This is a genomic window from Streptomyces sp. NPDC055254 (genome assembly GCF_053606025.1).
Genome location: NZ_JBSGQV010000004.1, coordinates 285,251 through 335,597, shown reverse-complemented (window position 1 = coordinate 335,597; position 50,347 = coordinate 285,251). Strand labels below are relative to the sequence as shown.

General features: G+C 69.8%; 46 protein-coding genes and 5 pseudogenes (1 of these 51 only partly in view). 18 read left to right on the top strand and 33 right to left on the bottom strand.

Features of this window, described 5'->3' with window-relative positions; genetic code table 11:
* The first annotated feature begins 315 nt into the window (after positions 1 to 315).
* Complete coding sequence (locus tag ACWFQ8_RS06930; RefSeq protein WP_453785142.1) at positions 316 to 591, top strand: hypothetical protein; 276 nt, start codon at positions 316 to 318, stop codon at positions 589 to 591.
* 201 nt (positions 592 to 792) lie between these two features.
* Here ACWFQ8_RS06930 and ACWFQ8_RS06925 read toward each other — a convergent pair whose 3' ends face one another.
* Together ACWFQ8_RS06925 and ACWFQ8_RS06920 are read right to left on the bottom strand one after the other, a co-directional pair.
* Positions 793 to 966 carry a hypothetical protein gene (locus ACWFQ8_RS06925; protein ID WP_453785141.1) on the bottom strand — a complete coding sequence of 58 codons (174 nt, stop codon included), beginning with the start codon at positions 964 to 966 and terminating at the stop codon, positions 793 to 795.
* Positions 967 to 969: 3 nt separating this feature from the next.
* On the bottom strand, positions 970 to 1,128 hold the full coding sequence (locus ACWFQ8_RS06920) for a hypothetical protein (RefSeq protein ID WP_453785140.1): 159 nt from the start codon (positions 1,126 to 1,128) through the stop codon (positions 970 to 972).
* Positions 1,129 to 1,276: 148 nt separating this feature from the next.
* Between ACWFQ8_RS06920 and ACWFQ8_RS06915 the strand changes: the two genes are divergently transcribed.
* Entirely contained in the window at positions 1,277 to 1,546 is a 270-nt protein-coding gene (locus ACWFQ8_RS06915) for a hypothetical protein (protein WP_453785139.1), read from the top strand.
* 50 nt (positions 1,547 to 1,596) lie between these two features.
* On the opposite strand, the gene ACWFQ8_RS06910 is transcribed toward ACWFQ8_RS06915, so the two are convergent.
* From ACWFQ8_RS06910 to ACWFQ8_RS06895, 4 genes are all read right to left on the bottom strand, one after another.
* Entirely contained in the window at positions 1,597 to 2,256 is a 660-nt protein-coding gene (locus tag ACWFQ8_RS06910) for a hypothetical protein (protein ID WP_453785138.1), read from the bottom strand.
* A 662-nt stretch (positions 2,257 to 2,918) separates the two neighbouring features.
* Positions 2,919 to 3,074, bottom strand: coding sequence for a hypothetical protein (locus ACWFQ8_RS06905; RefSeq protein WP_453785137.1), 156 nt, complete (start codon positions 3,072 to 3,074; stop codon positions 2,919 to 2,921).
* A gap of 255 nt (positions 3,075 to 3,329) precedes the next feature.
* Positions 3,330 to 3,806, bottom strand: a complete 477-nt coding sequence (locus ACWFQ8_RS06900; protein WP_453785136.1) for a hypothetical protein — start codon at positions 3,804 to 3,806, stop codon at positions 3,330 to 3,332.
* A 145-nt stretch (positions 3,807 to 3,951) separates the two neighbouring features.
* On the bottom strand, positions 3,952 to 5,097 hold the full coding sequence (locus ACWFQ8_RS06895; RefSeq protein WP_453785135.1) for a hypothetical protein: 1,146 nt from the start codon (positions 5,095 to 5,097) through the stop codon (positions 3,952 to 3,954).
* Between the two features lie 1,116 nt (positions 5,098 to 6,213).
* Here ACWFQ8_RS06895 and ACWFQ8_RS06890 point away from each other — a divergent pair.
* Positions 6,214 to 6,825, top strand: coding sequence for a hypothetical protein (locus ACWFQ8_RS06890; protein ID WP_453785134.1), 612 nt, complete (start codon positions 6,214 to 6,216; stop codon positions 6,823 to 6,825).
* 447 nt (positions 6,826 to 7,272) lie between these two features.
* Here ACWFQ8_RS06890 and ACWFQ8_RS06885 read toward each other — a convergent pair whose 3' ends face one another.
* Positions 7,273 to 8,523 (bottom strand): PP2C family protein-serine/threonine phosphatase, encoded by a 1,251-nt coding sequence (locus ACWFQ8_RS06885; RefSeq protein ID WP_453785133.1) that lies wholly within the window; start codon positions 8,521 to 8,523, stop codon positions 7,273 to 7,275.
* A gap of 568 nt (positions 8,524 to 9,091) precedes the next feature.
* Here ACWFQ8_RS06885 and ACWFQ8_RS06880 point away from each other — a divergent pair.
* Complete coding sequence (locus ACWFQ8_RS06880; protein WP_453785132.1) at positions 9,092 to 10,069, top strand: YihY/virulence factor BrkB family protein; 978 nt, start codon at positions 9,092 to 9,094, stop codon at positions 10,067 to 10,069.
* A gap of 836 nt (positions 10,070 to 10,905) precedes the next feature.
* Positions 10,906 to 11,472 carry a VanZ family protein gene (locus ACWFQ8_RS06875; protein WP_453785131.1) on the top strand — a complete coding sequence of 189 codons (567 nt, stop codon included), beginning with the start codon at positions 10,906 to 10,908 and terminating at the stop codon, positions 11,470 to 11,472.
* A 932-nt stretch (positions 11,473 to 12,404) separates the two neighbouring features.
* On the opposite strand, the pseudogene ACWFQ8_RS06870 reads toward ACWFQ8_RS06875, so the two are convergent.
* Positions 12,405 to 12,594: pseudogene (locus ACWFQ8_RS06870) on the bottom strand (DUF7455 domain-containing protein); the annotation flags it as partial.
* A 608-nt stretch (positions 12,595 to 13,202) separates the two neighbouring features.
* Between ACWFQ8_RS06870 and ACWFQ8_RS06865 the strand changes: the two are divergent.
* The gene (locus ACWFQ8_RS06865; protein ID WP_453785130.1) at positions 13,203 to 14,561 is read left to right on the top strand and encodes an eCIS core domain-containing protein; all 1,359 of its coding nucleotides are present in this window, start codon (positions 13,203 to 13,205) and stop codon (positions 14,559 to 14,561) included.
* 82 nt (positions 14,562 to 14,643) lie between these two features.
* Here the strand turns inward: ACWFQ8_RS06865 and ACWFQ8_RS06860 are convergent.
* Together ACWFQ8_RS06860 and ACWFQ8_RS06855 are read right to left on the bottom strand one after the other, a co-directional pair.
* Positions 14,644 to 15,270: pseudogene (locus ACWFQ8_RS06860) on the bottom strand (serine/threonine-protein kinase); the annotation flags it as partial.
* Between the two features lie 50 nt (positions 15,271 to 15,320).
* Positions 15,321 to 16,928 carry an alpha/beta hydrolase gene (locus ACWFQ8_RS06855; RefSeq protein WP_453785129.1) on the bottom strand — a complete coding sequence of 536 codons (1,608 nt, stop codon included), beginning with the start codon at positions 16,926 to 16,928 and terminating at the stop codon, positions 15,321 to 15,323.
* 282 nt (positions 16,929 to 17,210) lie between these two features.
* Here ACWFQ8_RS06855 and ACWFQ8_RS06850 point away from each other — a divergent pair, with 282 nt between their 5' ends.
* From ACWFQ8_RS06850 to ACWFQ8_RS06840, 3 genes are all read left to right on the top strand, one after another.
* Positions 17,211 to 17,888, top strand: a complete 678-nt coding sequence (locus ACWFQ8_RS06850; protein WP_453785128.1) for a response regulator transcription factor — start codon at positions 17,211 to 17,213, stop codon at positions 17,886 to 17,888.
* A complete protein-coding gene (locus ACWFQ8_RS06845) occupies positions 17,885 to 19,150 on the top strand; it encodes a sensor histidine kinase (protein WP_453785127.1) in 1,266 nt (421 codons plus the stop codon). Before ACWFQ8_RS06850 ends, ACWFQ8_RS06845 begins: the two co-directional genes overlap by 4 nt.
* A 368-nt stretch (positions 19,151 to 19,518) precedes the next feature.
* On the top strand, positions 19,519 to 19,935 hold the full coding sequence (locus ACWFQ8_RS06840; protein ID WP_453785126.1) for a hypothetical protein: 417 nt from the start codon (positions 19,519 to 19,521) through the stop codon (positions 19,933 to 19,935).
* A gap of 202 nt (positions 19,936 to 20,137) precedes the next feature.
* On the opposite strand, the gene ACWFQ8_RS06835 is transcribed toward ACWFQ8_RS06840, so the two are convergent.
* From ACWFQ8_RS06835 to ACWFQ8_RS06815, 5 genes and pseudogenes are all read right to left on the bottom strand, one after another.
* On the bottom strand, positions 20,138 to 20,569 hold the full coding sequence (locus ACWFQ8_RS06835; protein WP_453785125.1) for an ATP-binding protein: 432 nt from the start codon (positions 20,567 to 20,569) through the stop codon (positions 20,138 to 20,140).
* A 4-nt stretch (positions 20,570 to 20,573) separates the two neighbouring features.
* Positions 20,574 to 21,901: pseudogene (locus tag ACWFQ8_RS06830) on the bottom strand (D-alanyl-D-alanine carboxypeptidase family protein).
* A gap of 3 nt (positions 21,902 to 21,904) precedes the next feature.
* Positions 21,905 to 23,590: a ribonuclease J gene (locus ACWFQ8_RS06825; RefSeq protein WP_453785124.1), complete on the bottom strand. Its 1,686-nt coding sequence runs from the start codon at positions 23,588 to 23,590 to the stop codon at positions 21,905 to 21,907.
* A gap of 444 nt (positions 23,591 to 24,034) precedes the next feature.
* Entirely contained in the window at positions 24,035 to 25,369 is a 1,335-nt protein-coding gene (locus tag ACWFQ8_RS06820; RefSeq protein ID WP_453785123.1) for a DUF418 domain-containing protein, read from the bottom strand.
* A complete protein-coding gene (locus ACWFQ8_RS06815; RefSeq protein ID WP_453785122.1) occupies positions 25,366 to 26,451 on the bottom strand; it encodes an alpha/beta hydrolase family protein in 1,086 nt (361 codons plus the stop codon). Before ACWFQ8_RS06815 ends, ACWFQ8_RS06820 begins: the two co-directional genes overlap by 4 nt.
* A 481-nt stretch (positions 26,452 to 26,932) precedes the next feature.
* On the opposite strand from ACWFQ8_RS06815, the gene ACWFQ8_RS06810 reads away from it, so the two are divergent.
* The 3 genes from ACWFQ8_RS06810 to ACWFQ8_RS06800 all read left to right on the top strand — a co-directional run bounded on the left by ACWFQ8_RS06810 (position 26,933) and on the right by ACWFQ8_RS06800 (position 29,958).
* Positions 26,933 to 27,127, top strand: a complete 195-nt coding sequence (locus ACWFQ8_RS06810) for a GNAT family N-acetyltransferase (RefSeq protein ID WP_453785159.1) — start codon at positions 26,933 to 26,935, stop codon at positions 27,125 to 27,127.
* Positions 27,061 to 27,588 (top strand): creatininase family protein, encoded by a 528-nt coding sequence (locus ACWFQ8_RS06805; RefSeq protein WP_453785158.1) that lies wholly within the window; start codon positions 27,061 to 27,063, stop codon positions 27,586 to 27,588. Before ACWFQ8_RS06810 ends, ACWFQ8_RS06805 begins: the two co-directional genes overlap by 67 nt.
* A 966-nt stretch (positions 27,589 to 28,554) precedes the next feature.
* Positions 28,555 to 29,958, top strand: a complete 1,404-nt coding sequence (locus ACWFQ8_RS06800) for an outer membrane protein assembly factor BamB family protein (protein ID WP_453785121.1) — start codon at positions 28,555 to 28,557, stop codon at positions 29,956 to 29,958.
* A 136-nt stretch (positions 29,959 to 30,094) separates the two neighbouring features.
* Here ACWFQ8_RS06800 and ACWFQ8_RS06795 read toward each other — a convergent pair.
* The 3 genes and pseudogenes from ACWFQ8_RS06795 to ACWFQ8_RS06785 all read right to left on the bottom strand — a co-directional run.
* Positions 30,095 to 30,426 (bottom strand): annotated as a pseudogene (locus ACWFQ8_RS06795) (transposase family protein); the annotation flags it as partial.
* A 36-nt stretch (positions 30,427 to 30,462) separates the two neighbouring features.
* On the bottom strand, positions 30,463 to 30,918 hold the full coding sequence (locus ACWFQ8_RS06790) for a hypothetical protein (RefSeq protein WP_453785120.1): 456 nt from the start codon (positions 30,916 to 30,918) through the stop codon (positions 30,463 to 30,465).
* A 231-nt stretch (positions 30,919 to 31,149) separates the two neighbouring features.
* On the bottom strand, positions 31,150 to 31,899 hold the full coding sequence (locus tag ACWFQ8_RS06785) for a transposase family protein (protein ID WP_453785119.1): 750 nt from the start codon (positions 31,897 to 31,899) through the stop codon (positions 31,150 to 31,152).
* Positions 31,900 to 32,723: 824 nt separating this feature from the next.
* On the opposite strand from ACWFQ8_RS06785, the pseudogene ACWFQ8_RS06780 reads away from it, so the two are divergent.
* Positions 32,724 to 33,384: pseudogene (locus ACWFQ8_RS06780) on the top strand (IucA/IucC family C-terminal-domain containing protein); the annotation flags it as partial.
* A gap of 116 nt (positions 33,385 to 33,500) precedes the next feature.
* Here ACWFQ8_RS06780 and ACWFQ8_RS06775 read toward each other — a convergent pair.
* Both ACWFQ8_RS06775 and ACWFQ8_RS06770 read right to left on the bottom strand, forming a co-directional pair.
* Positions 33,501 to 35,129: a CAP domain-containing protein gene (locus ACWFQ8_RS06775; RefSeq protein ID WP_453785118.1), complete on the bottom strand. Its 1,629-nt coding sequence runs from the start codon at positions 35,127 to 35,129 to the stop codon at positions 33,501 to 33,503.
* Between the two features lie 213 nt (positions 35,130 to 35,342).
* Positions 35,343 to 35,906 carry a hypothetical protein gene (locus tag ACWFQ8_RS06770; RefSeq protein ID WP_453785117.1) on the bottom strand — a complete coding sequence of 188 codons (564 nt, stop codon included), beginning with the start codon at positions 35,904 to 35,906 and terminating at the stop codon, positions 35,343 to 35,345.
* Between the two features lie 12 nt (positions 35,907 to 35,918).
* On the opposite strand from ACWFQ8_RS06770, the gene ACWFQ8_RS06765 reads away from it, so the two are divergent.
* The gene (locus ACWFQ8_RS06765) at positions 35,919 to 36,122 is read left to right on the top strand and encodes a hypothetical protein (RefSeq protein WP_453785116.1); all 204 of its coding nucleotides are present in this window, start codon (positions 35,919 to 35,921) and stop codon (positions 36,120 to 36,122) included.
* 541 nt (positions 36,123 to 36,663) lie between these two features.
* Here the strand turns inward: ACWFQ8_RS06765 and ACWFQ8_RS06760 are convergent.
* Positions 36,664 to 37,410, bottom strand: coding sequence for an SDR family oxidoreductase (locus ACWFQ8_RS06760; protein ID WP_453785115.1), 747 nt, complete (start codon positions 37,408 to 37,410; stop codon positions 36,664 to 36,666).
* A 746-nt stretch (positions 37,411 to 38,156) separates the two neighbouring features.
* On the opposite strand from ACWFQ8_RS06760, the gene ACWFQ8_RS06755 reads away from it, so the two are divergent.
* Positions 38,157 to 38,624 (top strand): hypothetical protein, encoded by a 468-nt coding sequence (locus tag ACWFQ8_RS06755; protein WP_453785114.1) that lies wholly within the window; start codon positions 38,157 to 38,159, stop codon positions 38,622 to 38,624.
* Between the two features lie 118 nt (positions 38,625 to 38,742).
* On the opposite strand, the gene ACWFQ8_RS06750 is transcribed toward ACWFQ8_RS06755, so the two are convergent.
* From ACWFQ8_RS06750 to ACWFQ8_RS06740, 3 genes are all read right to left on the bottom strand, one after another.
* Positions 38,743 to 39,078 (bottom strand): hypothetical protein, encoded by a 336-nt coding sequence (locus tag ACWFQ8_RS06750; RefSeq protein ID WP_453785113.1) that lies wholly within the window; start codon positions 39,076 to 39,078, stop codon positions 38,743 to 38,745.
* 795 nt (positions 39,079 to 39,873) lie between these two features.
* Positions 39,874 to 40,260, bottom strand: coding sequence for a hypothetical protein (locus ACWFQ8_RS06745; RefSeq protein WP_453785112.1), 387 nt, complete (start codon positions 40,258 to 40,260; stop codon positions 39,874 to 39,876).
* A complete protein-coding gene (locus ACWFQ8_RS06740; RefSeq protein WP_453785111.1) occupies positions 40,257 to 40,844 on the bottom strand; it encodes a TetR/AcrR family transcriptional regulator in 588 nt (195 codons plus the stop codon). Before ACWFQ8_RS06740 ends, ACWFQ8_RS06745 begins: the two co-directional genes overlap by 4 nt.
* A gap of 182 nt (positions 40,845 to 41,026) precedes the next feature.
* Here ACWFQ8_RS06740 and ACWFQ8_RS06735 point away from each other — a divergent pair, with 182 nt between their 5' ends.
* The gene (locus tag ACWFQ8_RS06735; RefSeq protein ID WP_453785110.1) at positions 41,027 to 41,374 is read left to right on the top strand and encodes a PRC-barrel domain containing protein; all 348 of its coding nucleotides are present in this window, start codon (positions 41,027 to 41,029) and stop codon (positions 41,372 to 41,374) included.
* Between the two features lie 177 nt (positions 41,375 to 41,551).
* Positions 41,552 to 42,196: a dihydrofolate reductase family protein gene (locus ACWFQ8_RS06730; RefSeq protein ID WP_453785109.1), complete on the top strand. Its 645-nt coding sequence runs from the start codon at positions 41,552 to 41,554 to the stop codon at positions 42,194 to 42,196.
* Between the two features lie 81 nt (positions 42,197 to 42,277).
* Here the strand turns inward: ACWFQ8_RS06730 and ACWFQ8_RS06725 are convergent, their stop codons facing one another.
* From ACWFQ8_RS06725 to ACWFQ8_RS06685, 9 genes are all read right to left on the bottom strand, one after another.
* Positions 42,278 to 42,490, bottom strand: coding sequence for a hypothetical protein (locus tag ACWFQ8_RS06725; protein ID WP_453785108.1), 213 nt, complete (start codon positions 42,488 to 42,490; stop codon positions 42,278 to 42,280).
* Complete coding sequence (locus ACWFQ8_RS06720) at positions 42,487 to 42,882, bottom strand: hypothetical protein (RefSeq protein WP_453785107.1); 396 nt, start codon at positions 42,880 to 42,882, stop codon at positions 42,487 to 42,489. The genes ACWFQ8_RS06725 and ACWFQ8_RS06720 overlap by 4 nt, the downstream gene beginning before the upstream one ends.
* A 199-nt stretch (positions 42,883 to 43,081) precedes the next feature.
* Positions 43,082 to 43,951: an alpha/beta fold hydrolase gene (locus ACWFQ8_RS06715; RefSeq protein ID WP_453785106.1), complete on the bottom strand. Its 870-nt coding sequence runs from the start codon at positions 43,949 to 43,951 to the stop codon at positions 43,082 to 43,084.
* Between the two features lie 100 nt (positions 43,952 to 44,051).
* Positions 44,052 to 44,789, bottom strand: coding sequence for an SAM-dependent methyltransferase (locus ACWFQ8_RS06710; protein ID WP_453785105.1), 738 nt, complete (start codon positions 44,787 to 44,789; stop codon positions 44,052 to 44,054).
* Positions 44,786 to 46,012 carry a glycosyltransferase gene (locus ACWFQ8_RS06705; protein ID WP_453785104.1) on the bottom strand — a complete coding sequence of 409 codons (1,227 nt, stop codon included), beginning with the start codon at positions 46,010 to 46,012 and terminating at the stop codon, positions 44,786 to 44,788. The genes ACWFQ8_RS06710 and ACWFQ8_RS06705 overlap by 4 nt, the downstream gene beginning before the upstream one ends.
* Before the next feature lie 99 nt (positions 46,013 to 46,111).
* A complete protein-coding gene (locus ACWFQ8_RS06700; protein ID WP_453785103.1) occupies positions 46,112 to 46,897 on the bottom strand; it encodes a VOC family protein in 786 nt (261 codons plus the stop codon).
* Positions 46,894 to 47,151: a hypothetical protein gene (locus ACWFQ8_RS06695; protein ID WP_453785102.1), complete on the bottom strand. Its 258-nt coding sequence runs from the start codon at positions 47,149 to 47,151 to the stop codon at positions 46,894 to 46,896. Before ACWFQ8_RS06695 ends, ACWFQ8_RS06700 begins: the two co-directional genes overlap by 4 nt.
* Positions 47,152 to 47,219: 68 nt before the next feature.
* The gene (locus ACWFQ8_RS06690; RefSeq protein WP_453785101.1) at positions 47,220 to 48,494 is read right to left on the bottom strand and encodes a GNAT family N-acetyltransferase; all 1,275 of its coding nucleotides are present in this window, start codon (positions 48,492 to 48,494) and stop codon (positions 47,220 to 47,222) included.
* Complete coding sequence (locus ACWFQ8_RS06685) at positions 48,491 to 48,853, bottom strand: carboxymuconolactone decarboxylase family protein (RefSeq protein ID WP_453785100.1); 363 nt, start codon at positions 48,851 to 48,853, stop codon at positions 48,491 to 48,493. Before ACWFQ8_RS06685 ends, ACWFQ8_RS06690 begins: the two co-directional genes overlap by 4 nt.
* Before the next feature lie 79 nt (positions 48,854 to 48,932).
* Between ACWFQ8_RS06685 and ACWFQ8_RS06680 the strand changes: the two genes are divergently transcribed.
* A protein-coding gene (locus tag ACWFQ8_RS06680) for a tetratricopeptide repeat protein (protein WP_453785099.1) crosses the window boundary here: on the top strand, positions 48,933 to 50,347 show its start. Its footprint extends 1,525 nt past the window's final position; 1,415 of the gene's 2,940 nt are visible here — the first part of the coding sequence; the start codon lies at positions 48,933 to 48,935; its stop codon lies off the right edge, out of view.

Here is a 50,347-nt window from a genome sequence, read left to right as displayed (position 1 = left end):
AGGCAACGGTACGCAGCACCACATCCGCCCTGTCCGGTTTTCGAATTGACCGGAGCATTCCGGTCCGCGGGGGTAGGAGATACCGTCGTGACACCGCGCCGGGTGAAAGCTTGTCGACTCGTAGTTGGCTGATCCTCTCTGCCCCCGAAGCAACTGAACGAGAACAGCCACCTCGGCCGACAAACCCCAGCTCAGAAAGTGTCGCCCCCGCACGCGCGGGGATGGTCCGCGCTGTACGCCGCCGCTGACCTGGGTCAGCGATAGGCCCGGGAGGATGGCAGCGTGACGCGCACGACTCAAGATCGTTGACAGGGAATGGACAACACTAAGCGCGTACTTACCGCCCTCGCCCTTGCCGGATCACTCTTCGGCCTTGCGGTACCCGCGCACGCTGATGACCACGGGGATTCCACCGCAACGGGGCACAGCGCCACCAGTGAAGACGTCAGCATTGAGACCATCGGGGTGGAAGAGGACGAACAGCCCGCGCCCGAGATCCCCGCGTTGGGAACCATCGCCAAGGCAGATTCAGCGCTTGAAGACACGGAGGACTTTTCCGACTTCGTGCCCGACGTCAAGACCAATAGCTGATTTCGCGTCCGTAGCCCCGAAGCCCTCCCAGGCCGGACCGCACAGCGCGCCCGGGGAGCCGGTCTGCCAGTGTCACCGCGTCACCAGTCGTCGGGTGCGCTACCCACGCGATCGACGTATGGCACGCGGAGAAGCACTGACATGAGGTGACGGTTGCGTGCGCTGTCCTGCCCCAGGATCGTGACCGGTCCCGTCGCTGGCTCACCGCGCACGGCTGCCGACGCAAACGACGAAGCCTCCGCCGGCCTTGAGGGTCGAGGGGGGCTTCGCTTGGGTGGTGCTAGTTGCTGGGGCCGGGGGGACGAAGGCGCCGGCGGCGCCGCCCAGGAAGCCGGTGTGGCCGGCGAAGGCATTGACGGGGAGCCTCGGCTCCATCGGCTACATCGGCTTGAAGAGGCTCTCGAACGGCTTCATGGGCTTGAACCACTGGAAGCCGGTGCCGGTGTCGACGGGGGCGGCGGTGGCGGTGGCGGCGCCCGAGAGGAGGACGCCTGCGGTGAGCGCGACGGTGGCGAGCGTGGTGGCGAGCTTGTTCATGCCGGGTTCAACGACGGCGCCACCGGGCGGGCACGGGCACCGTGGGCGCCTGAGCGTTGGACCTCACCGCCGCGTCTCTGCCCACTGCACCAGCCGCTCCTTCTGCTTCGCGCCGAGCCCGCCCAGCCGCCGGGGCCGGGCTTCGGGGGTGATGGTGAGCGGTGACGAGTTCGTCGGCCTCGTCCGGCTCCAGCCCGGCGGCCGCGACCACCTCACGGCCCTGTACCAGGCACTCGGCTTGCCCGAAGGCCCGCAGGCACGCCGACTGGACGCAGGTCGCATCGGGACACCGCAGACCGCGCGCGGCTCGCGCACCGACACCCTCCGTCAGGCCGGGAACCGCAGCATCGCGGCTGGCCTGCACGAGGTCTCCTACGCGCCCCACACCCGCCCCCTCGACCTACTCAGGCTGCCCTGACCAGCAACAACCTGTGGCCACGACAACTATGAATCAGCCCTGCATCTTCCTCAGGGCCGCTCAATGTCGAGAGTGGATGTGGCACGGTTGTGAGCGGTAACGAGGAAGAATCCGCCATTGTTGTCGATCTTCGTCGAGCCTCTCTTGCCGTCCACGTTCCAGCGCAAGGTGCCTTTCCACTCGCAGGCGTGATTTTCTGCCCGCACTTCGAGCAGGAAATGCTCCAGTTCACTCTCCGTCACGGTGTAGGGGAAGCTGCCAGTCTCGGGCTCGTCCGATTCGACTCCCGACTTGCCAAGAGGCTCCACTGTGGGCCCCCCAGGGGCGTCCAGAGCGATATCGAACATGCGAGACGGTAGCCCTCCCCCAATGGGCGATCGCACGTACACCCCGGCCAAGCTCTCTCTGCATCTCGCCTCAATGTCCAGCCCTTCGATGACGACTCTCTTCGCCGAACCTCCTTGCAAGAACAACGACATCGACTGAGCGGTGGGCACGGCATTTTCCTGGCGCTCCCAGCTCCTCACCTCACTTTCCTTTGTCGGGTAAGGTGCGACCTCGGCGGAGGATTTGCCCTCAACCACCCATCCGGCGACACCGGAGATCGTGGGCTCCGCAACTGCGAGGCGCAGACCGTGCTCGTTGTCGGAATCGAATGGGTTGATCCTGTCCCCGATTTCGTCAAAGGCGGGCGTCAGCAATGCGATCAACAGAGCAGTTAAGATGCCTAGGGCCATTGTTGCCGCCCCGGCTTTCATACCTTTGGAGCGCGTTTTACACCAGCGGCGGATACTTCCGCCGCGAGGGTGATTTTGGGGGCCAGCACGGTTTCGCTGCCTCATGCTGGACCGCTCGATGCGCAAGCGCGAGCACGCCGACTGCCTACAGTCTTCGATCTCATAGTGCGCTCTTTCAATAAATGGCGTCCATGCGCGGTGCTCGCGCCATCAAAGGAAAACAGGACTGATACCCCGGCGTGATGTGAGAATCGTTCCTGCGGTGCGCTTGTCCACTCAGTCAGACCAGTGAGCGGATGTGCACGGGCGGGGAAGACGCCCATCTCCTATCGGCACTGCGTGGCGCTGTGGCTGGCGCCCTCCGTCCGGGTGCTACCCTGCACCCGCCTCAGCGCGTCACCCGCAGGCCGCACCCGCAAGAGCGGTGGAATAACCGCCGCGGGGAGCTGCACCTGAAGGACGGCTCCCAGCCCCGTGGCGCTGCCGGCTGCCGGCTGCCGGCTGCGGGCAGGTCCGGCAGCCGGCACACGTCGCCGGTCGGCTCCGGTCGGCAGCATCCAGTCCCACCGACCGGCCTGACCGTGGGGCGGAGGCGGCATACTCCGCCCCACGGCCAGGTTGCCGCTCGTCTCAGGTCACAGGGTGGGGTCGTAGGTGACGCGGGCGTTGGGGCAGGACGCCGCGTACTGCAGGAGTGCTTCGCGTTCGGCGGTGTCGACGGCGAGGCCCCAGCAGTGCGTGGTGCCGACCCACTCTCCGAGGTAGCGGCAGTGGACCGCGGCCATGGGCATCCAGGTGGCGGGGTCCTGGTCGCACTTCTGCCGGTTCGAGCGGGCGGAGACGCCGACGAGGGTGACGTCGGAGCCGAGATCGTTGGCGTAGCGGCGGCGTTCGGTGGTCCAGCCGTAGCCGCCAGCGGGCGGGGAGCGTCATTCGAATCGTGCGGTATCCCTGTCTGGTGCCGGTGGTTGAGGGGTTCGGGCCGGCCTGTCTGTTGGTGCGGTTGTGGCCCGGCAGGAGCGCGAGTGCCCCGGTGTCGATGGGCGTCAGGAGCGGGTGCCGGCCTCGCTCCGCTTCATGTAGCCGTCCGGAGGACACCCCGCGTCCGGGTCCTCTGTAGGACACATGCTGGGGTCCTCTGTATCTCCGAAGTCCCTGTAGAGGTAGACCCAAACCGTGCACGTCGGATCCTCGGTGAATGACAGCCGAAGGTCATGGCCACGTGTGGCGGTCTCGTCGGGGGAGATGAGACCGTCGGCTTTGGGGCTGCCGTAGAAGGCCCAGCGGCCATTGGACAGCTTCTCGGGGTGGGCGCAGTCATCCATCGCCTTGACCTTGTCGAATCCCGTTCCAGTGAAGGTGTGTTCCTTCGAGAAGGTCAGGGACGTCCCTGCTGGGCTGGTCCACGTCCCTACCAGCTGCTCCTGCGGAATCTCCGCCGCGTGGATGGCTGCGCCGTATCCGCAAGACGTTGCGAGAACTACCCCAGTTACCGCGAGAGCCGTCGCCTGCCATCTACGCATGTCCGCAGACCTCTCCCCAGAGATTGGATGTCCGGCCTGCGGCCGCACCTCAATATTTGAACATGCTCAAAAATGGCGGCTTCCCTCGGGGTCGCCGCAAGCGGCACCTCCCAGACCGGCCCTATGACGCGGCTTCGACCGGTGGTCAGGATGGCGGGGCGGTCACACGGGCTTCGAGGTAGGCGGTCCAGTCGGTGGAGGCGCGTCGTCGCCAGTGGGCGGCGGTGACGGGGTGGAGGCCGAGCATCGGGCCGAGGACCGCGGGGGGAAGATCCTGGGCGAGGGTGACGAGGGTGGTGGCCCGGGCGGGCCGGCTGGGGATCTGATGGGCTGCCAGGCGGCGGCCGAGCACAGTGGCGGAGAGGTGCTGTCCGGGGCGGCCTCCGGGAAACAGCCAGCCCCGGGAGGTGTTCGCCGCCCAGTTGGTGGGCGGCGGCCGGTTCGCGAGGTCGGTCAACAGGGCGCCCAAGGGGGCGGGCAGGGGGATGGGGGTGCGGTCGAGGGTCAGGAAGGTGTCCTCGCCGACGGTGGTCACGGCCTGTGTGGTCAGAGCGGTGACCCGGGTCAGGTGCTGGCCGAACAGGAGGAGGATCGCCCCGGCGCCGCGGACTTCGAGCGGCAGGTCGGTGTCGGTGAGGCACTGGTGGAGGAGTTCCCAGTGGGAGTCCTCGTCCAGCGCGACCGGGTCCTTCTTCGGCCAGTGCAAAACATCAAGGATGCGGGCGTGCCCGCGACGGGTGGCCCAGACGACGAAGTCGCGGACGGTGAAGCGCGTGCCGGGGCTCCCCGCGAGCCAGCCGTCGACCTCGTGCTGGGTCACTTCCTGCAAGAGCAGCCCGCGCGCGGTCATCGCGCTCAGGAACTCGGCGGCGCGGTTGATGCGGGCGTAGGCGCCGCGGGCCCGCGGCAGCAGCGACCAGCGCACGTAGGAGCGGAGCAGGAGGGCGTGTTCGGGGTGGCGGGCGGCAACCCGTTGGAGGTGGCGCTCGATCCGCGCGGACAGCTCGTCGCGCTCGGGCAGCACCTGGTAGGCGGTGAGGAGGCCGCGCAGGTACTCCACGGTCCGGGCGGCGGCCCGGCCTTCGGCCGCGGTGGGGTCGAGATCGGCGTGGGTGACAGGCCGGCCCGTGGCCACCAGGTCGGCGAGCAGGCGGGCGGAGCGGGAGTTGCGCAGCCAGGTCAGGACGGTGCCGGGCTCCGGCTGTCGGCCAGGGCCGCGCGCATGTGCGTGTACGGGCCGTCGTCGGGGGCGGTGGGGAACAGCGTGGTGAGCCGGTCGTGCACCGCGCATCGGTCGCATACGCCCTTGACCTGGTAGGAGCGGGGCTCGGTGCAGCGTGGGCAGGCATGCGGATCCGGGTGCCCGGCGCAGGGTCCGCAGGCCCGGCGTCCTTCCGCGCGGGCGATCAGCACGCGGCGCCGGTCGCACCCCGGGCACGGGGCGGGATGGCGGCGGGCGTCGCGGTAACACGGCTTGCAGACCGGGCCGAGCGGCCACCGGGCACACACCGGTGCCCGGTCCCCGCACAAGGCGCACGACTCCAGCGGACGGGGACGGCAGTTCGCGCACGGATCGATGAAGGAGCGGTTCCCGCAGTCCGAGCAGGCCCGTCCGGTTGAGAGCTGGTCGCGGCGGCAGGGTCCGCAGGTCTTGTGGCTTGGGCGTGGTCGGGTCTCCCCGCAGGCGGTGCAGGGGCCGACGTCGGACTGCGCGGCCAGGATGCCCTCGCAGCCGAGGCAGACCCTGCGCCGGGCACGGCCCGGCGCAGCGGCCGGACGCGGCCGCACCGCAGGCAGGCCGGTGTGCGGACCCCGGCGACGCCCATGGCGGTGAGGGTGGTGATGAGGGCCTGGACCGACCTGGGGGCGAGGGAGGACCCGCTGACCAGAGCGTCGGGGTGCGCTGTGAGGTGAGCTGCGCAGGAGATCGAGCAGTGGCGGGCCGAGGGGCTGCCGGTTCGATGATGGCGAGCACCTGGTCCGTTCCGGTCAGCGTGAGCAGACGACCCAGTTTTTCCGCGCGGCCGCCGGGGCGTTCTTGAGCCATATCCCCACCGGAAGCGACCTGGTAGGCGGCGTCCAGCGGCGCCCGGAGGTGCCCGTGCTCGGTGGCCCACACGTCGCGCGGCGGCCAGGCCCTCCGCCCAGGCGACTTTAAAGCGGAGTTGGGCAAGAGCTTCTGGCCGACGTAGTGGCCGGTTCTCTCCGCGGTGTCGCGGGTGGTGAGGCGACGGAAGACGGAGCACGATGGCGGATCCAAAACTAGGGATTTACAGCCAAAATTTGATGATTCAGCCTATTTAAAGACATTTGATCATTCTTCGGAGTGCGCAGTGCGTCGCACTTCCCTACGTTGAGGACTGTCAGGCGGAGAATCTCTCCGCCTGCAAACCGAAGGACGTACCCCATGCGCTCCATGCGCGCCACGGCCACTGCCCGGACCTTCCTGATCGCCGCGATCGCCGTAGTCGGCCTCACCGTGACTCCCGCCCTCGCCTCCGCCCAGCCGGGTACGGGGAGCGCCCGGACTCACAACGCCACCGGGGCCCCCGGCAGTAACGGCGCCAACGGCGTCGGGACCCTCGGTGGTATCGGCGGCCTCGGCGGCACCGGTGGCGCCGCGGGTGCCAACGGCAGCGGAGGCAACGGAGGCAACGGTGGCGACGCCATCGGCAGCGCGAGCGTCGGCGGGGCCGGGGGCACGGGCGGCGCCGGCGGCGCCAACGGCGCCGGCGGTAGGGGCGGCGTCGGCGGTGACGCCGCGCTCGGTGGCAAGGGCGGCAAGGGCGGAGTGGGCGGCGCCGGCAATGCCGGTGCTGGTATCGCCGGTGGCAAGGGCGGCAACGGCGGCGCCTCCAAGGTCGGGGGCGGCTACACAGGCGGCACGGGCGGCGCCGGCGGCGCGGCCAGTCCGGTGTGCCCGGGCAAGCCCGGTGGCAACGGCACCGCTGCCACGATGTTCGCGAACGGCACCACCGGCACAACCGGCGCTGCCGGCAAGACCACTCTCCCCTGTTGAACTCCTCCGGTGAGCGGATCGCCGCGGCAGGACAGGAAGCACCGCTCTACGACAGCGGCCCCGTGACCAATAATCGCTGACGGGCAGCCAGTGGAGCGCGGGACCCGGACAAGCGCCCGGCTGAGATTTCTCAGCCGGGCGCTTGTCCGGTCGTGGCCGACGCAAACGCCACTCGCTCCCGCTGATCCCAAGAGCCCCGAGCGGTTTCCACCCATGCTCTGACCTCGACGTCAGAGAGGCACGTCGCTCCGCGGACGTTGAAACGCAGCGATCAAACCACTGACATCAGAAGCAGGCACTTAAAGAAGCCGGTGCTCTGCGTTCTGGCCCGCTCGGTCCGGTGGCCGCGCCACCAAGGAGACGGCATGCGCCGAGCGGAAAGGCAGACGTTGACCCGAGCCGATAGGCCCGGTGGCGTGCCGTGCCTCCAGCCCTCGCCCGCCCGGGTCATCGGTGTGGAGCGGGTGGTCCTGTCGTTGCTGGTGGTGAGGCGTCGGTGAGGTCGGCGCCGTTGGTGGCGTCGCGCTCGGAGTTGTGGACGCCGTGCCAGTCCAGGCACATGACGGTTGCGTCGTCGTGGAGGTGACCGTCTCCGGCGTCGACGATCGCTTTGATGAGGGTGCGGGCGGCTTCGCGGGGGTGCAGTGCGCGGGTGCGGATGGTGAGGTCTGACAGGTCGAGGCCCTCGGCGCCACGCTCCAGCATTCCGTCGGTCAGCATGATCAGCCGGTCGCCTGGCCGCAGGTCCAGCGTCTGCACCCTGTAGGTGTTGGCCTGTGATGCACGGACGTTGAGACCGAACGGCCGGTCGACTTTCGGAACGATCTCCTCGACCTTCCCGTCGCGCATCCGCAGCGGCCAGGGGTGCCCGGCGTTGACGAACTCCGTCCGGCCGTCGAGCAGGCTGATACGCAGCAGCTGGCCGCTGACAAAGCCGCTGCGCCCGTGGTCGCGCATGGCCTGGTCGGCGTGGCGGGCCTGCTCGGCGAGGTCGGCACCTTCCCGCCGGGCCCGTCGCAGGGCGCTCACCACGAGGGTGGCGAGCAGTGCGGCGTCGACGTCGTGGCCCATGGCGTCGGTCACGGAGAGCTGGACGGTGTCCCGGTCGATGACGTAGTCGAAGGTGTCGCCCCCGATGTGTTCGGCGGGTTCCAGGGCCCCGGCGACCGCGAACTGCGCCGCCTCGCACGCCAGCGACGCCGGGAGCAGTCGGTGCTGGATCTCCGCGGCCAGGTTCAGGGGCTTGGTGCGCCGGCTCCACTGGTACACGTCGCTGTGGGACCGGTTCGCGATGACGATGTACGCCAGCGCGTGCGCGGTCTCACCGATCTCCCGCATCACCTCCGCTTCAGGTACCGCGGGCACGAACAGTTCCAGGAGCCCGATGGCATCCCCGCGGTTGGTCACCGGGGCGACCACGCGCACGTGCCGGCTCTCGCCCACGTGCTCGACCTGCGGCTGCTGGCTGCGGATCACGTCCTCGTACAGGGTGCCGCGCAGCGGGATCCGCTGGGCCGGCTCATCGGTCTCGACGCTGTCCGCGGCCCCCATCCGTACGACCGAACTGCCTGTGAAGTCAGTGATCAGGAACGACACCGACGCCGCTCCGAGATGCTCCCCGAGCATCCGCGCGACCACGTCGAGCGACTCCACGGGCGCCGCGGCCTCCGCAGCTTCCAACACTCCCGCCAAAGTCAACGCCCTACCAGGGCGGCTTCTGCCCGCGCCAGGCCGAGACGCCCCCACGCCATCCGGCTCTCCTGAGCTCACAGCGACCCCTTACTGCTCGATGTCGCCCGGGACTTTCGTTCCGGATACGCGAAGATCCGCGCCGAAGCGGCAGGCTCCATTGCACCATGAGGCTCTCGGGGTCCGGCCGCCAGGCTGGCCCGCCCCTCTCGGACCACGTGCGGCCAGGAACTACATCGGTCGTGCGAACCCTGTGTCGCGGGGCACCCGTCATGGTCCGGTTCGTCGACCCGGGCAGCGGTGATCGACGCACAATCGTAGTCAGTGCGCCTCGTAGAGCCGTTCGCACACCTGGGTGGTCCCCGGCCGTACCTTGCTGGCCGATCTGGCCGTGGTCGCGGACACCACCGCCCTGCTCTGCGTTTGGGGCGCAGGGGCAACGGCAAACGCCGTATCCGGTTAACCCCTACCAGGCCTGCACGAGTGCGCGATGCGGCTCACCGTGCCCCAGTGCCCGTAATGCCCGTAACGTTGGGCAGCGGCGCATCGGAGAACCTACGTACAAGAGCGGTGGACCTTGGGTACGAGTGGAAGGCAGCGCGGTGAGCAATTCGCCGACACCTACGCTGAAGCCGGACGGTGCCGGCTGCACCCCACCGGCCAGCTCCGGAGCACCGCCTCCCGCACACCGCATGCCGCCACGACGCATGCGCGTAACCTGCCCGGCCGCCATGACATCGGCACCGCGCTGCGGCGGACCCCGGCATCGGTATGGAACGACAACCTGACGGACTGCGCCGCCGCGCTCACCTATTACGCGGTGCTCGCGCTTTTCCCCACCCTCCTGGTCACGGTCTCGCTGATCGGGATCGCCGGCCCCTCGGCCACGGAGAACCTCATCAGCAATGTGATCGCTGTTGTCCCGGCCGAGTCCCGCCCGGTAATGCACAGCACGCTCAGGAGCATGGCCGACCAGCGCACAGCTGCCTGGGTTCTGGCGGTCTTCGGCACGATCGGCGCCCTGTGGTCTTCCTCCAGCTACCTGGGAGTCTTCCGCCGAACCCTGCACGCCATGCACGGCGTCGAGGACCTCCGCCCCGCATGGAGGACCGCACCACGACTGGTGATCACCGCTCTGGTATTGCTGGCGCTCCTGGTCACCAGCGCCCTGGTGCTCATCCTGACCGCCGAAGCGGCCCCCGCCCTCGGCCGGCTCGTGGGCATGGACAGCATCATGGTCGGCACCGCATGGAACGTAGTGAAGTGGCCACTCCTGCTGGGCCTGGTCGCCGTCCTGGTGCTGGTGTTGTTCCGCTCGGGCCCGGCTCAGACGCGCGGCGTGCGGCAAAGACTTCTGGGGGACGCTCTGGCCATGGCCCTGTGGCTCGCCGCCTCCGCCGGCTTCGCTCTCTATGCCTCTCAGGTGGGCTCCTACAATCGGCTGTACGGCTCCCTCGCCGGGATCGTCGTCTTCCTGGTGTGGGTCTGGCTGTCCAACCTCGCCCTGCTCATCGGTGCCCAGTTCAACGCCGAACTAGCCAAGATCCACCGCTGACAAGAACCCGCACCTCTCTCACGCCCCAGGGAAACCCGATGGCTGGGCGGTCGGTCAAGGGGCATCAAGGGGGTCCGACTGGAGAATGCCGACCGTGTTGCTCGCTTCGGGCTATGGGGTAGCCAGGTCCGCTACGGCAGCTGTTGCGGTCGTTGCTGTTGTCGAGTGTCACACGGCCGTACTCTCGGTCGGGCCGCCTACTCGATCTTGAGCGAGGTTCGGATGTCCCGCTTATCGGGCTGGAGCCGGAGGCGTAGTTGTTCTGGGCTGTCGGCCGAAGGTATGAGGGGGAAGCCTCTCCGGTCAGGTTCAGGGTTCTTGGCTCTACGGGGCGACCGCCTCCAGCTGCTCCGCCAGGGTCACCGCGCGTTCCGGGTCCTTCCCTGGGCCGGGGTTCGCCGACCAGTTCGGTCTCGATGCCGTGGGACCGCGACCTCCAGCGTCACACGGGGCCCAGTTGTGGCTCGTTGAAGGCGGCAGCGACCTTGCGCCATCCTGACCCGTGCACGAGCCGGTCGTGATCCCGTCTCCACTGGCTGGGCCGCCGGCTGCGGTCGCCACCAGCAAAGACCAGAACTACCCGGGCGTCGCGCCCGCGAACCCGGCCATGACACAATCAAACTGATCCGTAGGTGGTCAATGTCCGCCACGGTCTCTGAGGTATCCGACGACGCACTGTTGCGCCGCATGCTCGCCGACCGTCTCCTGGGCGGGCCGACCTGTACGGACACGCTGGCGGGCAGGTACGGTCCCTGCGTGAACCCCTGCGAAGCGCGCCGCTCCACAGCTCGGGTATCGGAACGTCCAAGCAAACTACCCCTGGCTGGGAGCTCGTAATGGCGCGGATAGTCCTGCGTAACAAGAACGCGAAGAATCCTGGGGAGCGGGTTCCCGGAGAACCTCCCCTGTCTCCGCTCGGCCGGGTGCTGGCCATGATGCTGGCCTTCGCGGGGACGGTCGCATTTGCGGTGGTTCTGGCCCGGCTGACTCTGGAATCCTCGGCAGCATCCGTGCCGTTGACGCACACTAACCTGCGCCCCGGTGACTCCATCCGTGCCTATCTCGTGCAGCCCACGGCCGCTGACACGGTCAAGCAGCTCGGCGGCAATATCGTGATGGGGATACCGTTCGGTGTGCTGCTGCCGGTACTGGTACCCCGAACGCGAGGACTGGTCCGCGTAGCGGCGGCCACCGCTCTCGTGATGATCCTCGTCGAACTCGTCCAAGGCGCCCTCATTACCGGGCGCGCCTTCGACGTCGATGATGTTCTGCTCAACACCACGGGTGCCCTCATTGGTTATCTGCTGATTGGCCTCCGGCTGGGTCGCGCAGTGCATCCCCGACGCCACCACTGGTGGCACCGGTTCACCAAACGCCAGGTGACCGCCGAAGACCCGGCATAGGTACGCCGCGCCGCGCCCCCTGTTCCGCCGCCCTCGCCGGGCCCACCTTGGAGTTAGGGGCGTTGAGGAGCGAGCTGGGCGAGGATCCGGCGATGGAGGCGGTTGGCCGGGCGGATGCGGTACGACTGACCGAGCAACTGCGGGCGGTCGATTGGTGAAGCACGGCGGGGCGCAATGGTCCTGGCACAGCGGGTACGGGACGCGCGCCGGGCGCGGGTGTGGATACCGCTTGGTATAGCGGCGGGTGGGGTGAGTACGCGCAAACCGAACCCGGGATCAGCAGGGCGCAGGCGTACCAGCTGATCGACATCGCGGAGTCGGCCGAAGGGCTGAGCCGGACGATCGGCGCGGCCGGTGTCCTGACCCCGGGGAAACCTCACGCGCAGACTCGACCTGGGTACTCATCACCCCACGGCGCGACGGGCAGGTATCGGTTCACTCGCCGTTGGCATGGGGGAGAGGGGTAGCGCCGCCCCCGTGTCCGGTCGTGCGGGCCGGGGGTCGACGGGGTGCTTGTGCCCCGAGCACGCCGAAGAGACGGTCTGGGACCTTCTCGATGCCGCCGCGGCGGACCCGTAGGGCTTCCGTCAGTGGGACCCCGACGACCCCGAAGGCGAAGACGTCCGGATCGCGTCCGCCGGCTGCCTGTCCGTCATCTACTTCGCCAACCGGGCGCTGCGGCACCTGTCCGTCCTGGACATCGTCTGGCTCGGCTAGATCCTGGCCGCCGCGGCGGTACCGCGGCGACGATGCTCAGTGCGTGACAGCAGGGACGGCCGTCACGGGCACATCACACCTTCTACGCGTACAAGGGCGGCACGGGCCGCATCATGGCGCTGGCCAACACCGCCTGGATCCCGGCGGCCAACGGCAAGCGGGTCCTGGCGATGGACTGGGACCTGGAGCCCTTGGCGTGCTGCTCCTCCTGAACCTGCTGCCGACACGGTCACCGTGAGCCGCTCGGTCCCACCCTGTATTTCCGCGGTTCCGGCCCGATCTTGCGACCGTGGTGGGCGCAGAAGAGCAGTTCACCCCGGCTCAGCAGGACGACGCGCAGATATGCCTGGGCGCCGCAACGATTGCATCGGTCAGCGGGGTCGCGGGTGTCAGAAGAGTAGTCACGTCGCCTCTTCTCTAGCTCGACGAGCTGTCGTACCAGGCTCACAACCGACCTTTACGACCAGGTAGTCAGCCCGTCGTACCGTCAGGCCTCGGGTGATCGACAAGAACTCCGAGGTAGGCGGTCCAGTCGGTGGCGGCTCGCTGTCGCCATTGGGCTGCGGTGACGGGGTGGAGGCCGGGCATCGGTCCGAGGACCGCTGGGGGGAGGTCCTGGGCGAGGGCGACCAGGGCGGTGGCGCGGGCCGGCCGGGGACACCCGCGAACTCGACCTGGTGGTGACGGCCGGCGGACGGCACCGTACGGACGAAGGGGCTCACCCTCGCCGACAAGCCGGGACCGCAGACGATCCAGACGGGGTACAGCGACGTGGTGTCGGTGCGGCTGGTGATCCGTGAGGCGGCGGGGCTCACCCCGGGCCGTCATGTGGCGCTGGTGGAGGTCGAGTTCTTCAGGAGGAACTGAGACTGCCCTCACGGCCGGTCGAGTCTGCCCTCGGGTACCTGGCGTCCGCGGGGTCGCCCGGCGTATCCAGGACAAGGACGTACGCGAGACGTACGCAGGACACAGGCATCACGTACGGCTCCGATTCTCCGACGAAGGAAGCGCCAGTGCAGAACCACGCGAAGGTCAGGTCGAACGCCACCGAGGACGCCCGGTCGACGGTCCGCAGGCCGGTCACCGCACCACCCGCACAGGCCTCCGGGCTCCTCGGGCTGCAGGCGACGGTGGGGAACGCGGTGGTCGTCCAGCGTCTGAAGCAGCAGCCGCACCGGCACGGTGCGGGGTGCGGCCACGAGGCGGAGGAGGCGCCGGTCCAGCGCTCGGCCGTCCACGACGTGGTGCGGGCCGGCGGCAGGCCGCTGGACGGCAGCACGCGCGCGGACATGGAGAGCCGGCTGGGCGCCGACTTCTCCGACGTCCGCATCCACGACGACAGCGCGGCGAAGGCATCGGCGGCCGAGGTGGGCGCTCGGGCGTACACCAGTGGGAACCACGTGGTGATCGGGGAGGGCGGCGCCGACAAGCTCACGCTCGCCCACGAACTCACCCACGTGATCCAGCAGCGCCAGGGCCCCGTGGCGGGTACGGACAACGGAGCGGGCCTGCGGGTCTCCGACCCCTCCGACCGCTTCGAGCGGGAGGCGGAGAGCAACGCGCGCCGCGCCATGAGCGGGGCGGCGCCGAGGACCGAGCAGCACGCACAGGAGGCGGGCCGGGCCGACCAGGGGGCGGCCCAGGAGTCGGTCCAGCGCTGGGCGGCCCAGGCCGGCCCGAACCAGCAGCACATGACGGTCTCGGCGAACGGCGTCTTCGCCGTCCCGAGCGACGACGCCACGTCGATCTGGATCCGCGTCAGCGCGCCCGCGGGGTCCTACTCCCCGGCCCTGCGCCCGACAAGCACGGCGCAGCAGGCCCTCTTCGGCGGCACGGAGCTGTACCAGGAGCACGAGCTGGCGCGGAACATCCTGGACGACTGCCTCCACACGGCGGAGGAGATCATGCACAACGCCGTCGGAGAGCTGGCCGACGGCGCGAACAGCAACGTCCGTACGAGCGCCGGTCTCAAGGCCTTCGGCATGTCGGACGAGCAGAACCGCGACCGCGCAGGCGACTTCCAGGGGGCGACGGACCGCGACGCCAGCCCGGTGGTGGGACAGTCCTACCTGATGCTCGCCATGAACCCCGGGGAGCAGATCATGTCGCAGTACCACGCCGCAGCGGTGGTGGGCATGGACGGCCAGGACACGGTGACGATGGAGGCCTTCGCCGGAAGCGGCCAGACGTCCGCGAACCCGATGACGTACACGATCGGCACGGTGGCCTCCTTCCACGACTACTGGACGGGCGCGTACTACACCCCGAACTACCCGGGGGTCACCATGAAGACAGTGGTCCTCGTCAAGCGCGGCAAGGGCCGCCGGGTGACGGCGGGCTCAGAACAGCCGGCCAACCCGAACGTCGCCTAGGTCAGGAGACCGCCCGAACCCGCCCGTGAAGCCCGCGCAACCACGCCCGCCGAACCTCGGGCAACCGCGCCAGGCTGTGAAGGAAGACATCCGTCGCGGGCGTGGCCGGTCGGCCAAGGGCCTGCTCGGGCGCCATGAACGCGGGGGAACCGATCCGGAAACCCGTGCCGGTCAGCGCGATGGCGTCGGCCGCACGGGCGATGCCGAAGTCGATCACGCGGGGTCCGTCGGCCGAGACCAGTACGTTGGCGGGCTTGAGGTCCCGGTGCACCACGCCGACGCCGTGGATCGCCTGCAGTGCCTCCGCGATCCCACCCATCAGGAGCAGTACGGTGCGCACCGGCAGCACGCCGTGGTCCCGGACCACCTGCTGTAGCGACGGGCCCGGTACGTACGCGGTGGCCAGCCAGGGCACCTCGGCGTCCGCACCGGAGTCGATCACCTGGGCGGAGTACAGCCCGTGGATCCGCCGGGCGGTGGCCACCTCCTGCGCGAACCGCCGTCGGAACTCCGGGTCCTGTGCGAACTCCGGCCGGACCGTCTTCAGGGCCACCGGCCGGCCGCCGGGTGTGTACGACAGGTAGACCCGCCCCATACCGCCGGCCCCGAGCCGGGCGTGCAGTCGGTAGCCGCCCACTTCGCCCGGGTCGTCGGGCTGCAACGGCTGGAAGACCGTTGACGCGAGCGAGGAATCCGGCGGCAGGTCCATGGGCATGCGGAAGATCTCCAGTGGTACGTACGGGCTGTGAGGGGGCTGGTTCAGCAGGTCTTCCCGTCCGGGACTGGTTGGAGGTGGAGGAGGTAGGCGTCTACGGCGTCGGTCACGCAGGTGCTGCCCCGGCCGTAGGCGGTGTGGCCCGGCCCCCGGAAGGTGAGAAGCATGCCGCCGGGCAGCTGACCGGCGAGGTTCTTCGACCACTCGTAGGGCGTGGCCGGGTCGCCGGTGGTGCCGACGACCAGGACCGGGGGGAGGCCCTCGGCCTGGACGCGGTGCGGCTTCTGCGCTCCGGCGGGCCAGTCCTTGCAGACGAGCGCGGCAAGGACGTTGGAGGTACCGAGAGCCCCGGCCTCCCGGTAGGCCCGGTCGAGCAGGTCCCAGTAGGGCTGCGCGTCCCTGGGGTGCGGATGGTCGAGGCAGTTGATGGCCACGATGGCGTCGGAGGAGTTGCCGGGGGCCTGGTGGTCGGCGGCGCCCGGATCGGATCCGGAGACGGAGCTGTCGTCCTGAGTCGAAATGCCGGGGTCCGCGATCTCCGCGAGCTTGGTTCCGTCGCCAGCCTTGTGTGCCGCGCCGAGCGCCTCGGACAGGGGCAGCCACTGGGACTCAGGCGAGTACATCGACATGCTGACGGCGGTGTTCAGCATGGCCTGGTCGAGTCGCTCGTCGGTGCCCTTGATCCGCAGCGGGCGCTTGGAAACCCGCGCGTACAGGTCGGTGATCACCTTGCGGATGCCGTCCGGGGTGGCGGCGGGGCAGGTACTCCCCACCACGGAGGCGCATTGCTCGGCGTAGTCGTCCACCGATCTTTGGAAGCCCTTGGCTTGCTGGAGGGCGGCTTGCGACCAGTCGAGTGCGGGGTCCGCCGCGGCGTCGAGGACGAGTGCCCGGACCCGGCGCGGGAACAGCTCGCCGTAGACGGTGCCGAGGTAGGTGCCGTAGGACCAGCCGAGGTAGGTGAGCTTGTCGTCGCCGAGGGCGGCGCGCAGTACGTCCATGTCGCGGGCGGCGTCCAGGGTGCCGACATGCGGCAGGATCGCGCCGCTGCGAGCCTTGCAGGCGGCGGTCTGGTGTTCGGCGTTGGTGAGTTCGGCGCGGCGTTCGGCGTCGGTCTTCGGGTACAGGCTCGTCGACGTGTCGCCGGCGCCGGATATGGGCTGGTCCTCGGCGGCCGGGTCCGAGGACCCGCAGTCGATGGCCGGCTTGCTCCCGGCCACGCCGCGCGGGTCGAAGCTGACGATGTCGAAGCGGTCGCGGGTCCGTTCGCCGAAGGACGCCTGGGCGCCGGATTTCAGCTGGTCGACCCCGGATTCGCCGGGGCCGCCGGGGTTGAAGACCAGGGAGCCGATGCGCCGGGTGGGGTCCGCCGTGACGGCCTTGGCCAACGGTAGGGTGAAGGTCCGGCCGTCCTTGGGGTGTGCGTAGTCCATGGGCACGGTGAGCGTGGCGCACTGCAGCTCACCGCACCGGGTCCAGGTCAGCTTCTGCTGGTAGAAGCCCTGCAGATCGCTCTGCGCGGCGGGGTCGACGGATACGGCGCCGGGCGGGCTTGCGTCATCACTGGCCGGGTTGCAGCCTGCGAGTGCCGTCGCGCCGAGTGCGGCCAGGGCCAGGACCAGGCTGCCGCGCTTGAGGGTCGGGTGCTTCATGGGAGTACTCCGTCGGGACTGGTCGGCGGCGCCGGTTCGCGGCGCGCGGGGGCCGGGGCACGGGGCGTTCAAGCCGGTGCCGTAGAGCAGGGAGGCCGCCGTCTACGGCCTGCCCCCCGGACGTGGAGCCGGGTGGGGTGGGGGGCCACGCCCGGGGGTGTCTCAAGTCGCCGCGTGTTCGATTCCGCTGCGACCCGGATGGATGGTCCCTGAGGGAACCTGAGGATTTGATGAGGACGGGGCGAGGCAGGGCCACCGGGCGGGCCGGACTATCCTGACCCCGTGCGAGTACTGGTGGTCGAAGACGACGACGATCTGCGGTTCGCGGTGTCCGCAGCGCTGCGCTCCGAGGGGCTGGCCGTCGACGAGGTAGCCGATCTGCCGGCCGCCGACGAGGCACTGTTCGTCACCGATTACGACTGTGCGGTGTTCGACCGGACGCTGCCCTCCGGGGACGCCATCGGCTACGTGGACAAGATGAGGCGCGCCGGGCGGACCGTCTCGGTGCTGTTCCTCACGGCTCGTGACACGGTCGCCGACCGGGTCGCTGGGTTCGCCGTCGGCGGCGATGACTACCTGGTCAAGCCGTTCGCCGTGCCCGAGCTGTTGGCCCGGGTGCACAACCTGTGCCGACGGGCGGGGGCGGCCCGGCCGCCGGTGCAGCGGATCGCTGACCTGGAGATCGACACCGCCCGCCGCCAGGTGCACCGCGGCGGAGTGCTGCTGGTCCTGACCCGCAAGGAATTCGCCGTACTGGAACTGCTCGCGGCCCGCGCTGACCAGGCCGTACCCCGCGCCGAGCTGATCGAGAAGTGCTGGGACGAGATGGCCGAGCCGAACTCCAACGTCGTCGAGGTGCTGGTTTCCCAACTGCGCCGCAAGCTCGGCGACCCACCGCTGATCCACACGGTCCGCGGCCTCGGCTACCGCCTGGCACCCCCCGCGACCGACCGAGCATGACGGCGGCCGAGGCCCGCGCCCGCCGGCTGCGCCGACGGCTTACCGCCCTGTTCACCCTGACCAGCGCGGTCGGGCTGATCGCCCTCGCGGCGTTCGCCATCCACAGCAACGACAACTCCTGGCGCAACCAGCTCGACGACGCCCTCAACCTCCAGACCAGCCGGGCGATCCCGCTCCTGAGCACCGACGAGAAGGGCAAACTCGACGTCCAGGCCCTGAAGGAAGGCATCGAGACCGAGTGCCCCCTGCTCACCGTGGTGGCCACAACGGCGAACAAGCCCACCATCGTCTACCAGCCGCGCCAGGCCTGCGTAGGGCCCCGGAACGAGGACCTGGAGGAGGCGGCCGCCGCAGCCGTGAAGGAGGGTGAGGCGGTCGTCGTCGACGCCCGCAGCGAGGGCGGCCACGAGATCCGGCTGCTCGCCGAGCCCTACACGGCAGCCGACGGCGAAAAACCGGAGGGCGCGCTCGTCGCCGCCGCGGACATGTCCGCAGACCAGGCCGCACACCGCCGGCTGACGCTGCTCCTGACAGGCGGCTGCGCAGCCCTGGTGACGCTGTCCGCCGCAGCCGGACACCTGCTCTCCGGACGCGCGATCCGACCCGCGCTGACGGCACTGCGCCAGCAGGAGGAATTTCTCGCCGACGCGGCCCACGACCTGCGCACCCCGGCCGCCTCATTGCGCATCCTTGCCGAAACCGCGCTGCGCGACGACACCAACCGGGCCGCCGCACTGGAACGGACCGTGCGCCTGGCGAGCCGGATGGGCGACCTCATCGACGGCCTGCTCACCCGCGCCCGGATGGCAGCCGGCGTCAGCGCCCCGGACCGCCAACCCATGCGCCTGGACCAGCTCGTCGAAGCCGTCGTCGAGGACACCGACACCGACGGGCACCGCGTCACCGCACACACCGAACCCGTCGTCGTGGTCGCGGACCCCGACCTTCTGCGGCGGGCAGTGGCCAACCTGCTCGGCAACGCCCTCGTCCACGGCCACGCCCCCGGCCGGCCCGCGGAGGTCGAGCTCACCGTGACCGCCGACGGCACGCTGACCGTCGACGACGCCGGGCCGGGCGTACCCCGGGAACTGGCCGACTCCCTCTTCCAACGCTTCCGCAGCGGGTCCGCCTCCGGCTCCAGCGGCCTCGGCCTCTCCATCGCCTCCTGGATCGCCCACGCCCACGACGGCACCCTCGACGCCACCACCAGCCCACGCGGCGGCGCCCGCTTCACCCTGCACCTCAAGCCCCAGGCGAAGTAGGAGGGAGCACTCGCCAGCCGCGTTCGCCACGCCCGCGATCGGCGCGACGGGGTTCTCGGGCCAGACGTGCTCGGCTGCGGTGAGGATCACGCTGGCTGCCCGCGGCGTCGGCTCGTGTCGAGCGGAGCAGGGGGTATCCGGCGCCGCCGTCCTCCTCACCGCCGCCTTGTTCCTGCCCAGACGGTCACAGGCGGACGACGACCAAAACCCAAACGGCCAACGGCGAGAAGAGTGAACCTTCCCAACGGAGTTGCACAGGCACGGGCCAAAGAAGAACCAATCCTCGTTTCGGGCGGTGAAGTCCAGCGACTCGTTACTGTCCGTACGCAAGGTGACTGCGGTTCGGACCATTGATTACAGTGAGCCGCATGGATATGCAGAGGATCGTCGCGGTGCTGATCGAGGAAGCCGAGCAGCAGATCCAAGACGGGGTGTGGGAACTGGCGCCGAACGACCGCGCGCTCGCTCGTGAGGTCGAGGCCGGCCTGCGCGACGCTGTCGGCCCGCCGGACTCCCAGGAGAAGTTGCCGCAGATCGACCGGCTCGAACACCTGCGGGAAACGCTCGCCGTCCTGGCAATCTCCCTCGCTCGCACTCATGGCCGCCTGGCCTGGTTCCTCTCCGGTGCCATCCACGCCCTCGAACCGGTCCTGCGCTGGCGCGCCCTGCCTGCGGGCCACGGCGGCACCTTCGGCACTGTCCTCCCGACTCCTGACGAATACACGGAGGCGGAGGAGGCCGTCCGCCGACTCCAGGACGCCCTTACGCGGATCACTACCGCGTAGTTGTGCGCCGGCCCGGCATCCCCTGCCAGGGGAAGGAGCCGGTGACGCTGCGCCCTCAGGCCCCACATGGTGATCTGGGTACGCTTTCGCGAGTCGGCCCTTGCGCCGTCCATCAACCGGGCACAGCTCGTACCGACACAGGGGGATCAGAGGCTGGGTTGCGCGCTGGTGGAGAGCCCCGGCAGCTGTAACCGGGTGGGGGTCAGGTCAGGCGCAGGCTGGCTGTGATGGTCTTGCCATGCGGGTGGCTGGTGATGCGGATGTGCTGGGCGAGGCGTTGGACCAGTGGCCATCCGTAGCCGCCCGGCTCGCCGGGGGTGACGGTGCGGGCTGAGGGGCCACGTGGGTCTTTGTCCTCAACGGTCACGTGGAGGGTGTCGTCGGCGATGTCGATGTGGAAGGCGATGATGCCACCGCCGTGGCAGATCGCGTTGATGACCAGTTCAGAGGTGACCAGGAGTGCGTCGGCGGCGATGACGCTGTCGAGGCTGATACCCGCGTGCTGCAGCAGGGCACTCACCCGGTCGCGGGCGGCGGCTGCGGTGGCCGGTGGCCCTGGTGGGTGACCCGCGGCACTGGCCCCGCGCCGACCGGTGAAGCCGCAAGTCCCGTTGCTGGTTGTGTGTGCACTCATACCGTCACCGCCTGCCCGTGGCCGCGCCGGCCATGCCGCCGCAGTCGGATGGGCTCTCCGGGTGTCGAACAGGGCGGGCAGGAGGTCGCGGAATTCGCGAAGCCGGTTCGGAGCCGGCCCCGGTGCGCGGCGCGGCCAGAGCGCCGGCCCCGATCGTGGGGCGGCACTGGGGACGCAGCCTGGGACCCGGCACCATCCGTCGCACGGCTTGGTCCCGCTGGGGCGGGCCACGCCGATGGCTTGGCCATGACTCCCAGGCGCCGGGTGGCGGCGATGGCTCCGGCCAGCGTCTCCATACCGGCCTGGGGCCTGGAAGTGCGCGGACGCGACGTGCGCGGCGGCAGAGGTGGTACGGGGCCGCTCCGGCGGCGCAGGTCGTGGCGAGGAGGGCGGCGGAAACGAGGGTGTGGCCGGCTCGGGAGGTGTAGCCGTTCTTGATGCCGATGATGCCCGGGTATCGTCCGACGCCGTCTTCGCCGGTGAGGAGCCGGTTCTTGTTTCCGATGCTGTAGGTCCAGGTGGGGCTGCCTTCGTCGCGGGTGTCGCCGGGGAACCGGGCGTCGGTCAGGGCCGCGTACCGGGCAGAGGTGGGGTCCGCGAGGCCGGCACGACCGAAGACGGCGAGGTCGTAGGCGGAGGAGACCTGGCCGTCGGCGTCGTATCCGTCGGGCGAACGACGTGGGTGTCCTGGGCGCCCAGGGATCGGGCATTGGCCTGCATCTGGGTCGCGGTCTCGTCCCAGCCGCCGTTCATGGTGGCCGGGACGTGGACGGCGTCGTTGCCGGAGCTGCGGAAGACACCCTTCCAACAGGTCCGCCACCCGGTAGGTGCGGCCCGCGTCGGTACCCACCCGGCTGCTGCCCTCGCCCTCGCCCACGTTTTCGCGTTCTGCTTCGGTGACCGTGTGCCGGCCGGTGCCGGGCAGGCGGGGCAGGGCGTGAGGGCGAAGAGGCTCTTGATGGTGCTGGTCGGCGGCAGGCGACGGTGGGCGTTGTGTGCCGCGAGTACCTCTCCGGTGCGGACGTCGGCCACCAGCCAGGACAGGGCGCAGACGTCGTCCGGTAGTCCGGGGGCTCCCTGCCGTACGCGCACGTGGGTTCCGGGGCGGTGCAGCAGCGACGCGTCGACGGCCGATGCGGGCTGCGGCGGCAGGGGTCGGCTCGTGGAGCTCCCGTGGCGGGCGGTGCGAGGAGGACCACCGCACCGACCGCGAGGGCTGCCGCAGCGGAGAGGGACCCGCGGGCAGAAGATCTGATGCTCATTCAGGCAGCGTAGGAAGGGATGTGGCCGCCCGCGGTGCGCTGTGCGCCGACCGGCCGTATCCCGCCTCATGCCTCACGCGTCGATGATCACCGGGATGATGAGGGGCTTGCGCCGGTGGGTGCGGAACGCCCAGTTCGCCACCGCGCGGGCGATGAGCTGTTCGAGCTGAACCGCGTCGCCGACGCCTTCCTTGGCAGCGGTGGCCAGGGTCTTTTCGATCACGGGGATGACGGGTGCGAAGGTGGTGTCGTCGTGTTCGAATCCGCGGGCCAGGAAATCGGGGGTCTCGGCCAGCATGCCCGTGTTGGCGTCGACGATGGCCACGACGGTGACCACGCCCTCCTGGGCGAGGGTGACGCGGTCCTTGAGGGATGCCTCGGTGGCGCCGCCGACCGTCATGCCGTCCACGTAGACGTAGCCCGCGGGCACCTTGCCGGTGATCTTCGCGCGGCCGTCGACGAGGTCGACGACGACGCCGTCCTCGGCGATGACGACACGGTCGGGGTCGACTCCCGTGGCGATGGCCAGGTCGGCGTTTGCGCGCAGGTGCTTCCACTCGCCGTGCACGGGCATCACGTTGCGGGGCTTGACGATGTTGTAGCAGTACACGAGCTCACCGGCGCTGGCGTGACCGGAGACGTGCACCTTGGCGTTGCCCTTGTGGACGACTTTCGCGCCCCAACGGGTCAGCCCGTTGATGATCCGGTAGATGGCGCTCTCGTTGCCGGGGATCAGGGAGCTGGCGAGCAGGACGGTGTCACCCTTGCCGATACGGATCTGGTGGTCGCGGTTGGCCATGCGCGACAGAGCCGCCATGGGCTCGCCCTGCGAGCCGGTGCAGACCAGGGTGATCTTGTTGTCCGGGAGCTGCTCCAGTTCCTTCATGCTCACCACCAGGCCGGCGGGGACCTTCAGGTAGCCGAGTTCGCGGGCGATGCCCATGTTGCGGACCATGGACCGGCCCACGAAGGCGACCTTGCGTCCGTGCTGGTGGGCGGCGTCGAGCACCTGCTGGATGCGGTGCACGTGGCTGGCGAAGCTGGAGACGATGACCCGGCGCGGGGCGGTGCGCAGGACCTGCTCGATTGCCGGGTTCAGCTCGCGCTCGGAGGTGGTGAAGCCGGGGACCTCGGCGTTGGTGGAGTCGGTGAGGAAGAGGTCGACGCCCTCCTCGCCGAGGCGGGCGAAGGCGCGCAGGTCGGTGATGCGGTCGTCCAGCGGGAACTGGTCCATCTTGAAGTCACCCGTGTGGAGCACCATGCCGGCGCCGGTGCGGATGGCGACCGCGAGGCCGTCCGGGATGGAGTGGTTGACCGCCACGAACTCGCAGTCGAAGGGGCCGAACTTCCTTCGGTCTCCCTCGCGCACGCGTGCCGTACGGGGCTTGATGCCGTGTTCCTTGAGCTTGGCCTCCAGGAACGCCAGCGTCAGCTTCGAGCCGACGACAGGAATGTCGGCCCGCTCGCGCAGCAGGTACGGCACGCCTCCGATGTGGTCCTCGTGGCCGTGGGTCAGCACCACGGCCACGATGTCCTCCAGCCGGTCCCGGATGGAGGTGAAGTCGGGAAGGATGACGTCGACGCCGGGCTGGTGCTCCTCGGGGAACAGCACGCCGCAGTCGACGATGAGCAGCTTGCCGGCGTGCTCGAAGACGGTCATGTTGCGGCCGATTTCGCCCAGGCCGCCCAGGGCGGTGACCCTCAGCCCTCCGGCGGGCAGGGGCGGGGCGGCTTCAAGTTCGGGATGGGGATGACTCATACCTTGACGTTACCGGAGGGTCTGCCGAGGTGATCCTTTGCCGTCCACCGATTGACCTCGCGGCTTTCGGCGCGGAGGGGATGGGCCACTTCCAGGTGAAACGGTTCTCACCGAGGGCGCCCGCGGGCACGCTCTGAGCGCGCCCGGGGCCGGTGAGGTCCCGAAGCCGGGCGGCCAGGCCATCGGGGCCCAGGTGGGCCAGAGCCCACAGCGAGGTGACCCGCGTGGCGGACGTCCAGACTTCGGGGGCCGGGAGCAGGAACGGGGCGACGGCGAGTCCGCGGGTTGTGAACGGGGCCGGGTCGAGGTACGCCATCCCGCCGGTCCCGGATCAGAGGACCTGTGCTGCTGCGCCGGGTGACCCGGACGCGGGCCGCGCTACTCGCGGGTCCTGCCCCCGGAGGGTCGGCCCCGGCGGGGATTCCTCGCCGGGGCTCCGTCACCTCAGGTTCGAGACCGTCGCCGCCTTCTCCAGCCGTGCCGGCCTGGCGTACCCCTCGACGTGACATCGCCACCTGAACAGCGGCTTCCCGGGCCGACCGGGCCTGCCGTGCGGTGGTGCCACGGTGGGCGACGCGCCAGGGTGGTGGCGCGCAGGAGCCATTCGGCGGGGCCGTATGGGTGGTGGCGCAGCCAGTACCGGCTGAGCGTGAGCTGGGCTGCGAACAGGGTCAGCGCGAGGGCCGCGACGGCGGGCGGTGGCAGGTGGCCGACGAGGCCGGCGCCGTAGCCGGTGAACACCAGGGCGAGCACCAGTGACTGGGTGAGGTAGTTGGTCAGGGTCATACGGCCCGCCGGGGCGAGTGCGCCCGCGAGGTGGCGTCCGCGGAGGGTGGACAGCAGGCGCAGGAGGGTGGCGGCGTAGGCGGCGGCCAGCAGCGGGGCGGTGATGACGTCGATGCCCAGCCCGAGCAGCTGGTAGGCCGTGCCGGGGTGTTCCGCACTCGTGTGGGCGTACGTCACTGCGCCCGCGAGGCCGACGGTGAAGCCGGTCCACTGGAGCCGGCGCAGCAGGGCCTGGTGGCGGGTGACGTCGGCCAGGGCGTTGTTCCGGCCCGCGGCCAGGCCGAGGAGGAACGCCGCGAAGGCGGCGGGCGCCTGGAAGAAGGCGAGGAGGAACGCGACGTCGGGCAGCTGCTCCAGGTGCGCGGCGATGACCGATCCCGGGCTGCCGCGCAGGGCTTCGGTGGCCCGCTGGGCGTGGGCCGCGGCGGCGTCCGGGTCGAAGCCGGGGCCGCCGGCGGTGTGCTGGGCGAAGGCGAGCAGCAGATATCCGGCCGCGGTCACGGTGAACAGTCCGATCGCGGCCCGTACCGCTGTACGGGGCCGGACTCGGCGGACGGCGAGGAGGACGAGGCCGAGGACGGCGTAGGTGGTGAGGATGTCGCCCGGGAAGAGGATGACCGCGTGGAACGCGCCGAGGGCGAACAGGCCCGCGCAGCGGCGCAGGAACCTCGGCAGGAACCGGGCCCCGTCCCGCTCAGCCGAGGCGAGTTGCAGGGTGAAGCTGTAGCCGAAGAGGAAGGAGAACAGGAGGTAGAACTTGGCTTCGAAGAAGACCGCGACCAGGTAGCGGAGGGCCTCGTCGAGGGCGCTATCGAATTCCGGGTCCTCCAGGCCGGTGCCGTGGTAGGCGGAGGCGAGGTAGGTGCTGTTGACCATCAGGATGCCGAAGAGGGCGAATCCCCGTAACGCGTCGACGTCCGCGAGCCTGCGCACCTTCGCGCGCGGTGTGCTCGGCGGGATCGGTGGGGTCGGCGGGGTGGTGAGTTCGGTCATCCCGTTGCTCCCGTCAGGTCGCCGTGGGCGTCGAGGCGTTCCAGGAAGCGCTGCTGATCGGTCAGGAAGCCGTCGGCGAACAGCATCTTGGGGGCGAGGACGGCGGTGAGGTAAAGCCGGGCCGGGGACTGTTCCACGGCGTGTTTGACGAGGGAGTGGCCAGCGTCGGGGTAGTGGAGGACGCGCAGCTGGGAGGCGGGGAGCAGGTTGCGGTAGGTGGTCTCGGTGTCCGTGACGTCGACGTTGACGTCGCGGCCGGCGAGCATGAGCAGGACCGGTATGCGGGGCATGGCCCGCAGGTCGGCTGTCGCGTCGGAGGTGTAGTTCCGGGCGATGAAGCGCCAGCGGGCGGCCGTCACCCCCTGCGGATCGCCGACGGCGCGTACGTACTCCTCGTAGGAGGCCTGCCGGTCCAGCAGGTCGAGGGTCGTCTGCCGCCGGCGCAGCGCGGTGGCCGTTTCCTCGGGAGAGGCGCCGTTCGCGCGGAGTTCGGCGAGCAGGTTGTAGCGGCCTTGCCGGCGCCAGTCGACCGCAGGGGAGACAGCGATGACGAACCGCACGCCGGGGGCCTGGGTGGCCACCTTGGGCAGCACCCAGCCTGCCTGGCTCGCCCCCCAGAGTCCGATGCGGCGCGGGTCGATGTCCGGCCGCTGCCTGGTCGCCCAGGCGATGGCGTCGGACGTTTCACGGGCCCGCTCGGCCATGGTCTGGTCCAGCCACTCCCCGGCCGAGCCCGCGACCCCGGGCTTGTTCCAGGACAGCGAGGCGTATCCGGCCCGGGCGAGGGATTCCCAGATGGGCCGGTAGAAGGTCTCGTGCGTGGCGTCGACCGGCCCGTCGCCGTGGACGAACACGACGAGGCCGAACGGCCCCCGGCCCCGATGGTCCGGCGGCAGGGCGAGTACGCCGTCCAGGGCCGTTTCGCCGTGGCGGATGGACACCTTCTCCTCGCGGATCTCGTAGCTGTTCTGCTGTAGCACCACGGCGCCCAGCGCGGTCCCGGTCAGCACCACGGCGACGAGTGACCAGATCACCGCCCGGGAGCGGCGGCGGCCACGCCGGAAGACGGAATGTCTCATCATCCAACCTCGAATCTTTCTTCATAGGAACGATCGTTTCTGAAACGAACGTACTACACTCGTTCGTGTTGGACGAGGGATCGGCCGATCGGTGATCGAGGGGAGGGGGTGCGCAGTGGGCGGCACAGGCGGTCATGAGGACGCGACGTCGGGGGAGTTGACCGTCGTTCGCGGGTCCCTGACGGGGCTCGGGCGCGGGTGGCGGAGCTGTACTGGGAGGCCTTCGGCCGCAAACTGGGGGCGGCGTTGAACCCGCCGGAGCAGGGCAGGCGGTTCATCGCCGCGCATCTCACCGCGACCGGGGCATCGTGGCCCTCGCGGGAGGGCAGGTGGTGGGTGTGGCCGGCTACCAGTGGGGCGGGCGCTCACCGGGGGCGGGTGAAGGATGTGCTGTCCGATCACGGCACGCTGCGGGGGCTGGGGGCTGGGGGCTGGGGGCTGGGGGCTGGGTGGCTGGGGGCTGCCGCGCGTCGCGCTCCTCGCCTTGCTCGAACGCACGCCGAAGGACGGGGAGCTGGTCATGGCCGGCATCGCGGTCGACTGGGCTCACCGCGGCTGCGGGATCGGCAGCCCCCTGTTGCGAGAGGTCGGCGCGGTGGCGGCCGACGCCGGCTGCCACCGGATCCGGCTCGTACGTACGGCATCGCCCCCGAGCAGGTTTGGGCCCCGGGCACCCTGACGCTGACCCTCACCGAGTTCACCAGCCTGCTCCACACGCTCGTTGCCCAGTACGTTCGCACCACACAGTCCCGCCACCTGCTCCTCGTCAACGGGCACGGCGGCAACCGCGGAGTCCTGGCCGCCCTCGTCCACGAACTCCGCCACGCCCACGGGATCAGCGTGTGCGTCCTGCACCCCTTGGCCCTGGCCCACCTTCCGGCAGGAGACCGGCCCGAGATCCACGCCGGCTTTCACGAAACCGCGCTGATGCTCCACCTCGCGCCCGAAACCGTCCACCTCGACCAGCTCGCCGAGCGCCCTCCGCAGGACGCTGACGAGATCCGCCGGCAGGTGACCGACCGGGGCGTGTCCTGGCCCTGGACATCGGGCGACCCGTACATCGCCGCCGCCGGGATCACCGCAACGACCCGCGCACCGCCACCCCTGCACTCGGCGCCCGCCTCCCACTTCCAGGGCTGAGCCCCGGGCCCCGGTGCGCGTTGGCCCCGCGGTCAGAGAACGACCGGATACGCGCGCGGCGCCTGCACAAGGTCCGGGCGAACCGGGCCAGACGCCCGTCCAGCGCGGCTCGGTCGCCCTGATGACGCAGGAGTTCCGCGCCGCCGTCTCCCAGACCAGCACCTGACCGGTACGGCGAGGCAGGGGTCCTCGGGGCGGATCGTGGACGCGGACGTGTTTCGCGAAGCTGACCGACTACGGGTGACCGATCCGCAGGGAGTTGCACGGGCCTGTTACCCCACTGACGTGCTCCGGAGGCGGACAGGGCGGTCACGCCGACCGGCCACGCAATCGGGCAAGCCCAAGGCTTCCCTGGGCAAGCTCACTGGCGAGCAGGCTTGCACGGCTGACCGGCGGTCGCGTTGTTGCCCTCCCCGGCTGCCGCGGTGTCGTGGATTACAACATGCGCCGGCCACGAGCCACGATCGCACTTCTGAGTCTTGCCCGCCGCGAGCGTCAGACCAGTTTCGTCAGTGTCCACCGCTGGCGGAAGGCGCGCTGATGTCCGTGTTAACTGGTGTGGCAGTTGATGCGTCGCCCAGGCCTAGCCGCTCATTTATCCAAGCATCTGTACCAGGGCCAGCAAGATCTTTTCCCGCGACGCAGACACATAGGCTCCGCTAGCCCATCATGTCATCATGACCACGCATCGGCGATGGATTCTTTGGGGCGGCGCTACGTTTGGTCTCGCCTTGATCGGCCTCGGCTCTTACTTCGCCTACATCGGCCTGGAGCAGGCGGACAGGCTGGCAAGCGTTCTGGGGTTCTTCATGGGGGCGCTGGGTCTAGCGATCTCCATCCGGGTTGCTCTTCTCCCTCGCAGGAACAACACCCCGGATAACCCTCCCGCCTCTGGGGGAACCGCTCCTATTGCGACTCGTCCGAGCGCAGATTCGGCAGAAAATCATCTGAGTAACATTCAGGTCCATGGGCCTTCCGCTATCATCAACGGAAATCACGGCAGGCAGAATAACCGTTTTGGATAAATCGCGGATGCGGGATAAGGCAGGGGTCAGAAAACGCTCGAACTCCGTGCATGATGCGGAGATCAGGGAAAGTCAGATCATTGTCGGCGACCACGGAAAGATGGTCAATATCTTCAGCCCTGGGCTCATTGCGCTTGCTATCACGGTGCTCGTTGCAGCGGCAGTAGCCTTGGTCTTTATGGCGGAGCCATGGAATCCCAGCAAAACGGATCAGAACGGCCAGAAGGGGACGCTGCAGCCCGTCTCTCCAGTTGAACACGGCGGCCGATTTTACATGTCTGATGATTCAGGGTACCTAAGCGCGCTGGACGTCCGCACTGGTAAGGAGCTTTGGAGCTTTCACCAGACGGGAACGACGGAAATTTCGCACACACAGGACGGTACATCGCGCATCTACGCCGGGGCTGCGGGGCGGAGCGCAAACGGATTGCATGCGCTGGATGCATCGAACGGTGACAGGATTTGGAGTAAGACGAGCGACTCGTGCGCGGGAAACCCCGTTGGGACCGCAGAGTCAACGCTGATTGTTGAAGCGGATGGGTATGTGTGTGGCTTAAACAAGGATACCGGGGAAGAGAAATGGCGCACCGAGGGCTCTGATTGCGTATTGGATCGGTCAGGGGCGGTATACCTCAATACCGGACCAGAAGTAGCCGCTCTCAACGCTGCTTCCGGTTCCATCATCTGGCGAGCGGTCGTAGGGGAGGGGGCGCTGATCCTTACCGATGAGAATCTTTACGTCGAGACCGACAAGATCTTTCAGGCGATTGATTCAGAGACAGGCAAGCATCGATGGACCCTCAGCGTCGATGGTCTCAAGTTCCAGGACGCCTCCACCTCTACATCCACGCTTTTCTTTATGGGTGAAGCAGGGGTGCACGCCATTAACGCGGATACGGGAAACCGTGCATGGAGCTACGTCAACCCGGAAGTCAAAGATCTAAGATACAGCGACGGTTCTGTGTATATTTTGACCAGTGCGGAGCTGGTGGCCCTTGCCGAGAAAACGGGTGAAAAGAGGTGGGTGCGGGAAGTCTTTAGTGGAGTGTCTCTCGCCGTCCATCGTGATAAGTTCGTCAACCTTTTGTACGTCCTCGGGGGGAGAATTTCAGCCGTTCGCACGAAGAACGGTGACCTCGCTTGGAACTCTCCTGTGTTGAGCACTGACCTACCCCCCGCCATGGCAGAAGGTGCTGCGGTGATGGCACAAGACCATAACGACATAACGACGCTCGATCCGTTGAACGGCGCAACACGTTGGTCTCATACTTCCCGCGGCCGAGTCGTGTCAATTTCGTATAGTGGTCCGCCAACAGCGATGGATGCAATTTACCGAATTCGTTAGGGCAAGGTAGAGTCGCACTACTGCTACTGAGTAAGCGCGGCTGGCCCGCGAACGTCACGTGAAGGCGACCGCCGGCGGACCGTGGACCCCAGGTGGGAGGACGGCTCCGCGGCCATGAACGCCACACTGCGCATTTTCAGCGTTGCCCCTCCAGGGTGAGGACAGCTTTGGTGATGACGGTCATGCGGTTGGGACTGATGCGGGATCTTCGGAAGATCTGCCAGGACTTCAGCCGTGCCATGCCGCGTTCGACCGGTGCCCGGGCTGCGGCCAGGCTCGGTTGACGGTGCGCTGGGTGAGGGTGAGCTCGCCGCTCGGTGGCCGTTTGAGTCCGGTGGTGACCCAGGAGCCGGCACCCGTGTAGGCACGGTCGGCGAACAGGGGCCCACCCCGGCGCGGTTCGCATCCTGTCGGGGGCGGGGGACGAGCGGCGAGGCCCCCACCTGTCTTGGTAGGGGGTCTCGTCCAGTAGCGGCGCGGGCGGAGTTGCTGCCCTTCGCGGGCTCAACGGCTCTTGTACATCGCGACCGTGAAGCTGACCTTCTTACCGTTGTGGTAGTCGGTGCTGTCCCACACCGAGATGTGAGACCTGTCCTGCATCCGCAGGTGCAGCACCTCATCGGCGTTGTTCCAGTTGTATCCGACGAACTGGAAGTTCGGTTCGGGACTGTCTCCCATTCTCCTGTTTCCCCAGCTGCAGATACGCGACGAGTCGTTCTTGCAGACGGACCAGGCCCTGGCGTACAGGTGGCAGTCCTCTCCCTGCCATACGTCGATACGCTTCAGCCTCGCGTCGGACGAGCGCCACGTTCCGTTGAACCGGTTGGCGGAGCACAGGGCGGCTGCTTCTTTCGTCGAGGTGAGGGTGAGCACCACCGAGAGGGAGAGCGTCAGGGCGGCCGTCAACAGCACGGCCATGATCTGGCGTAGTGGAATGCGGGCAGAAGAGACCTGTGTCATCCTGAACCTCCGATAGCGGGTCGCAGCGCGGGGCATCCCGTCGTCACACGACGCGTCGTCCCCCTACTTCGGCTGAACGCCACCCATTCGGGCCCGGATCATTTAGCCCTTTGCCCCCTGCCTATTCCAGAGCAGCATTCCGCAAACGTGATCGCAAGTCGGCAGGATTCTACATTTCGCGCACGATTCAATGATGAATGCGATTCAAAGTAGATCGATCAATGAGCTCCTTCAGCCTTGACGCTCCAGGGTGAGGATGGCTTTTCCGATTGACGTCATGCGGTTCGGGCTGCATCGGGACCTGCGGAAGATCCGCCAGGATTTCAAGCGGGCGACGCCGCGTTCGACCGGTGCCCGTGCCGCGGCCAGGGCCCGGTTGACGGTCTTCTCGGTGGGGGCGAGTTCCTGCAGGGGCCTGTGTTTGATGCCCGTGGTCAGCCAGGGGCCGCCGCCCTGGTAGGCGAGATCGGCCAGGATGGGAACTCCCTGGCGCTCGCAGATGCGGATGATCCGGTGGGTGCGGGCGGCGGTCAGGTCGTGGGCGCGGCCCGGCAGCGCGGGTGAGAGCGACAGCAGCCGGCCGTCCGGATCGGTGACCACCTGTACGTTCACTCCGTGCCGGCGATGCTTGTGGGAGTAGTCCGCGCGTGAGTCGCCGACCCGGTCGCACTCGGCGAGGGTCCCGTCCAGCAGGACGAAGTCGGGGTCAGCCTCGCGCAGGGCCTTCAGTAGACCTGGCGCACGTTGGGCGAGCAGGTCGGTGACTGCGCTGGTGTAGGCGTGGGCGGTGGACTCGCTGATCCCGAACCCGGCAGCGATCTTTGCCAAGGTTGTGTGCTCACGTAGGTACACCAGTGCCACCATCGCGCGCTGCGACGGGCGGAGCTTGCAGCGTCGGTCGCCCCCACGGGTGACGATGAGCATGGTGACCCACTCCACGAGCGCATGTGGCAGGTCGAGTGCGGCAGGATAGATGACCAACGAGGCCCCTGAGCAGCGTGGTTGAGGCGTCAGACATCTCGATCAACTGTCCGGGGGCCTCGCTCGTTGCGCTTGTCGGGTGTCACCTGATCGGGGCCCGGATCGAAGAAGCTCACTGTTCGACACCGGATTCAACAAGCTCGCTTACGTCGAGAGCACCCCCAACGTCCCTGAACGATCACGTTGGCCGTAGGAGAACACCGCCTGACCACCGGCGCTCCCGTCATCGGCGGGAGCGCTGGGCTCCCGACGCCAGGACCCCTGGCGGTAGCTGTACGAGAACAACGCCCAGTGCTGCGGCCCAGCGCGCGACAACTCCGCCGGCCTCACCAACAAGGGCGTGACCTCCGGAGGAACGAAGAGCTCGGGCAAGAACTTTGGATCGAGCGGCCAGCCCCGCACGACCGAAAGGCAGAACCCCAACAGCGGCCCCAACCCCAAACCCGCACCCAAGCACATCCCGAAGATGGACTGGGCCGCCCCGAAGGCCAGCTGGAATCCCACCGCCAGCGTGCAGCAGGTCCAAGTGCTTCACGCATCCACGGTTGATCCGCATGAGATTGAGGAGGATGTGCTGGCGCCATACCTCTTCGAAGCTCGTGACCCCAGCCGCGGAGCTGCCTACGATGAGAGCGGCGAGTCTTGCGATTCGGGCCCAGGGAGCAATTGGCGGGGAAACATCCAATACTTCCCTCGGAACGGTTCAAGCCTGGAAAGGATGGCTGTCGACGGGAGCGGTGGCGTACTGCAACGGCGGCGAGGCTGCCGAGGACGGTACCAGCACAGTGGGCCCGCGACGGGCCGATGCTGAGACTGGAACACGGTGGCTCGCGCCGCCGGTCGCCCCGTTCCGGGAGGGCGAGCGCCTGGCCACGATGGCGTCCCTCCTCCATGTCGACGCCGAGGGCAAGCCCTTCATGGGCGCTCTGATCGAGGGGTCGAAGCTGCCGGCCGAGGAGTGGCTGGCCTCGCTGCGCGCCTACCTCGGCCCGCTCCTGCACTGCTTCTACGCATACGAGCCCGCGCACACTCCGCACGGCGAGAACACGATGCTCGTCATCGGGGGGCGGCGTGGTGAAGCGGGCGGTCCTTAAGGACATCGCCGAGGAGATCGTGGTGATGGACCCGGACGCGGTCCTGCCGCCGGCGGTCGAGCGGGTCCGAGCGGACGTGCCGGAGGACATGAAGCGGCTGTCGATCTCCACGGACGTCTTCGACTGCTTCTTCCGCTTCCTGGGCCCGATCCTGGCCTCGGAGGGCATCTGCGAGGAGGAGACCTTCTGGCGGGCGGTGGCCGACTGCGCCCACGCCTACCAGGAATCGATGCCGGAGCTGGCGGACCGCTTCGCCCGCTACGACCTCTTCGCGCCGGAGTTCCAGCTGTCCTGCCTGAATCGCTTCCAACTGCGCGACACCAAGCAGATGGTCGACCTCACCGACCCGTCGGCGGCCCTCCAACTGAGCGGCAACCTCAAGGACCCCGTCGTCCCTTCGCGCGACGGTGAACCGGGCCGGGCGGGTGTCGATACGGTCCCTCGACACCCGTCCGGCCCGGCGCTTCACCTCCCTCGGCGCCCTTGGCCCCGTTCTGGCATGGGCCGCTACGGCGTCGGGAACACTGCCGGGCCGAACCGCACGGGGTCGTGCCAGGGCTGGGTACCGACTACCCATGCGACGTTCAGGAAGCCGTTCTTGTCGACGGCGAGCGCGGTCAGGAGGTCGTTCGCCTGCTTGGCCATCGCCACCGGTGCCCCCGGCGGGAACACTGCCGGGCCGAACCGCACGGGGTCGTGCCAGGGCTGGGTACCGACCACCCACGCCACGTTCAGGAAGCCCTGCTTGTCGACGGCGAGCGCCGTTAGGAGGTTGTCGTTCTGTTTGGCCATGGCCACCGGCGCACCGGGCGGGAACGCTGCTGGGCCGAACCGCACGGGGTCGTGCCAGGGCTGGGTACCGACCACCCATGCCACGTTCAGGAAGCCCTGCTTGTCGACGGCGAGCGCCGTCAGTAGGTCGTTCGCCTGCTTGGCCATCGCCACCGGCGCACCGGGCGGGAACACTGCCGGGCCGAACCGCACGGGGTCGTGCCAGGGCTGGGTACCGACCACCCATGCCACGTTCAGGAAGCCCTGCTTGTCGACGGCGAGCGCCGTCAGGAGGTCGTTCGCCTGCTTGGCCATGGCCACCGGCGCACCGGGCGGGAACACTGCCGGGCCGAACCGCACGGGATCGTGCCACGGCTGCGTACCGACTACCCATGCCACGTTCAGGAAGCCGTCCTTGTCGACGGCGAGCGCCGTCAGGAGGTTGTCGTTCTGCTTGGCCATCGCCACCGGCGCACCGGGCGGGAAGATCGCCGGGCCGAACCGCACCGGGTCGTGCCACGGCTGCGTACCGACCACCCACGCCACGTTCAGGGCGCCCTGCTTGTCGACGGCGAGCGCCGTCAGGAGGTTGTCGTTCTGCTTCGCCATCGCCACCGGCACCCCGGTCGCGAACGGCGGCTTCGGCGGCGGCGGTACCGGGCTCCCGTCAGGGGGAATGGCGCGCTGCCCGCCGACGTTGCCTGCGGCGGAGTAACGGCACACCAGGATCCATCCCGTGTTGCCGGTTACGGGCACGCCTTCCTTCACGCCGCAGCCGATCGCCGTGGTGGAGGACGCGGGGGACATCCACACGATCTGCGAGTAGTGGCCCCACACGTGGTAATTGCCGCTGGAAGCCTTGCTGTCGACCGGCGCGTTGTTGTCCGCGTCGAACGCGGCCTTCTCGGCCATCCAGCTGAACCCCACCCCCGGGTCCATGGCCGTCAGCGGCTTCGCCGGGCCGGGGGAGGCGTGGAGCAGGTTCTCGCCCTCGTTGCCGTTCGTGTCCCTGCTGCTGTGGACGAGCTTGCCGTCCTTGCTGGAGGCGGGGTCGTCGGCCCAGGCCTGGGCGTCGCAGGCGAGCTGGGGATCCCACCTCACGGACACGAGGGGGAAGGAAGGGTTGTACTTCTGGAGGGCCGCCTGGCGCGCGTCGTTGTGGGCCCGTACGAAGGCGTCGGCATCGGCGGCGCTGATCTGTGAGCCGGTGCCCGGCGGGGGGAGGGACGAGGCACATCTGGGCCCCTTCGCCTGGGAGGCCGGCGCCGGCGCAGCGGGCTCGTGCACGGAGGCGGCCGGTATCGGCCCCATCGCGCCCAGGCCGCACAACACGGCGGCTGACGCTGCAAGTGTCTTCAGTTTCATCGGACACCCCGTTTGTGTGGCATCGCGGTGACCTGCGCGGGTGCTGGTGCCGGTCTGAGCGGCGGCACGGGCGCGCCGGTCCGGCGTCGCGGAAACGACGGCCGACTGTCAGCGTCACCCGTTCGCAGGACACCCGCGCGCCCAGCGATCGACCGCTACGCCACTGGGGTGAAATATGCCGACCGGGGTTTCGGCTGGCGGACGGACGGACCGCTACGGCCAGGGGACCTCCGCTGCCCGGCAGTAGGTGATGTCCTGCGCGTCCAGGCGCGGGCCCTGCGCCGCCAGGCGGCGGCTGTACCCCGCCCGTTTCCGCGCTCGCGCCGGTGACCAGCCCAGCTCCGCCAGGCCCAGCATCCTCGGGAAGGCCTCGCCCCGGACTTCGTCGACTGGCAGACCCGCCATTCTGCCGCCGCTCTCGGCCGCGCCGGCATCGTCTTCGTCCACAACCCGGAGACCACCGGTCACGGCGATCGCGACCGTCTGCACGCGGAACTCCGGGCCGCCTGCGAGGTTCTCGAAGACCTTGCCGGCTCCGGTCTGATCGGCGGGTACGGGATCGCGACCTGGTCCAGGTTCACCGAGGAAGCCTTCACCGTCCCCGAACTTCGCGCCCCAGCCCGCGAGGCGGGTGGCCCCGGTCACCACCTGGCGGCCGTGCAGCAGCCCGTCAGCCTGGTCATGGCCCAGCCGATCACCCGCGCACTCGACGGGCGAGGCCCCCTGGTCCAGGCCCGCTCCGCCGGTCTCCTCGCCTTCGGCTCCGCGCCCCTGCATGGCGGGGAGCTCTTGGACCTGATCACGCCCGAGCTGGTGGGGTTGATCCGGCCGGGCGCCCACCCGGCCTCGGCCTGCCTGCTCGCCGCCGGTTCCTGCCCGAGCCCGGACGTTGTGCTGGTATCGGCCAGCACGCGCGCCGCCGTGTCGGCGCTGGACGACCCGCTGACCGACACGGAACTCAGGAAGGTGCTCGATGTACTCGCCCCCCGATGACGCCACCCAAGAGCGGATGGAGGCCGCACACGCCGAAGCGGCCAACCGCCTCGCCATCGGGACCGGCCCGCCGTACGCGTGGGAGTGGAACGGCCGCACCCTCAGCTCCCGCGCGGGCGCCGACCACTGGCTCCGCGTCGAAGCCACCCCCCGGCGACCGGGCCAGCACCCGCTTACCGCACGAGGGCATCACGGGCGGCGAGAACATCCCGGACGCCGTACCGCGCCCACGCCTGCACGTCACAGTCTGCTGGACCAAGGACGGCTGGACCTACGACGCCGACCTCCTCACCCACATCCCTCACCCGGTCATCTCCCCACACACCCCCGAACTCCTCACCGACCCGCACCTCACCGACGGGTGGTGGGCCGAGCTGCACCATGCCCTGGACGTGCTGGCCGGGGTGCCAACGGAACGGGGACCCGGATCACCACGGGGGTCCGGGACTCGCCCCGGGGGCCGGGGGTTTCACCCCGGACCCCGGACCCCGGACCCCGGCCCCGGCCCCGGCCCCGGACCCGCCCGCCCGCCCGGCGAGGGCTAGGCGGCATGGCCGCCGTCCACCGCGAACTCCGCTCCCGTGACATAGCCCGCGCCCGGCCCCGCGAGGAACGCCACCACGTCCGCGACCTCCTCCGCCCTACCGAACCGGCCCAGCGCCGTCATCGCCGCCTGCGGGCCCGCGTACGGTCCGTCGGCCGGGTTCATGTCGGTGTCGACGGGCCCCGGATGCACCAGGTTCGCGGTGATCCCGCGCCCGCCGAGCTCCCGCGCCAGGGCCTTCGTCAGCCCGATCGTCGCTGCCTTGCTCATCGCGTACAGCACCCCGCCCGGCCCCGGCACCCGCTGCGCCATGCAGCTGCCGATGGTGATGATCCGCCCGCCCTCCCGCATGCGCGCCGCGGCGGCCTGGGCCGCGAGGAACGCGCCCCGCACATTGACCCCCAGTACCCGGTCGACCTCGGTCAACTCGACGGCCTCCATGGGCCCGACGGCCCCGACCCCGGCGTTGTTCACGAGCACGTCGAGCCGCCCGAACCGCCGTACGGTCTCCCCGACGGCGTTCGCGACCTCCGCCGCGTCCCCCGCATCGGCCCGCAGCGCGACGCCTCGCCGCCCGAGCGCCTCCACGGCCTTGACCACCCGCGTCGCGGCCTCGGCATCGCTGACGTAGGTGATAGCGACATCCGCCCCGTCCTCGGCGAGCCGCACGGCAACGGCCGCCCCGATCCCCCGGCTTCCCCCGGTCACCAGCGCCACCGCGTTCCTGTCCATGTGCATGTGCATGTGCATGTCCTCCCGCATCGTTTGGTTGCGAGTTCAATCAAATAGCCTTCAGCCCCTCACCGCTGGCAGGAATCCGACCCCGCGTTCCCGACCGGACGGCGGGAACGCCAAAGCCCCGCCGGAGGCAATCTCCGGCGGGGCTTTGGCTACGTGAGGTGCGGATGGAATCCACGATCCGGCCGGAGCCCTCACCACTTCTCGGCGAGTCCTTCCAGGGGGTCGGAGGCTCCAGCCTGGCCACCTCCCCCGCTCGGCGATCGCCAGAGGTGCCGGGCGCTGCTACACCGGGGGCGGTGCCCGCGCTGTCGTGCGTCCGGGGCCAGCCCGCGGCTACCCCGCAGGGCGTGTTCCGTACAGGATCGACCGCGGCGGCCTGCCGGCCGGACTCCGCTCGTCGATGGAATGCTCGGCTCGGGCGGTTGCGATGCTCGTTCACCGGCCGTTATCCGCCGTGCGGGACTGTGCCGGGCCGGCCTGATCTACGACGGGCACACCCGCGACCGTGTCCCCGCCGGGAGGGCCGTCGCGGTGCACTGGCAAGGTGTGGCGCCTTTGACGGGCCATCCAGGAGACCGTCTCTGTGGTGTCGCAGCGGAACACCGTGGCCTGTGAGGTGAGGAGTGCCTTGCCCGTGCGCACGGTAGGGCCCCACGCCGCACCGGTGCCGTGATACCGCGGGGAGCGGCTGGCGTAGTTGAGATGGGGCGCACCACCCCGACAGGGCGGGTGCGCACCGCGCCGCGGCGGTGAGCGTCAGGCGCCGGGCCGTCCCCGGCAGGCAGTCGGAAGGCGGGATGGCGGCGGGCGTGGTCATGACGGGCAGGCAGCGCCGCGTGTGCGGCGGCACCGTGATGGGCACAACCCCGGCCGGGTGCGGCCGGTGGGCGGACACCGCCGGGCACCCGGCCGCGGGCCTGCTCTCGGCCGTCCTGGCGGCCGCGGTGCTGTGGGACACCGCCTGGCGCTCGGGAGCCCTCCGTCTCCCCGCCCGCGGCCGGCGGGCGGCCGGCACGCTGCGCCCGTCCGGCCGGGACGCGGACCGGGAACTGTCGCTGCGGCTGCTGGCGGCCGCGGACCGGGCGTTCGCCACCGGGCCCGGGGTCCGCGCGCTGCTGGCCGAGGACGCCTCGTTCGAGCGGAACGTGCTCCTGGGCGTCGGCGGTGACCCCGACCGGGAGTACCCGCCGCCCGGCCACACCTACCCGCGCTCGTGAGCATCTCCGGTGGGGGTCCCGTGCGGGCGCTGCGGCCGCGTGGCACCGGATGGTCCGCGCCTTCCCGCTCCACCCACTGCGTGAGGGCCCGCCGGGCCCGCATCGATGCCCGCTCCCGTCAGCCCGTCGCGCCGGGCAGAGCCGTGAAGGTCGCGCTGGCTGACCGCGAGGACACCGCCCCTTCCACTGCGAGTTCTCCGTCGATGGAGATCGTGCACTGGAGCCAGCCGTCGGGATGCTCGGGGTTGGACGTGATGATCGTGAGCATGGCCATCGCGTCGATGCCCGACATCACGACATCCTGCTTCCACGGCGTGACGCCCTTGACCTGCTTCTGCTCTCCTTTCAGAGGGTCGCCGACGGCATAGGCCACCTCGAAGGAGCCAGTGCCGGTCACCTCGTAGGTGACCTTGGTCCCGCGCTTGCGCCGGAAGGGGAGGAACCTACTGTTCATGTGCGGCCTCTGCGAAAGCGGACAAGGGCGGAACTCTCAGTGATCCTCGCATGTGCTGCCGGGACGGCCGCAGAGGGACCGGGCGCGGCCGCGGCTTCCGCGCCCGCCGCTGCCCTGACCCCGGCTGATGCCCGGGTTCCGGGTCCGGCTCCGCCGGGCACCGCCCCCGCCCCCACTCCTGCTCCTGCTGCCGGGGGTGGCCGGGAGGTCGTCGATCCGCCTCACCACCCCGCCCACGAGACGGCCCGCGACCGTCTCCCGGGTTCGCGTGTCCTCGGCGGCGGCCCGTTCCCACTCCACCACCACGCCCGCCGCGGCTGCGCCCTGGCAGCCGGCTCCGGCGGAAGCAGCGGTCCCTGCCCGCCGGCAGCAGGCCGCACCGGCCAATGGCACGGGGCGTACGCGGCGATGGGGGCTGCTCCCGCACTCGGACGGCGGGGCTTGCGGGCGTGCGCGGACCGGGTACGGGCGGCCTGGTGGCGCTGTCGGGCCGGGACCGGATCGCTTTCGAGGGCCTGCTGCCGGCCGGGGCGCTGCTCGCGGCCGCATCGCGGGTGGGCCACCTCGGCCTGGCGCAGGCGGACTTCGTCCTGTCGGTTCCGGGCGGCACGGCAGGCGTGGCCACCTTGTACCGGGGCGCCGTGTACCGGCCGCAGTCCGCCCCAGTGGCTCTAGGCTCGTGCCCGGGGAAAACCATGGCGGCGCGGAACGGCCTCGTGGGCACGGCGGAACGGCCTGGCGGGCACGGCGGAACCGCCTCGCGGGCACCGCGGCCGCAGTTGTCCGGGTCCGCCGCTACACGGCGCCCGCGCCCGCCGCCGTCAGGACCGCGACCGGCAGCAGCAGAATCCACTGCGGCAGTCGGAGCAGCGGCCTGGGCCAGCCGACCGACAGCGTGACGACCAGGAAAGCGACGGCGTACGCGACGAAGTGCGCAGCCACGAACCACGCGAGGGGCCCGGTCGCCGACGTATCGTCCGCCCGCGCGAGGTAGATCAGGGCGATGGCGGAGAACACCAGGTCGACGCTCACCATGTGCCAGACGGCGTGAAGGACGCGCTTGGGTTCGTCCGCGAGCCCGCAGGACAGGAGCGGGCGCACCACGTCCCGGTGCCCGCCGACGATGTGCGCCGCGGCGACGCCGGCGGCGGTGACGCCCGCTGCGAGAAGCCAGCCGTTCATCGGACCTCGATTCCTTTGACCAGGACGGCAGCCAGGCGGCCGGCCAGCTGAGGGTCGGGGTGTTCTCCGACCAGACCGACGTGGAAGAACACGGCTCCTGCCAGCGTGTCCAGGACCAAGTCCACGGGGGTGTCGGCGGCGATCTGCCCGCGCGCCACGGCACGCTCGAAGACGATCAGCAGCCGCTCCTTCGACAGGGCCAGGAAGTCGCTGCGGATGCGTGCCTTGAGGGCCGGATCTGCGGCGAAGTCGGCGAGCAGCCCCGGCAGCGCCGCGGCGGCGGCAGGCGCGCGGAACTCGTCGACCAGGCCCCGCAGCAGCGCGGTCAGGTCCCCGGCCAGCGTTCCGGTGTCCGGGACCGGAGCATGGTCGGTGGTCGTGAACACGGCCTCGAAGACCAACTCCGGCTTGCCCCGCCACCTCCGGTACACCGTGTCCTTGCCGACTCCGGCACGGGCGGCCACAGCCCCGATCGATGTCGCGGCGTAGCCGACCTCGACGACCAGCTCTGTGGCCGCTGTGATGATCGCTTCGTGCGAGCGGGGATCCCGGGGACGTCCCCTGGAGGACGGAGAGGAGCTCATACCGACTTACTTTACGGGACGACCCGTTTGATAACAACATCCCGCGCCGGCGTCCGCGTCGAGAAGACGCACGCCGACGGCACGCCTACCCTTGATTGTCCGGCGAGTACGGGGGAACGAGGGCAGACGATACGAGCCGACGAAAGCGCTGTGCAGGCCGCCGAGGAAGAGGAGACGGGTCCGTGGGAAGTGTGTGGATGTACGCGCAGGGCAGCGGCTACACCTCCCGGCAGTCACTGGTGGGCTTCAGCGTGGAGGCCGCGGACGGTGTCATAGGACACGTGGACCGCCAGCAGAACCAGCCCGGTATGCAGCACCTGGTGGTCGACACGGGTGTGTGGGTGTTCGGACGGAGTGTCCTGATCCCGGCCGGCGCCGTCATCGCCATCGACACCGAAGCGCAGACGGTGAAGGTCGCACCGAACAGGGAGCAGATCAAAGCCGCTCCGCGGTTCACGACCGACAGTGAGACAGCGGACCGCGACTACCTGTCCACGGTCGGCGACTACTACGTCTCCCTCGTCCCCTGAGTCGGACCCGACGGGGCGTGCAGTTCACCAGCTCCTTCAAACCTCCTCGATGACCCCGGCAATCCTTCCGGCCACAGCACTGGTCAGCCGGCTTTCTGAGCGGTCACGGCGGTAGCGATGAGTTTGCCCGGGCCGGAGAGTCTCACCGCTGCTATCGCCCCATCACAGGAGGAACGCGTGGCTCAGCTATTGAGAGTCCAGAACTTCAACGTCTCGCGTGACGGCATCGGCGCCGGTGAGGACCAGACCCTTGAGAGGCCGTTCGGTCATGTCGAGCCCGAGAAGCTGTTCGCGTGGGCCGGTGCCACGGCGAGTTGGCCGATGCGCACCGACCCCGGGGGGAGCCGGGGCCTGGACGACTACTTCACGCGGGACTACGCGCGCAACATCGGCGCCGAGATCATGGGCCGCAACAAGTTCGGGCCCCAGCGCGGGCCCTGGCAGGACCATGAGTGGCAGGGCTGGTGGGGTGGCGAGCCCCCTTTCCGCACCCCGGTGTTCGTCATGACCCATCACAAGCGTCCTTCGTTCACGCTTTCCGACACCACGTTCCACTTCGTCGACGGCGACCCGGCCACGGTCCTCGCGCAGGCCCGGGAGGCGGCGCAGGGCAAGGACGTCCGCCTCGGCGGCGGGGCTACCACCATCCGGCAGTTTCTCGACGCAGACCTCGTCGACACCCTGCACGTGGCGGTCTCGCCGGTGGAGCTCGGGTCCGGAGTACGGCTCTGGGAGTCCCCCGATGAGCTGCTCGACCGGTTCCACCTGGAGGTCGTTCCCAGCGCGAGCGGGGTGACGCACCACCTGTTTTGGCGAAAGTGACCGGTCCTCAGGGCTGGCTCCGGTCGGCCGTTTGCCGTCCGGGGCTGCCCTGAGGCGGACCGCGAGTCGCGCCTCAGACGGTCAGCCGGCCTCGGCCGTCTTCTCGGCTCGCGCCCGGGCGGAGGCGAGCCGGTAGGAGCCGGCGCCGGTCTCGGCGATCGTGCCGTTGAACGTCGGGCGGCGCTCGCCGACCCCGGCCTCCCGCCGGCCGGGGCACTGCTGCTCATCACGGACGAGGCCGAACCGTGCTTCGGCCCGCTCGTCCGCTCCAGGGAGAGATGAGAAGCGGCTCAACCGGACCGGCGCGCGGCGGCCGCCGCCTCCAGCAGAGGCCAGCCGTCGACCTCCACCGCCTGCCGCTTCTCCGGCTGCCACCCTCGGGCCAGGGCCAGGTCGAGGAGTGCCCGGACAGCGCCCGGCTCGTGCAGGTTCAGGCCTGCGCCCTGAGTGAAGCCCACGTCCCCGGAGCCAAAGGGGGCGCCGCCCGGGACATACCGGCCCGGCCCGTCGGCAAAGACAATGCGCAGCCGGCCGCCGGTGCCGGCCGGCTGGGAGGACAACGTGAGGATCTCGCGGCAGTCCGCGGACCGGCCGCTGTCCAGCACGCGGTGGCTGTGGCGGAGCGTCCACATGTACACGCGCCCGTCGGCGACCAGGCGGCGCGGCTTCTTCGAACGGCGAGGCACGCAGCCGAGGGTACGCGCCCTGATCCTCCTCGGCACCCTTCGTGCTGCGCACCCTCCGGAGACAGCCGCCTGCGGGCCGGCGCGCTGTCCTTCCTCGCCATCAACGGCTACCGCGTCGCAGACCCCCGGGACGCGCTCACCACCGCGCACGCGGCACGGCGTCAGGTCATCTCCGACCGAACGGCTCACGCCATTGCGATCACGCCTGAGCGGACGTAGCCGGGAGCGTGGCGAATTCGCCCAGCACACGGGCCGCCGGCGCGGGGGCGACCAGCCACTGCAGGTGGCTGCCCTCCAGCGTGCGGACGTCGTACGGGTTGTCAGGAGTCAACTCGTTGCCCTCGCGGATCAGGCGGTCCTGTATGGCGAGGGGCAGGCTCGTGTCGTCGGCCAGACGGATGTAGGTCTTGGGGATGCGGCCCCAGGTCGCGGCCTGCGCCCGGTCGTCAAAGCCGCCGACGTCAAGGTTCTCGTCGGGCTGGAAGGTGTTCAGGAAGGTGAGGAACTGCTCGTCGGTGCCGTCGGCGAGGAAGGCCGCCTTGAACGCCGCGAGCGCGTCCGGGTTCGCCGTGCGGAAGTTGACGCGGAGCAGGCCGAGGTCGGCGGGGTTCCCGGCCAGCGCCGAAGCGAAGGTTGCGGGGTCGACCGTGGCCATCTCCGGCTCGGCGTAGTAGTCGTTGACACCAAGGTGGACCGGGCACCAGGCCGAGACGTAGACGATGCGGTCGATCAAATCCGGACGCGCGTTGGCTGCGGCCGTGACCGTGATACCTCCGCGGCTGTGGGCGACGAGGATCACGGGGCCGTTCCGCTTGGCCCGTTCGAGGATCCCGATCAGGTGCGCGACGTTGTCGGCGAGCGTGACGCCCTTGATCGAGCCAGGCGCGGCGGCGAACCCTGCGGGGTCCTGCGGTGACTGATAGGCGCGGGTGAAGGTCGCCTGGAACCCGTGCCCGGGCAGGTCGACGGCGACCGAACGGTGCCCGAGGAGCCCGAGTTCGGCCTGTAGGGGAGCGAAGGAGAAGGAGTTCGCGAAGGCTCCGTGAACCAGTACGAAAGTCGGTTGCATCTGTGTACTCACTTTCCGGCCGCCGAGGTTCAGCGGCGGCCAGCGGGTCGACCCTGGGCATCCAGGCCCGACGAAGGGATTTGCCGGCAGCCCTGTGTGATCAATCCGATGTTTGACGCAGGACCAGGCAGAGGAAGCCGAAGCTGTCCCGGTAGCCGTGCAGCCATTGCGAACGCTGGGCGGTGGCCGTCTCCAGCAGCTGTGCGGCGGCTGGGTCGGCAGGGTGGTCCAGAGCCCATGAGGCCAGCGAGCCCCAGCAGGCCCACTCGTAGGCGTCCAGCTCGCTTCGGGTGCTGATGTGGCCGTGGACGGGGGTCCATCCGTCGGCGACGACGCGGTCCACCGTGGTCGCCAGGTCGGCGAGGTCACCGAACATCTCGACGGCCGCTGGTGAAGGGGCGCGGTCCCAGAACGACTCACCGATCAGAACGCGGCCGCCGGGAGCCAGGTGCTTGCGGGCCGCCGCGAGGGTGGGGAGAAGACCGCCGAAGGCATGTGCGGCACCGACGCTGATCACCAGGTTGAACGGCTGCGCGGAGCCGAAGTCCGCGGCTTCCTGTTGGTGGAGGACCAAGCGCCCGTCGACTCCGAGTCGGCCCGCTGCCTGGTGGGCCTGTCTCAGGGAGGCTTCGGAGATGTCGACGCCCTCGGCGTGCAGGTGCGGGCGCGGCGCCAGGGCGCGCAGGAGCCACTCCGCCGTGCCGCATCCGAGATCGAGCACGCGCTCGTCGCCCCGCGGGAGGGCGTGCTCGAGCAGCCGGCCGACCGAGTCGTCGTCGAGCGGAGATTTTATCGGGTGGTTGGCATGGGCGATCATGGAGATCTGTTCGCGGTTCACCGGCGCGGGTGCCCCCCGTCGAGCAGCAGCTTCGCGGCCACTTCCGCCCCATCGGTGCGGATCGTGTCGGCGACGGCCTTGGCCCTTGCTTCGGTCTCGGGGGTCAGCGCCGTCCTGAGTGCGGCTGACAGGGATTCGAAGGTCGGCGTCGGGCCGTCGTGAGCCACGCCGATGCCCAGCTCGGCCACCCGGGCGGCCCAGTACGGCTGGTCCGCCAGCTGGGGTACCACCACCTGTGGAGCGCCGGCCCGAGCGGCGGTCGTCGTCGTACCCGCGCCGCCGTGGTGCACGACGGCAGCCACTCGTCCGAACAACTGCTGGTGGTTGACCTCGCCGACGGCGAAGCAGTCGTCCCGGTCATCGATGAGACCGAGTTCCGCCCAGCCGCTCCCGACGAGGACCCGGCGGCCCTTCGAGCGGACCGCTTCAATGGCCACCCGGGCAGCCTCCTCGCCTCCGCGCACGGCCATGCTGCCGAAGCCCACGTACACGGGCGGCGCGCCGGCCCCCAGGAAGGCCATCAGCTCCGCCGGGAGCGGCCGCTCATCGGGCAGCACCCACGCGCCGGTCTGGACGACGTCGAGGCCCGGCGTCTCCAGCCACGGATCCAGCACCGGGTCCGTCGCCAGCCACGGCCGGTCACCGAAGGAGTAGTCGCGGACGTTGTCCACCGGGGGCAGCCCGATCGACGCCCGACTGGTGTTCAGCGCCTCACCGAACAGCGCGTTGATGCTCTGCGCGTCCAGGTCCCACAGTGACCGCTTGTCGGTCACCTCCGACGGGAACGGCCGCCCCGGGTACGCCAGCGGCGCCCGCTGCGGCGAGGGCAGCGTCAGCTGCTGGAAGGTCACAGACACGTACCCGATGCCCAGTTTCTCGGCGACCGACCGCGCCCCGGCGATGGCAGGCATCGCCCCCGTCGCCACCAGCACGTCGCACTCCTCTGCCACCGAGGGGATCACTCTGAACTGACTGGCAATCAATTCAGCTGCGCGCTGCGGCAGATTGGCCTTCGACGGCGGCGGCGCCGCGGTCGTCAGCGCGCGCGCGGACTGGCCGACGCCCACCACGGACACACCGATTCCGGACAGCCGCTCCGCGAAGTCCTCGTCCGGCGGGGCGCACACCCGCACCTCCGCACCGAGTTCCCGCAACCGCACCGCGAGCCCCACCAGCGGTTCGACGTCCCCACGCGACCCATAGGTCGACAACAGCACACGCACTTCTTGGATCTCCTGTTTCCTTGGTCCAGCGAATCGTACGGTCTTCACCCTGCACCCAGTTCGGCGAGGCAGCGGGAGTGATCAACCGTGTCTCTCGGGTCATCGGGCCCAGGGCAGTTCACGTGTGCCCTCGGTGCCGGGAACGGAGGCGACCCCGTCGGCGGGCATCGAGACGTGGGCCTCGGCCTGCTCCGGGGCGTGGATCCGGCGGAGACAGTCCGGCGGCAGGATCAGGGTCCGGCCGGCCGCGACCTTCACCGTACGGCCGCGGCAGGTCACCTCCAGCGCACCCGCGGTGACCGTCCAGACCTGCTCACGGCTGATGGAGTGCTCGGGGCCGGTGGCACCGGCGTCCATCGTGACCGTCCAGGTGCTGAGCTCGATGCTGCCGCGGCTGGGGGCCGCCAGGCCGGCCATGGTGGCGTTCGGGGAGATGGTGACGTGGTCGGTGGAGGGCGTGATCACGACCATGGCGCCGCTCTCGTCATCGCCCTCCGGATCGACGCCGGCGGCGGCCCATTCGACGAGCTGGACGACGACACCGTTCGGGTCGGTCATCTGGAACAGCCTTTCACCCCACGGCTCTTCGCGCAGCGGCATGGTGATGGGGGCGCCCGCCGCGCGCAGCCGGGCCTCCTCCGCCGCGAGGTCGGTAACGGTGAGCGCCAGGATCAGACCGGCTGCCCGCTGGTCCCGTTGCTCGGGCGGTAGGACGTCCGTACCTCCGCGGAGCAGGACGACATCGACGGCGGCGTCTGCGCGCGTCAGGGACACGAAGCCGTCGTCGGACATGGCCACTTCGTAGCCGAGGTGGGTGCACAGGAACGCACGGGAGGCGTCCACGTCGGCGACGGTCAGGGAGAGGGTGGAGGAGGACACGTTCACGACAGCACCTTCGTAAAGTGAGGGGTGGTGGACCCGGAGTCGATTGCCCGCGTGCCGATCGGGCCGTTGCAGACGGTCACCGACGGATCGGGGCTGATGAAAGTGCGGGAGGGGACGTACTGCGTCAGGTAGGCGTACGGGCCGGTGAGCCCGGCCTTCGGGCCCGGGTCGTGGGTCGCGCGACCCACGGGCTCGGCGATGGAGCGGTTCAGCCCGGCGGATGGGTAGGGGATGAACCTGCGCACGTGCTTCACGCTTTTCGCTTCTTCGAGTCAGAGGTGGGGTGAGGGTGGGGCGGCGGTGGAGGCGGAGGTGGGCCCAGTCAGGTCGCGGGCACGTCGAGCTGGAGCTCGCACGTGCGCCGGTAGGAGCGGAACCCGAGTCGGTGGTTGACCGCCAGCATGTGGACGTTGTCGTCGGCGTTGTCCGTCTCGATCTCGACGACGCCGGGGTACTCGGCGCGCAGCCGGTGCGCCATGGCGGCCTTGACCCACAATCCCAACCCGTGGCCGCGGTGTTCGGGCACGACCGCCGTGTCGTACTGCTGGACCCGCGGCGGCGCTCCGTGGGGGATCAGGATCTCGCTGTAGCCGGCCATGGCGCCGCTGTCGTGCACGGCCGCGACGGTCAGCAGCGTGTCCCCGCGGTCGGCGACCACCGCGGCCATGGCGCGAACGCGGTCCGCGTCCCACGCCACGCTGCCGTAGTCCAGGTCACCGACGGGCATGTCGTTCATGGCGTTCTTGGCCGCGGCGAAAGCGGCGGCGAGGCCGTCGGGAACCGTTCCGGTCCAGCCGGTCAGCCGGTAGCCGGGGTGCTCGGCATCGGCGATCCGGAGCAGGTCGGCCCGGTCCGTCTCGTCGAGGCGCAGCACGAGGTGGCTCAAGGCCAGTGCTCGGCGGAAACCCCGCCGTTCGCCGAAGGCTTCGCCCGGACCGTCGGCCGCGGCCGTGGCGATCAGGCTGCGCCGGTTCTCGGTGCGGCAGGCCGCCACGACCGCTGACAGCAGGAGGGAGCCGGTTCCCAGGCGGCGGTGTGCGGGGTCGACGTGGAGTTCCAGTTCGGCCAGGTGCTCCTGGCCCGGGGAGGTGAACACCCGCAGGCCGGCAACTCCGACGGGGGCGCCGTCCGCACCCGTGGCCAGCCAGGTCAGTCGGCGGCTGCCAAGAGCAGGCTGGGTGAGCTGGGCGTGGATCCGTCCGGGGTCGGGGGCCGGTATTCCGGGCAGGTCGTGGGCCACTGAGGCCGCGACGACCCGGTGCCACGCGATGGCTTCGGCGGCCGATACGTGCTGGAGCGGATCGACTTGTACTGATGTGGGCAAGGTGATGGCCTTCGTCGTCGAGTCGGGCGTAGGTCGGGTACGCGGAAAACGTGGGGTGCTTGGGGTGCTTCGGGTGCTTCGGACGTCCGTCCAGTCGGTGTGGCGCACGAGCGGCCAGTCGACGTCGACACGGGCGGCCGTGGCGAGGTAGTTGGTGAACACGTTGAGAGCGACATGGGCGATGACCTCGACGATCTGCCCGTCGGACAGGCCGGCGCGCCGGGCCGCGGACAATTGCTCGTCGGGACCGGTTCCGCGATTCCGGACCGTCACGGCGGCCAGCTCCAGAACGGCGGCGGCCCAGGGGTCATCGGCCTTCCCCGGCGTGCGCGGGCGACCTCGGCCGCACTCAGCCCGGCCGTCCTGGTCCCGCGGAACGCGTGCACGGACAGGCAGTAGTCGGAGCCGTTCTCCTGCGCCACCAGCAACGCGATGCTCTCGCGCACGTCGGCCGGCAGGGTTCCCTCCGCGCTCAGGCTGGTGACGACGCCCAAGTACCCCTTCAGTACGGCCGGGCTGTTGGCCATCATCCGGGCCAGGTTGGGGACGACCCCCAGGGTCCGGTGCGCGGCGGTGAACAGAGCTGCGGTTTCACCGGTCGCGATCTCCGGTTCAACGGTGTGGAGTGACATGCCGGTAACCATGCAGGTTGATCTTGATACATTCGCGATGCTTCTTCGATGCACGCACTGCTGACCCGGGAGTAACGCAATGCGGTTCACGATCCTCGGCCCGGTGGAGGCCGTGGCTCCCGGTTCGGACGTCCCCGCTCTGGCGCCCCGTCATCGCGCGGTGCTCGCCTACCTGTTGCTGCATGCCGGGGCCGCGATCAGTACGGATCGCCTGATCGACGCGATGTGGGGGCCGCTGCCGCCGGATTCCGCCCGCGCGCAGATCCAGACCACGATCGCCGCGATCCGACGGATGCTGCGCGCCTCGGAAGCCGACGGGATGCTGGCCACGCGACCGGCCGGATACGTGATCACCCCCGACCCGGGGCAACTCGATCTGGACGAGTTCACCAGCCTGATTGCCGAGGCGGCGGCCGTCTCCGACGGCCCGGGGGACGGGGACGCCGCGGACCGGGTACGTGCCGCGCTGGCGCTGTGGCGGGGCGAGCCGCTGGCCGACATCGCCGCCCATTACGTCCAGAGCGCCAGAGCGCGTCTGAACGGGCAGCTTCTGACCGCCGTCGAGCGCCTGGCCGAGCTGGAACTGGCCCGGGGGCGGCACGACGACCTCATCGACGAACTGTCCGTCCACGCGGCGGCCAACCCCTTGCGGGAACGGCTCTGCTGCCAGCTGATGCTCGCCCTGCACCGCGCCGGACGCCAGACCGACGCGTTGGACGTGGCGAGAACCTTCCGGGCGACGCTGGCCGATCAGCAGGGACTGGACCCCGGCCGCGCGTTCGGCAAGCTCGAACAGGACATCCTGCGGGACGCCCCGGATCTGCGGCCGCCCGTCACTGCGCCGGCGAAGCCGCAGGGGATCAACTTCCTGCCCTATGACGTCCCGGACTTCACCGGACGTGAGGGTGAGCTCGACGGCCTGATCCGTCTGTGGTCGGGCAACAACGGCGGCGTCGTGACGATCTCGGCGATCGACGGGATGGCCGGCGTCGGCAAGACGGCGCTCGCTGTCCACGCGGGGCACCGCCTCGCGGACCACTTCCCGGACGGACAGCTCTTCATCGACCTGCAGGCGCACACCGCCGGTCAGGTGCCGCTCGACGCCGGTGCCGCGCTGGAGATCCTCCTGGGACAACTCGGCGTGCCCACCCAGCAGATACCCGCATCGGTTGCCGATCGCGCCGCGCTGTGGCGGTCCGAACTCTCCGGCCGGCGCGTGCTGGCCGTGCTGGACAACGCCCTCGGCGCCGACCAAGTACGCCAGTTGCTGCCGGGAGCCTCTCGGGCCCTCATCCTGATCACCAGCCGCCGGCGGCTGACCGACCTGGACGGGGCGCACGCCCTGTCCCTGGACGTGCTGTTCGCCCAGGACGCCTTGGAGCTGTTCACGGCGATCGTCGGCGAACGGGCGGTCGCCGATCCCCTGGGGGTCCTCGACGTCCTGCAGCTGTGCGGATTCCTGCCGTTGGCCGTGCGCATCGCCGCTGCCCGCCT

Coding starts and splice junctions, on each gene's coding strand:
- ACWFQ8_RS06875 (WP_453785131.1), top strand. CDS start 10,906: ATGGCGCGGATAGTCCTGCGTAACAAGAACGCGAAGAATCCTGGGGAG.
- ACWFQ8_RS06890 (WP_453785134.1), top strand. CDS start 6,214: ATGCGCTCCATGCGCGCCACGGCCACTGCCCGGACCTTCCTGATCGCC.
- ACWFQ8_RS06840 (WP_453785126.1), top strand. CDS start 19,519: ATGGATATGCAGAGGATCGTCGCGGTGCTGATCGAGGAAGCCGAGCAG.
- ACWFQ8_RS06760 (WP_453785115.1), bottom strand. CDS start 37,410: ATGCACATGCACATGGACAGGAACGCGGTGGCGCTGGTGACCGGGGGA.
- ACWFQ8_RS06685 (WP_453785100.1), bottom strand. CDS start 48,853: ATGTCACTCCACACCGTTGAACCGGAGATCGCGACCGGTGAAACCGCA.
- ACWFQ8_RS06835 (WP_453785125.1), bottom strand. CDS start 20,569: ATGAGTGCACACACAACCAGCAACGGGACTTGCGGCTTCACCGGTCGG.
- ACWFQ8_RS06925 (WP_453785141.1), bottom strand. CDS start 966: ATGGAGCCGAGGCTCCCCGTCAATGCCTTCGCCGGCCACACCGGCTTC.
- ACWFQ8_RS06740 (WP_453785111.1), bottom strand. CDS start 40,844: ATGAGCTCCTCTCCGTCCTCCAGGGGACGTCCCCGGGATCCCCGCTCG.
- ACWFQ8_RS06820 (WP_453785123.1), bottom strand. CDS start 25,369: ATGACCGAACTCACCACCCCGCCGACCCCACCGATCCCGCCGAGCACA.
- ACWFQ8_RS06920 (WP_453785140.1), bottom strand. CDS start 1,128: ATGAACAAGCTCGCCACCACGCTCGCCACCGTCGCGCTCACCGCAGGC.
- ACWFQ8_RS06900 (WP_453785136.1), bottom strand. CDS start 3,806: ATGCGTAGATGGCAGGCGACGGCTCTCGCGGTAACTGGGGTAGTTCTC.
- ACWFQ8_RS06825 (WP_453785124.1), bottom strand. CDS start 23,590: ATGAGTCATCCCCATCCCGAACTTGAAGCCGCCCCGCCCCTGCCCGCC.
- ACWFQ8_RS06930 (WP_453785142.1), top strand. CDS start 316: ATGGACAACACTAAGCGCGTACTTACCGCCCTCGCCCTTGCCGGATCA.
- ACWFQ8_RS06770 (WP_453785117.1), bottom strand. CDS start 35,906: ATGCAGGGGCGCGGAGCCGAAGGCGAGGAGACCGGCGGAGCGGGCCTG.
- ACWFQ8_RS06855 (WP_453785129.1), bottom strand. CDS start 16,928: ATGAAGCACCCGACCCTCAAGCGCGGCAGCCTGGTCCTGGCCCTGGCC.
- ACWFQ8_RS06815 (WP_453785122.1), bottom strand. CDS start 26,451: ATGATGAGACATTCCGTCTTCCGGCGTGGCCGCCGCCGCTCCCGGGCG.
- ACWFQ8_RS06775 (WP_453785118.1), bottom strand. CDS start 35,129: ATGAAACTGAAGACACTTGCAGCGTCAGCCGCCGTGTTGTGCGGCCTG.
- ACWFQ8_RS06845 (WP_453785127.1), top strand. CDS start 17,885: ATGACGGCGGCCGAGGCCCGCGCCCGCCGGCTGCGCCGACGGCTTACC.
- ACWFQ8_RS06750 (WP_453785113.1), bottom strand. CDS start 39,078: ATGAACAGTAGGTTCCTCCCCTTCCGGCGCAAGCGCGGGACCAAGGTC.
- ACWFQ8_RS06790 (WP_453785120.1), bottom strand. CDS start 30,918: ATGACACAGGTCTCTTCTGCCCGCATTCCACTACGCCAGATCATGGCC.
- ACWFQ8_RS06800 (WP_453785121.1), top strand. CDS start 28,555: ATGGGCCTTCCGCTATCATCAACGGAAATCACGGCAGGCAGAATAACC.
- ACWFQ8_RS06895 (WP_453785135.1), bottom strand. CDS start 5,097: ATGCGCGGTGCACGACCGGCTCACCACGCTGTTCCCCACCGCCCCCGA.
- ACWFQ8_RS06905 (WP_453785137.1), bottom strand. CDS start 3,074: ATGCCCATGGCCGCGGTCCACTGCCGCTACCTCGGAGAGTGGGTCGGC.
- ACWFQ8_RS06745 (WP_453785112.1), bottom strand. CDS start 40,260: ATGAACGGCTGGCTTCTCGCAGCGGGCGTCACCGCCGCCGGCGTCGCC.
- ACWFQ8_RS06715 (WP_453785106.1), bottom strand. CDS start 43,951: ATGCAACCGACTTTCGTACTGGTTCACGGAGCCTTCGCGAACTCCTTC.